Source organism: Micromonospora sp. LOL_025 (assembly GCF_048060285.1).
Lineage (GTDB): Bacteria > Actinomycetota > Actinomycetes > Mycobacteriales > Micromonosporaceae > Micromonospora.
In genome coordinates this window covers 1-55,006 of sequence record NZ_JBHMIR010000036.1, presented here as the reverse complement: position 1 = coordinate 55,006, position 55,006 = coordinate 1, and the positions used below count along the sequence as shown (strand labels likewise).

Annotated in this window: 40 protein-coding genes and 2 pseudogenes; 18 read left to right on the top strand and 24 right to left on the bottom strand. The window is 69.8% G+C overall.

All coding sequences use genetic code 11. The annotated features are described in order from the left end of the window. From ACFHW0_RS28215 to ACFHW0_RS28190, 6 genes are all read right to left on the bottom strand, one after another. Positions 1-216, bottom strand: a 216-nt coding sequence (locus tag ACFHW0_RS28215; RefSeq protein WP_416612463.1) for a hypothetical protein, incomplete at its 3' end; no start/stop codon positions are given. Between the two features lie 275 nt (positions 217-491). After that, the gene (locus ACFHW0_RS28210) at positions 492-2,012 is read right to left on the bottom strand and encodes an alpha-N-arabinofuranosidase (protein ID WP_416612461.1); all 1,521 of its coding nucleotides are present in this window, start codon (positions 2,010-2,012) and stop codon (positions 492-494) included. A 52-nt stretch (positions 2,013-2,064) separates the two neighbouring features. Continuing rightward, positions 2,065-2,943, bottom strand: coding sequence for a carbohydrate ABC transporter permease (locus ACFHW0_RS28205; RefSeq protein ID WP_416612459.1), 879 nt, complete (start codon positions 2,941-2,943; stop codon positions 2,065-2,067). Beyond that, positions 2,940-3,890: a carbohydrate ABC transporter permease gene (locus tag ACFHW0_RS28200; protein WP_416612457.1), complete on the bottom strand. Its 951-nt coding sequence runs from the start codon at positions 3,888-3,890 to the stop codon at positions 2,940-2,942. The genes ACFHW0_RS28205 and ACFHW0_RS28200 overlap by 4 nt, the downstream gene beginning before the upstream one ends. After that, positions 3,887-4,267 carry a hypothetical protein gene (locus ACFHW0_RS28195; RefSeq protein ID WP_416612455.1) on the bottom strand — a complete coding sequence of 127 codons (381 nt, stop codon included), beginning with the start codon at positions 4,265-4,267 and terminating at the stop codon, positions 3,887-3,889. Before ACFHW0_RS28195 ends, ACFHW0_RS28200 begins: the two co-directional genes overlap by 4 nt. Next, positions 4,264-5,208, bottom strand: a complete 945-nt coding sequence (locus ACFHW0_RS28190; protein WP_416612453.1) for an ABC transporter substrate-binding protein — start codon at positions 5,206-5,208, stop codon at positions 4,264-4,266. Before ACFHW0_RS28190 ends, ACFHW0_RS28195 begins: the two co-directional genes overlap by 4 nt. A gap of 123 nt (positions 5,209-5,331) precedes the next feature. Here ACFHW0_RS28190 and ACFHW0_RS28185 point away from each other — a divergent pair, with 123 nt between their 5' ends. Continuing rightward, entirely contained in the window at positions 5,332-6,297 is a 966-nt protein-coding gene (locus ACFHW0_RS28185) for a LacI family DNA-binding transcriptional regulator (protein ID WP_416612451.1), read from the top strand. A gap of 234 nt (positions 6,298-6,531) precedes the next feature. On the opposite strand, the gene ACFHW0_RS28180 is transcribed toward ACFHW0_RS28185, so the two are convergent. The 8 genes from ACFHW0_RS28180 to ACFHW0_RS28145 form a co-directional block, all read right to left on the bottom strand. Beyond that, positions 6,532-8,850 carry a penicillin acylase family protein gene (locus tag ACFHW0_RS28180; RefSeq protein ID WP_416612449.1) on the bottom strand — a complete coding sequence of 773 codons (2,319 nt, stop codon included), beginning with the start codon at positions 8,848-8,850 and terminating at the stop codon, positions 6,532-6,534. Beyond that, positions 8,847-10,115 (bottom strand): MFS transporter, encoded by a 1,269-nt coding sequence (locus tag ACFHW0_RS28175; RefSeq protein ID WP_416612447.1) that lies wholly within the window; start codon positions 10,113-10,115, stop codon positions 8,847-8,849. Before ACFHW0_RS28175 ends, ACFHW0_RS28180 begins: the two co-directional genes overlap by 4 nt. Then, positions 10,112-12,832, bottom strand: coding sequence for an amino acid adenylation domain-containing protein (locus ACFHW0_RS28170; RefSeq protein ID WP_416612446.1), 2,721 nt, complete (start codon positions 12,830-12,832; stop codon positions 10,112-10,114). Before ACFHW0_RS28170 ends, ACFHW0_RS28175 begins: the two co-directional genes overlap by 4 nt. Positions 12,833-12,866: 34 nt before the next feature. Then, positions 12,867-19,556 carry an amino acid adenylation domain-containing protein gene (locus ACFHW0_RS28165; RefSeq protein WP_416612444.1) on the bottom strand — a complete coding sequence of 2,230 codons (6,690 nt, stop codon included), beginning with the start codon at positions 19,554-19,556 and terminating at the stop codon, positions 12,867-12,869. Between the two features lie 10 nt (positions 19,557-19,566). Continuing rightward, complete coding sequence (locus tag ACFHW0_RS28160; protein WP_416612442.1) at positions 19,567-22,926, bottom strand: AMP-binding protein; 3,360 nt, start codon at positions 22,924-22,926, stop codon at positions 19,567-19,569. Between the two features lie 9 nt (positions 22,927-22,935). Next, the gene (locus tag ACFHW0_RS28155; protein ID WP_416612440.1) at positions 22,936-25,236 is read right to left on the bottom strand and encodes a pyridoxal-phosphate dependent enzyme; all 2,301 of its coding nucleotides are present in this window, start codon (positions 25,234-25,236) and stop codon (positions 22,936-22,938) included. 70 nt (positions 25,237-25,306) lie between these two features. Further along, positions 25,307-26,818: an argininosuccinate lyase gene (locus tag ACFHW0_RS28150; protein WP_416612438.1), complete on the bottom strand. Its 1,512-nt coding sequence runs from the start codon at positions 26,816-26,818 to the stop codon at positions 25,307-25,309. A gap of 815 nt (positions 26,819-27,633) precedes the next feature. Further along, a complete protein-coding gene (locus tag ACFHW0_RS28145) occupies positions 27,634-28,470 on the bottom strand; it encodes a DUF2690 domain-containing protein (protein WP_416612436.1) in 837 nt (278 codons plus the stop codon). A 199-nt stretch (positions 28,471-28,669) separates the two neighbouring features. On the opposite strand from ACFHW0_RS28145, the gene ACFHW0_RS28140 reads away from it, so the two are divergent. Then, positions 28,670-29,185 (top strand): hypothetical protein, encoded by a 516-nt coding sequence (locus tag ACFHW0_RS28140; protein WP_416612434.1) that lies wholly within the window; start codon positions 28,670-28,672, stop codon positions 29,183-29,185. Positions 29,186-29,401: 216 nt separating this feature from the next. Here ACFHW0_RS28140 and ACFHW0_RS28135 read toward each other — a convergent pair whose 3' ends face one another. Continuing rightward, on the bottom strand, positions 29,402-30,625 hold the full coding sequence (locus ACFHW0_RS28135) for an FAD-dependent oxidoreductase (RefSeq protein ID WP_416612432.1): 1,224 nt from the start codon (positions 30,623-30,625) through the stop codon (positions 29,402-29,404). A gap of 18 nt (positions 30,626-30,643) precedes the next feature. On the opposite strand from ACFHW0_RS28135, the gene ACFHW0_RS28130 reads away from it, so the two are divergent. Next, entirely contained in the window at positions 30,644-31,240 is a 597-nt protein-coding gene (locus ACFHW0_RS28130; protein ID WP_416612431.1) for a TetR family transcriptional regulator, read from the top strand. A gap of 320 nt (positions 31,241-31,560) precedes the next feature. Here the strand turns inward: ACFHW0_RS28130 and ACFHW0_RS28125 are convergent, their stop codons facing one another. Next, entirely contained in the window at positions 31,561-32,868 is a 1,308-nt protein-coding gene (locus ACFHW0_RS28125) for an MFS transporter (RefSeq protein WP_416612429.1), read from the bottom strand. Between the two features lie 58 nt (positions 32,869-32,926). Here ACFHW0_RS28125 and ACFHW0_RS28120 point away from each other — a divergent pair, with 58 nt between their 5' ends. Continuing rightward, positions 32,927-34,006, top strand: coding sequence for a LacI family DNA-binding transcriptional regulator (locus ACFHW0_RS28120; RefSeq protein ID WP_416612427.1), 1,080 nt, complete (start codon positions 32,927-32,929; stop codon positions 34,004-34,006). 7 nt (positions 34,007-34,013) lie between these two features. Here ACFHW0_RS28120 and ACFHW0_RS28115 read toward each other — a convergent pair. After that, positions 34,014-34,198, bottom strand: a pseudogene (locus ACFHW0_RS28115) (IS5/IS1182 family transposase); the annotation flags it as partial. A gap of 369 nt (positions 34,199-34,567) precedes the next feature. Here ACFHW0_RS28115 and ACFHW0_RS28110 point away from each other — a divergent pair. Further along, positions 34,568-35,263: a class I SAM-dependent methyltransferase gene (locus ACFHW0_RS28110; RefSeq protein WP_416612425.1), complete on the top strand. Its 696-nt coding sequence runs from the start codon at positions 34,568-34,570 to the stop codon at positions 35,261-35,263. Positions 35,264-35,390: 127 nt separating this feature from the next. Here ACFHW0_RS28110 and ACFHW0_RS28105 read toward each other — a convergent pair. After that, a pseudogene (locus ACFHW0_RS28105) lies at positions 35,391-35,483 on the bottom strand (ABC transporter ATP-binding protein); the annotation flags it as partial. Positions 35,484-35,543: 60 nt separating this feature from the next. Between ACFHW0_RS28105 and ACFHW0_RS28100 the strand changes: the two are divergent. From ACFHW0_RS28100 to ACFHW0_RS28090, 3 genes are all read left to right on the top strand, one after another. Beyond that, complete coding sequence (locus ACFHW0_RS28100; RefSeq protein ID WP_416612423.1) at positions 35,544-35,906, top strand: metalloregulator ArsR/SmtB family transcription factor; 363 nt, start codon at positions 35,544-35,546, stop codon at positions 35,904-35,906. Next, a complete protein-coding gene (locus ACFHW0_RS28095) occupies positions 35,903-36,382 on the top strand; it encodes an SRPBCC family protein (RefSeq protein WP_416612421.1) in 480 nt (159 codons plus the stop codon). Before ACFHW0_RS28100 ends, ACFHW0_RS28095 begins: the two co-directional genes overlap by 4 nt. Positions 36,383-36,468: 86 nt before the next feature. Next, complete coding sequence (locus ACFHW0_RS28090; RefSeq protein WP_416612419.1) at positions 36,469-37,842, top strand: serine hydrolase domain-containing protein; 1,374 nt, start codon at positions 36,469-36,471, stop codon at positions 37,840-37,842. Between the two features lie 208 nt (positions 37,843-38,050). On the opposite strand, the gene ACFHW0_RS28085 is transcribed toward ACFHW0_RS28090, so the two are convergent. After that, entirely contained in the window at positions 38,051-38,755 is a 705-nt protein-coding gene (locus ACFHW0_RS28085) for a carbonic anhydrase (protein WP_416612417.1), read from the bottom strand. Positions 38,756-39,125: 370 nt separating this feature from the next. On the opposite strand from ACFHW0_RS28085, the gene ACFHW0_RS28080 reads away from it, so the two are divergent. Then, the gene (locus ACFHW0_RS28080) at positions 39,126-39,638 is read left to right on the top strand and encodes an FBP domain-containing protein (protein WP_416612467.1); all 513 of its coding nucleotides are present in this window, start codon (positions 39,126-39,128) and stop codon (positions 39,636-39,638) included. Then, the gene (locus tag ACFHW0_RS28075; RefSeq protein ID WP_416612415.1) at positions 39,635-40,198 is read left to right on the top strand and encodes a TetR family transcriptional regulator; all 564 of its coding nucleotides are present in this window, start codon (positions 39,635-39,637) and stop codon (positions 40,196-40,198) included. The genes ACFHW0_RS28080 and ACFHW0_RS28075 overlap by 4 nt, the downstream gene beginning before the upstream one ends. Before the next feature lie 246 nt (positions 40,199-40,444). Here ACFHW0_RS28075 and ACFHW0_RS28070 read toward each other — a convergent pair whose 3' ends face one another. Next, on the bottom strand, positions 40,445-41,323 hold the full coding sequence (locus ACFHW0_RS28070; RefSeq protein ID WP_416612414.1) for a GNAT family N-acetyltransferase: 879 nt from the start codon (positions 41,321-41,323) through the stop codon (positions 40,445-40,447). A gap of 317 nt (positions 41,324-41,640) precedes the next feature. Between ACFHW0_RS28070 and ACFHW0_RS28065 the strand changes: the two genes are divergently transcribed. The 5 genes from ACFHW0_RS28065 (at position 41,641) to ACFHW0_RS28045 (ending at position 44,827) form a co-directional block, all read left to right on the top strand. Continuing rightward, positions 41,641-42,726 (top strand): sporulation protein, encoded by a 1,086-nt coding sequence (locus ACFHW0_RS28065; RefSeq protein WP_416612412.1) that lies wholly within the window; start codon positions 41,641-41,643, stop codon positions 42,724-42,726. A gap of 106 nt (positions 42,727-42,832) precedes the next feature. Then, positions 42,833-43,054, top strand: a complete 222-nt coding sequence (locus ACFHW0_RS28060) for a hypothetical protein (protein ID WP_416612410.1) — start codon at positions 42,833-42,835, stop codon at positions 43,052-43,054. Positions 43,055-43,230: 176 nt separating this feature from the next. Beyond that, positions 43,231-43,503 carry a GlsB/YeaQ/YmgE family stress response membrane protein gene (locus ACFHW0_RS28055; RefSeq protein ID WP_416612408.1) on the top strand — a complete coding sequence of 91 codons (273 nt, stop codon included), beginning with the start codon at positions 43,231-43,233 and terminating at the stop codon, positions 43,501-43,503. A 143-nt stretch (positions 43,504-43,646) separates the two neighbouring features. Beyond that, on the top strand, positions 43,647-44,576 hold the full coding sequence (locus tag ACFHW0_RS28050; protein WP_416612465.1) for a cation diffusion facilitator family transporter: 930 nt from the start codon (positions 43,647-43,649) through the stop codon (positions 44,574-44,576). 77 nt (positions 44,577-44,653) lie between these two features. Further along, complete coding sequence (locus ACFHW0_RS28045) at positions 44,654-44,827, top strand: CsbD family protein (protein WP_416612406.1); 174 nt, start codon at positions 44,654-44,656, stop codon at positions 44,825-44,827. A gap of 129 nt (positions 44,828-44,956) precedes the next feature. Here the strand turns inward: ACFHW0_RS28045 and ACFHW0_RS28040 are convergent, their stop codons facing one another. The 3 genes from ACFHW0_RS28040 to ACFHW0_RS28030 are packed head-to-tail and all read right to left on the bottom strand — an operon-like array spanning position 44,957 to position 49,586. Beyond that, positions 44,957-45,994: an NAD-dependent epimerase/dehydratase family protein gene (locus tag ACFHW0_RS28040; protein ID WP_416612404.1), complete on the bottom strand. Its 1,038-nt coding sequence runs from the start codon at positions 45,992-45,994 to the stop codon at positions 44,957-44,959. Continuing rightward, complete coding sequence (locus tag ACFHW0_RS28035) at positions 45,991-48,567, bottom strand: alpha/beta fold hydrolase (RefSeq protein WP_416612402.1); 2,577 nt, start codon at positions 48,565-48,567, stop codon at positions 45,991-45,993. The genes ACFHW0_RS28040 and ACFHW0_RS28035 overlap by 4 nt, the downstream gene beginning before the upstream one ends. Next, a complete protein-coding gene (locus ACFHW0_RS28030) occupies positions 48,564-49,586 on the bottom strand; it encodes a 3-oxoacyl-ACP synthase III (protein WP_416612400.1) in 1,023 nt (340 codons plus the stop codon). Before ACFHW0_RS28030 ends, ACFHW0_RS28035 begins: the two co-directional genes overlap by 4 nt. 514 nt (positions 49,587-50,100) lie before the next feature. Here ACFHW0_RS28030 and ACFHW0_RS28025 point away from each other — a divergent pair. Together ACFHW0_RS28025 and ACFHW0_RS28020 are read left to right on the top strand one after the other, a co-directional pair. Continuing rightward, the gene (locus ACFHW0_RS28025) at positions 50,101-51,420 is read left to right on the top strand and encodes a hemolysin family protein (protein WP_416612398.1); all 1,320 of its coding nucleotides are present in this window, start codon (positions 50,101-50,103) and stop codon (positions 51,418-51,420) included. After that, positions 51,420-52,430 (top strand): hemolysin family protein, encoded by a 1,011-nt coding sequence (locus tag ACFHW0_RS28020; RefSeq protein WP_416612396.1) that lies wholly within the window; start codon positions 51,420-51,422, stop codon positions 52,428-52,430. The genes ACFHW0_RS28025 and ACFHW0_RS28020 overlap by 1 nt, the downstream gene beginning before the upstream one ends. Positions 52,431-52,725: 295 nt before the next feature. Here the strand turns inward: ACFHW0_RS28020 and ACFHW0_RS28015 are convergent, their stop codons facing one another. Further along, a complete protein-coding gene (locus ACFHW0_RS28015; RefSeq protein ID WP_416612394.1) occupies positions 52,726-53,658 on the bottom strand; it encodes a hypothetical protein in 933 nt (310 codons plus the stop codon). A 576-nt stretch (positions 53,659-54,234) separates the two neighbouring features. Here ACFHW0_RS28015 and ACFHW0_RS28010 point away from each other — a divergent pair. Further along, on the top strand, positions 54,235-54,768 hold the full coding sequence (locus tag ACFHW0_RS28010; RefSeq protein ID WP_416612392.1) for a DUF1697 domain-containing protein: 534 nt from the start codon (positions 54,235-54,237) through the stop codon (positions 54,766-54,768). The last annotated feature ends 238 nt before the right edge of the window (positions 54,769-55,006 follow it).

Below are 55,006 nucleotides of genomic sequence, written 5' to 3'. Positions count from 1 at the left end.
CCCACCCGCCACCCACGCCGCCGCGCACCCACCCGCGGCACCCGATCCACACTCACCATCGAAATCTCCTTCGATTGCCTGGACCGCCCCGGACGCCGAGCCCTCGATCCCTGCGAAGGAGGTCGCCATGACGACGCACGGCCGGTCGTCCACTTCGACGACGGAGCCCACCACAGCGACCGCTTCGTGCGCGGAGCGGACGCCGCCGAGGGACATGACAGCAGCATTACATTCACGTTACGCGATAGATGTTTGCGTTAACATCGATGGATGTCAAGCCCTCGGCGTGGATGGACATCGACTACTTTGGGCGAGGGTGAAACTGCGCAGCGCGGCACCACCCGGCCACCGGTGAGCGTTTCCCGAGACGGTCGTGCACGGCTCGTCGAGAAGTGTGAGCCGATCTTCGGCACCATCGGTGCACACCCGACCGGCCTTCGCTTCGGGCGGCGTAGCCGCCGAAGCGGAGACTCAGCCGCGCCGGGGAACGGTCAGTGGGTCGGTTCCACGGACAGCCGCACGGCCGTCCACGACACCGGCGGCAACACGACCTGCACGCCGCTGGCGTGGACCGAGAGCTGCCGGTTGGGCCGCAGGACGACCCGATCCTGGTGATCCACAGTGTTGGTCGCACGAACGTCGTCGTCGGACAGGGTCGACGCCTCCACCGTCCGTACCACGAGGCCGAAGCGACTCAGATCGATGGTCAGCTCGACCGGTACGTCCTCGTCGCGGTTGACGACGAAGACCGCCACCTCGCCTGTCACCACGTCGTGGGTGGCGACCGCGTCGACCGTCGGCGCTTCGCCGTAGCGGGTCGTCTGGTATGTCGGACCGTCGACCACCGTCCGCAGGACGTCGCCGCGAGCCAGCGCCGCCGTGCGGGCGAACGGGTGGAAGATGGTCTGCCGCCAGGCGGGCCCGTCCGGTTCGGTGCGGATCGGGGCGATCACGTTGACCAACTGAGCCTGACATGCCGCGGTGACCCGGTCGCTGTGGCGCAGCAGGGAGATGAGCAGGTTGCCGACGACGACGGCATCGACGACGTTGTACTCGTCCTCGATCACCCGCGGGGCGACCCGCCAGTCATGGGTCTGCGCCTGGTTCTGGTAGCGCGAGAGGTACCAGACGTTCCACTCGTCGAAGGACAGCTGCATCTTCCTCTTGCTACGCAGCCGGGCACCGATGCTGTCGGCGGTGGCGACGATGCTGTCGACGAAGTGGTCCATGTCGGTGGCGCAGGCGAGAAAGGACCCGATGTCGCCGTCGTGTTCCTCGTAGTAGGCGTGGCAGGAGACGTAGTCCACCAGGTCGTAGGTGTGTTCCAGGACGGTGGCTTCCCAGGCGCCGAACGTCGGCATGCTGGAGCTGGAGCTACCACAGGCGATCAGTTCCAGGCCCGGTTCCGCCGCGCGCAGGGCCCGGGCGGTGGCCGAGGCGAGTTGCCCGTACGCATCGGCGGTCTTGTGTCCGAGCTGCCACGGACCGTCGAGTTCGTTGCCCAGACACCACATCCGGATGCCGTAGGGCTTCTCAGCGCCGTTTGCCCGGCGCAGGTCCGCCAGGTAGGTGCCGGCGCTCTGGTTGACATACTCGTGGACGTCAAGGGCCTCCTGCACGCCCCTGGTACCCAGGTTCACCGCGTACATGATCTCGACGTCGGCCTTGGCGGCCCATCGCGCGAACTCGTCGATGCCCACCTCGTTGGTCTCGATGCTGCGCCAGGCGAGGTCCCGACGGCGCGGACGCCGGCCCCTCGGGCCGATGCCATCCTCCCAGCGGTATCCGGAGACGAAGTTCCCGCCCGGGTAGCGGACCGTCGTGACACCGAGCTCGCGGGTCAGGGCCAAGACATCGGTACGGAACCCGTCCTCGTCAGCGGACGGGTGGCCGGGTTCGTAGAGGCCGGTGTAGACGCACCGCCCCATGTGCTCGACGAAGGTGCCGAAGGTGCGGCGGTTGACCGGGGCCACAACCGCGGCGGGATCAAGCGTCACGTGAGCGAAGTGCATTACTGTCCCTCTCGAATTGGTCACGCCGCCCCGGGGCCAGCGGTCGGTCGGGTCACTTCAGGGCACCGATGGTCAGGCCGCCACGCCAGTACCGTTGCAGCAGCAGGAACGCGGCGATCAGCGGGACGATGGCCACCAGCGAGCCGATGACGATGACGTTGAACAGGGCGGGGCCCCCGTTGCCGATGGTCGCCGACAGGTACCAGGAACGTAGGCCGACGGTGAGCGGATAGAGGTTCTGATCGCTGATCATCACCAGCGGCAGGAAGAAGTTGTTCCAGCTGGCCACCATGCTGAACAGCAGAACAGTGACCAGTGCCGGCCGCATGGCTGGCAGCGCGACGCTGAGAAAGACCCGGAACTCCCCCGCGCCGTCGATCCGGGCGGCCTCGATCATCTCGTCGGGCACGGAGTCATGAACGTAGACCCGCAGCAGGTACACCCCGAACGGGTTGAGCAACGAGGGCAGGATCACCGCCCACACCGAGTCGATGAGCCCGGCCTCGGCCATCAACAGGTACGTCGGCAGGACCAGGGCCGTCGCCGGCACCATGATGAGGCCGAGCAGCAATGCGAACAGCGCGTTACGGCCGGGAAACCGCAGTTTGGCGAAGGCGTAGCCGGCCAGGGCGGCAATGATGGTGGCCCCGATGCCGCTGGTGAGGGCATACAGGGTCGAGTTGCCCAGCCATCGCAAATAGAGGCCGCCGTCCTGGGTGAACAGCAGCCGGAGATTGCCGATCAGATGCAGGTCGCCGAACCAGAGCGGGTCCGAGCCGAACAGCCCGTCGTTGTCCTTGGTCGCTGCCACGAGCAGCCACCAGAACGGAAGCAGGAAATAGATGACGAACAGCGCCATCCCCGCGCGTGCGACGAGGCCGCCGCCGCTGCGCCGCGCCGGCCGGGTGGCCTTCGCAGTCGGGGCACTCATCGCAGTGAACTCCTCTTCCGCGTGACGACCAGGAAGGTGTACGAAGCGACGAAGACCGCTGCGCCGAGCAGGAAGGAGATCGCCGCCGAGTAGTTGTACTGCTGGTAGGAGAACGCCTGTTGGTAGGCGTAGACGTTGGGTGTGTAGCTGTTGGTGATCGCGCCCGGATTGAGAGGCTGCAGGATGAGCGGCTCGGTGAAGAACTGGAGGGTGCCGACGATCGTGAAGACGGTGCACAGCACCAGGGCCGCGGAGATCATCGGCGTCTTGATCCGAAACGCGATCTGTACCGCCCCCGCACCATCGATCCTGGCGGACTCGTAGATCTCACGCGGTACGCCCTGGAGCGCGGCGTACAGCACGATCATGTTGTAGCCGGCCCACTGCCAGGTGACGACGTTGCCCAACGAGACCAGGACGGTGTCACCGGCCAGGAAGTCGATTCCGGTGAATCGGAACGGGCCGGTGTTCTCGCTGAACAGGAAACCCCACATCAGCGTGCCGATGACCACCGGCACCGCGTACGGGACGAACGCCGCCAGCCGCAGCGTCCGCGCGAGGCGGGAGCCGACACCGTCGACCAGCAGGGCCAGCACGAGGGCGAGGCCGATCATCAACGGCGTCTGCACGAGCCCGAAGACGAGCACCCGCACCGCACCCGATCGGAACTCGGGGTCGCCGAAGGCCTGGCGGTAGTTGTCGAACCAGGCGAACACCTCGCCCTCCACCAGCGTGGAGCGGTACAGGCTGAGCTTGAGGGCGTACCCCATCGGCAGCAGCAGGAACGCGACGAGCAGGATCCCGAACGGCGCGACGAAGATCCATCCGACAGCGGCCTGGTGGTCGAACCGACGGCGGTCGGGCACGGACCGCCGGCCGACGTCGCGCGCGACGGGCCCCGCGGCCGCCCGTTCGGCAGCCGCGGGGACAGGGCGGGTCCGGGTCATGGCGAGACCTTGAAGCCCTGGCTCGACGCGTACGAAGCGACGTTCCGCTGGACGGTGTCAAGCGCGTCCGGCCAGGATGTGTCCTTCTCCACCGCCTGCCCCACCGCGGTGGTCAGTTGGTTGAAGCTGTAGCTGTTGAACGGGCTCCACGCGAACTGCTCGATGCCGTTGTATGCCGGTACGAAGACCTCGTTGACCTTCTGGCCGCCGAAGAACTCGTACTCCTTGTCGCGGAAGTAGTCCCAGTCGAGAATCGGCGTGGCGGTCGGGAACAGGAACGCCTCGTCGATGCCGATCTTCCAGGCGTCCTTGTTCGCTCCGAAGATCTCCATGGCGACCTTGGTGGCCTGCTCGGGGTGCTTCGTCTGGTCGGTCACCGCGAACGACGAGCCGCCCCAGTCGCCCTGCGCGTCCTCACCTGCGGTCCACTGTGGCAGCGGCGCCGCCCGCCACTTGCCGGCCGTCGTCTTGGCCACACTCGCCAGATAACCGGGTCCCCACCCCGCGGCCAGGTAGGTCGCGTACTTCCCGCTGCCCAACCCGTTGTAGAAGTCCGTCGTTCCGTACGCGGTGGTGTCGGCGAGACCGGTGTCCACCATTCCTCCCAATAGGACATGACCTTTTTCGCTGCTCCACTGTTAGCGTTAACGCTGACATCCCGCGGATTCGCGATGTCGTAGTTGAACGGCCGCGCGCCGGCCTGCCACATGAGCCCCGTCATGAAGCCGCCGTCGTTCGCCCCGAAGTCGGTCATGAACTTGTCGGGCGCGGCCCTCTTCAGTTTCTGTGCCTGCTCCTTGAACTCCGCCCAGGTCTTCGGCACGCGCAGCCCGTACTGCTCGAAGATGTCCTGCCGGTACAGCATCGCCATCGGCCCGGCGTCGACCGGGATCGCGTGGACCGCGTCGCCGTTGCTGACCTGCTTCCAGGCCCAGTCGACGTAGTTGCCCTTGAGGTCGTTCGCCCCGTACTTGCTCATGTCGACGAGATGTTTGGTGAGCTGGAAGGTCGGCAGCTCCTGGAACTCGAGCATCACCACGTCGGGCGCGCCCTTGCCGGCCTTCAACGCGGTCTGCAGCTTCGTGTACTGGTCCTGACCGGTCCCCGCGTTGGTCCACTCGATCTTGATGTCGGTGTGTGTGCGGTTGAACAGGTCCACCACGCCCTCGAAGGCCGGGTACCACGCCCACACCTTGATCGTGACCGGGCCCTGTGGTCTGTCGCCACCGCCCGAACCGCACGCCGCCAGCAGCAGGACGGTGATGACCGCCACCGCCGCCAACGGCCTGCGTCCTAGACTGAAACTTCTGGCACTCACTGAACTCCTCCACCGGAGATCGACTGCTTCGGCAGCCGATGCGTGTGTCACAGAGGCCGGTCACGGTGCTGGCACGTAGTCAATGGTTATGCGAACGTCACCGCGCCCACCCGGGCCCGCGTCATGCAGGCCGTCGAGCAGCTCGGCTACCGACCCAACGTCCTGGCCCGCAACCTCGCGCAGGGTCGGTCCGGGCAGATCGCCGTCGTCGTGCCGTACCTCGACACGCCATACTTCTCGGAGCTGCTGCAGGTGATCATCCGCGCCGCCCGGGTGCAGGGGTACAACGTGCTCATCGACCAGACCGACGGCGACCCCGACCACGAGCGGATGCTCATCCGGCACGGCCGCAGCCGACTGCTCTTCGACGGCGTCATCTTCAGTCCCCTCGGCCTCGACCAGCAGGCGCTGGCCGACCACGACCCCAGCCTTCCGCTGGTGATCCTCGGCGAGCGGGCCAGCCAGGGGACATTCGACCACGTCGGCATCGACGACGTCGCGGCGTCCCGGCAGGCCACCGAGCACCTGCTGGACCTCGGCCGCATGCGCCTCGCCGCGATCGGGGACCAGCCCTATCCCACGGGTGAGGCCGCGCAGCTGCGGACGCGCGGGTTCTGCGAGGCGCACGAGCGCCGCGGCCTGGCCGTGCACGAGGAGCTCATCATCGCGACCCCGAGGTTCAACCGGGTCGACGGCGCGGGAGCGATGCGGCACCTGCTCGACCTGCCGGAGCCGCCGGACGCCGTGTTCTGTTACAGCGACCTCGTGGCGCTGGGCGCAATGCACGTACTCGCCTCGCGCGGCTTGCGGGTGCCCGAGGACGTCGCCGTTATCGGCTACGACGACATCGAGGACGGCGCCTACTCGAACCCGCCGGTCAGCACGATCTCCCCGGACAAGCAGATGATCGCGACGACTGCGGTCGAGCGTCTGCTGCTGCGTATCGCCAGTCGGACACCGCTGCCCGGCATGGAGCTGCGCGCACCGCACCGCCTCGTGGCACGGGAGAGCACCTTGGGGCGAGTTGCGGCGGATGGTCACCGGCGACCGACCGGCGCGGCGGAGAGGTTTGGCCGAAGTCCGCGGTGAGGGGTGAGCGGGCTCGGTCGGTCCCGCATCCGCCCGGGTGATCGGAGCCGCCGATCGGGCGCTCCCGATGACTCCGCTCGACATGAACGGAACTGCCCTCGCTCCGGAGGTCCTGGTAGAGGTCGCCGGACGCGGTTGACCGCCGCTGACTCAGAGTCGAGTACCCTTACCGGCTGCCACCGCCGGTCCGTGAGCCCGTGCGCCACGACGAGACCCTCGGCGTGCGCGATCGGATCACCCTGCCGTACGGGGCGTCAGGGTCAGGCGGCTCCGCACCTCCGGCGGGCTTTCGAGGCGTACCTCGTACAGCCGCCCCTCGGCGTGCGCCGGCGTCTGGTCCCCGTAGTGCGGCGAGAGGGGATGGCCCGAGCTGCCGTGGCGGAGCACGTCGCGGATGCGGGTGCTGCCGGAGGGGCCGAACTCGACGACGAAGCGCCACGGCGCACCCTCGACCACCTGGCCGTCGCCGTCGGGATACATCAGACAGACGCTCTGCCCGCCGCCGCCCACCGGAGTCGGGGGCGATCCGTACAACGAACGCAGCGTGTCCGACACCGCGGCCAGGGGATGCTGGTCCGCGATCCGGTTGGCCCTGCCGTAGCGCCAGCCGGTGGGGTCGTCGCCGAACCTTTCGGCGAGTCGACGCGCCGCCTCGGTGAGGGCGACGGCGACGACGACCGGCAGTTCCTCCGTCTCGCCGAGCCGCCGGCGGGCGTCCACGTCCATCACCAGGTGGTCCACCTGAAGGGTGGCATCGGTCATGGCGTCGGCGACGGCCGCACCGAGCCGGCTGGTGATCCAGCGTTCGGTCAGCACCCGGGTCAGCGCCCCGAAGACCAGAGGTGCGACCTGGTCGGCGGCGTCCCTGCCGTCCCAGGTGGCCAACGACCGATGGCTGAACACGGCCAGCGGCGACTCCGGTGGGTTCTCGTCGAGCGCCTTCAGCAGGGTGGGCAGGATGCGCCGGGCCCGGCCGTTGCGCAGGTCCATCTGCCACGCGCCGAAGTCGTCCGGACGGGCCGTCGGCGTCGCCGTCAACAGCTCCTCGATCCGGTCGGCCCGGTACGGTCCGCCCCAGTCGCTGCCCAGGTGCGGGGGGACCCCATCGGGCAGGATCTGGTGGTTTGCGCTGACCACGAAGCCCGCTGGCGGATCGACGACCTCCGGCAGCTCGTCGAACGCGAGCGTGGTGGCCCAGCGAGCGGCCACTTCGGCCGCGCCGGCCGGGGCGAGGCCCTCCTGACGGTCACGGCGGGGCACGATTCCGGCCGTCCGCAGCGCGACCGTGCCGTCGCGGGTCGCGACGACGAGGTTGAGCACGGGCACACCGAAACCCCGCAGGGTCTCGCGGAACGCCGGGTAGTCGCGCGCCCGCCACATCCGCTGGCAGCTCTCGGCCTCCGTGGACGGGTGCAGACCGCTCCAGTGGAGGGCCACCGGGTCGACGTCCGCACCGGGTGGGCCCGGCAGGTCGACGTATCCCGCTCCGCCCGCGGCGGTCACGGAGATCTCGCCCCCGCCGCGCACCCGGACGACGCTGGTCTGCGACCATCGTGGCCCTCCCGTCGGGTCCGTCCGCTCCCCCACGGCCAGGTCCTGGGTGTCGATGGTGGAGTTCGTCACCCCCCACGCGAGATCCGGGTTGGCGCCGATCACCAGTCCGGGCACGCCCGGCACCGTCACCCCGTACGCGCGTTCGCCGTCGAGGTCCAGCCCCAGCTGGTACCAGAGGCTCGGCTGGGTGAACAGGATGTGCGGGTCGTTGGCCAGCGCGGCGAAGCCGGTGGCGGACCTGGCCGCGGACACCGCCCAGGCGTTCGAACCGCTCCCCTGCCGGCCCCCGAAGAGGTCGCCGAGGTGGGCGGCGCCGGCCGCGGAGAGCAGCGCGGTGTCGCCGCGCCGTGCCGCCGGCCCTGCCGGGGCGTCGGCGGCGATGGTGACGCTGCCGCCGGGCGGGTACTTCGGCGCCAGGAAGCTGCGGACGAGGTCCGGTCGCTCCGCCAGCAGCCGGCTGCGGAGGATCTCCTGTTGCAGGTTGCGGCCCAGGTGGAAACCGAGCTGCTTGACGATGGCCAGCGAGTCGCCGACCGACCACGGGCCCGGCCGGTACCTCACCAGGTGGAACTCGGGCGGGAGCTGCCCGCGGCGCCGCATCCGGCGCACCGCGGTGTCGACCCCGTGGGCGAAGGCCGCGAGGTTGGCCCGGGCAGGCGGCGAGAGCAGCGCCTCGCTCCGGCGGGCGGCCCGCTCGAAGGCGAGGGTACGGGCGAGGACGTCCGAACCGGCGGCGCGACCGCCGAACACCTCCGCCAGTCGTCCGGTCGCCCGCCGGCGCAGGAGGTCCATCTGCCACAGCCGGTCGTACGCCATCGCCACCCCGACGCCCACGTAGAGATCACGCTCGTCGCCCGCACGGATCCACGGGATGCCGCGCCCGTCGCGGTCGATGTCGACGGTCCCGTGCAGGGCCGCCATGGAAAGCACCCGGGTGCGCCGGAGCGCACGACTGCTCGGCCAGGCGGCCAGGCGCAGGATGCCCGCCGCGGCTCTCATGACGCCTTTTCGGTCTCCGGGAGAGTGTCATGGCGATTCAGGTCAGGAATGCGCCGGCCGACCAGCAGGTAGATCGCGACGCTCACCAACGCCAGGGCGCCGATGGCGAGGAACATGACCGGCCCGCCGAAGGACGCGAGGACGAGGCTGCCGAGGAACGGTCCGGTGAAGCCGCCGACCTGCGCGAAGGTCTGTGCGCCGAAGTAGGCTCCGCGCCGGTCCTCGGGTGCGATGCGGTCGACGAGCGCGAACTCCGACGGCACGATCAGGGTCTCGGCGACGGTGAACACCAGCATCGCCACGATGTAGTGCCACATCTGCTCCGAGATCGCGAAGCCGGCCATCCCGACGAAGGTGAGGATCCCGCCGAGGGTGATGGCGTTCAGCGGGTTGTAGCGCTGCACGTAGCCGGCGGCGAAGAGCTGGAGGATGATCACCGCCACCGCGTTGGTGGTCATGACCGCGGCGAGCACCCGGGCGCTGTCGGCGAAGTCGATGACGAAATTCTGGGCGAGCAGCACCGAGATCCTGCTGTGCACCGTCTCCAACAGGATCGCGCCGATGAGCAGGAGAAGCAGGCGGCGGTCCGACATCACCGCCCGGGCCGACTCGCCCAGTCCGCGGACGATGGCGCCCGTGCTGCGGCCGAGCGTCGCCAGCCCGGTGTTCCCGCTGGACGGTCGCGGCAGTTGCCGCGTGGCCGTCCAGAGGACGGCGAGGTAGACCAGGTACACGGCGGCGGCGGCGGGAAAGGAGATCCGGGCGCCGGTGAACCCGAGGGCCACGCCGATCAGCGGACCGACGGCGTAGCCGGCGTTGATCGCGAGGTACTGGTAGGAGAACCACTTCACCCGCAGCGCGACGGGGAGCAGGTCGCTGATGAGCACCTTCGCGACCGGACTGAAGGCACTGGTGGCGAACGCCATGGACGCGTTGAAGACGAACGCCGTCAGGGCGTCGCGCGCGAAGAAGAACCCGACGAAGCTGCCGATCACCACCAGCAGGCAGGAGAGCAGGACGCGGCGGCGTCCCACGATGTCGGAGAGCGCGCCGCCGAGGAACCCACCGGAGATGCCGAAGAGGACGGAGGAGCCGATGACCAGGCCGACCGTCGAGACGGACAGGCCGAGTTCGTTGCGGAGGTAGATGGCGAGGAAGGGAATCGTCACGCCGTTGGCCAGGCTCATCACGCCGGAACCGCCGACGAGGATCCTGGCCAGTCGCGGTGGGCGGAACGCTGCGCTCGCAGCCGGTTCCCGGGTCAACTCGGGTTTCCTTCCGTCTTGTCCTGCTGGTGCTGGAATTCGATCATCGCCTCGGCGACGGTTGCCGCTTCGGGGTCACGCAGCATGCCCTCGTGGCTGGTGGCCACCACCGTCTCGGTCAGGTTCGGCAGCACCAGGTGCCAGCCCTCGGTGTGCCCGTCGTCGTGGGACCTCTCCAGGCCCGCCACCAGCAGCAGTGCGGGCACGGTCAGGGCAGGCGCGGGCTCGGCCATGATCCGTCCCATGGTCCGGTAGTCCTCGAAGGCCCGGGCGAGCTCGCCGATCGTGGCAGCCAGCGCGGGCGCCGCGGTGGTGGCGGCCCAGCGCAGGAGTTCCGCGTCGGCCAATCCCGCCGCGGACTGCGGGGAGAGCTCGCGCCACCGGCGGGTGTGCTCGGGAAACGCGAGGGCGACGTCGGAGAGGAAGGCGACCAGCTGGGTCCGGTGGTCCTCGGAGAGACGCTGGTGGAGACATCGTGGGCTCGGTGCGTCGAGCAGGGTGATGCTCCGCACCTGGCGGCCGGCCGCCCGCACCGCGTGGGCGAGGTGCAGCGCCATCGCCCCGCCCAGGGAATGTCCGACGAGGTGGACCCCGGGACCGGCGACGGGCAGCAGCTCGGTCAGGCAGGCCTGCGCGGCGGCGGCGGAGGAGGACGGCGTGCCGTCCTGCGCCCGGAGGAGGTCGCGGGTGTGCAGGGCGTAGAACGGGCGGCCCCGCACGTGCGTCGACAACCGCGCCATCGAGGCGCCGATCCCGAAGACGCCGGGCAGCGCCACCACGGGCGCCCGGCCCGCGATGGGGTCCCCCAGCGGCAACAGGTCGACCGGGCGGCGGGACGCCACAGTCCCGTCGGCCGGCCGGGCCCGACGGACCGCGCCCGCCACCGCTCGTATCGTCGGCGCCCTGAGGAAGTCGCGCAGCGGGACGACGACACCGAACTGACGGCGTACGGCGGCCAGCAGGCGGGTCGCCAGCAGGGAGTTCCCGCCCTGCCGGAAGAAGTCGGTGTCTGGTTCGACCTCGGTGCCGGGCAGCAGCTCGGCCAGGATCGCCAGCAGGGACCGCGTGACATCGTCGACGCCTGCGGGCACGTGTGGCGTCAGGACGGGGCCCGGGTCGGGCAGGGCCTCCCGGTCGAGTTTGCCGTTGGCGGTTCGCGGCAGCGCGTCGACGAGGATGAACGCGGACGGCACGGCATACCCCGGAAGCCGACCCTCCATCCAGGAGCGCAGCTCCGCCGGAGCGGCGCCACCGTCACCGACGACGTACGCCACCAGCCGCGTCCCCGTGCCGGGTGAGGTGTGCGGCACCACCGCGGCCTGCCGCACACCGGGCCGGGCGACCAGGGCGGCGTGCACCTCCCCCAGCTCCAGGCGGTAGCCGCGGATCTTGACCTGGTCGTCGTTGCGCCCGTGGTACTCGTACTCGCCCGAGGGCGTCCGCCGGGCGAGGTCCCCGGAGCGGTAGCCGCGTACGGGCCGGCCCTGCGCGTCGGTGACGGTGACGAACCGCTGCGCGGTGAGTTCCGGTTGCCCCAGGTATCCGAGGGCCACGCCCGCACCCGTGACGATGATCTGCCCGATCTCACCGTCGGCGACCGGCTGGTCGTCCTCGTCCCACAGCAGGAAGTCGAGGTCGGGAAGGGGGGCGCCGATCAGGCTGGTCGTGCCGGCGAGATCGGAGGCGAGGATCCGGCGGTACGACGCGTGGACGGTCGTCTCGGTGATCCCGTACATGTTGACCAGTTCGGGCCCGGCGTCGCCGTACTTGGCGACCCAGGGCCGCAGGTCCGCGAACCGGAGCGCCTCACCGCCGAAGACCACCCACCTCAGCGGCAGCCGGTCGTCGTACTCGTCCTCCTGGGCCGCCAGCGAACCGAAGGCGGTGGGCGTCTGGCTGAGCATCGTGACCCGCTCCGCCCGCAGCAGGCGCCGCAGGGCGACCGGGTCCCGCATGACCTCGGCCCCGACGACGACGACACACCCGCCGGTGAGCAACGCCCCCCACATCTCCCACACGGAGAAGTCGAAGGCGAACGAGTGTGCCATGGTCCACACGTCTTCCGGCCCGAACCCGAACAGTGGCTGCGTGGTGCCGATCAGGCGCAGGACGTTGGCGTGGGAGACCTCGATCCCCTTGGGACGGCCGGTCGTGCCCGAGGTGTGGATGACGTACGCCCGGTCGGTGGGCGCGATCGGGCGGACCGGTGCGGCGGGCGGGTCGGGCTGCTCCTCGCCGCCGTCCGAGGCGTCGAGCAGAACAGCCGCGACCGTCGCGGGCAGGGAGTCGGCCAGCGTACCCGTGGTGACCACCAGGGGCGGCGCCGCGTCACCGACGATCATGCCGGTACGGACGGCGGGCGCCTCCGGGTCGAGCGGCAGGTACGCGGCCCCCGTGCGGAGCACCGCCAGCGCCGCCACGATCATCCGCGCCGAGCGCGGCAGCAGCACGCCGACCGGCCGGCCGGGCGGCGCGACCGCCGCGATCCGGCCGGCCAGGGCCCGGGAGGCGGTGGCCAGCTCCCGGTACGTCAGGGCGTGCCGGTCGCAGCGGACGGCGACCCGGTCGGGATGCCGACCGGCGACCTCGTCGAAGGCCGCGACGAGGTTGTCGGCGGTGACCGTCGCGGTGGCGGTCCGGCCGAGCGCCGGTGCGGGCACGTCGCGGCGTCCGGCGAGCCGCCGACGCAGCCGTAGCGCGCGGTCGGTCGACGTCATGAGCGGTTCTCCCCAGGTCTCGGATCGCCGGTGCTCACAGGGCGAGCACCAGCGGGACGATCAGCCCGGCCGCTTCGATCCGCGCCACGTACGCGCCCCAGTGCGGGGAGTCGATGAGCGTCGCCGTCACGCGGTGGTCGATCTCCAGGGACCGGCCGCTCACCTCACGCCAGATCTCCCCGAGCGCCCGGCGGTCCTCGTCGTCGACGAGCGTGGCCTCCTCCACCGGCCGGTCCGGGCTGCCCAGGAAGAACCTCAGCAGCCGGTCGGCCGCCCCGGCCAGCCGGTCGACGGCCTCCGGGGTGAACAGCGACCGGTCGTACTCGATGGTCAGCCCGATCCGGTCCTCGTCGGTGAAGTGCAGCAACAGGTCGAAGCGACTCGTCTGCGCGCCCAGCGGGGTCACGGTCGTGTCCAGGCCCGGCAGCGCGGCGGCACCGCGCATCGACCGGGCGACGGAGACCACGACCTGGACCAGGGGGCTGACTCCGGGCCGACGGGGCACTCCCACGAGGTCCACGATCTTCTGCAACGGCAGGCTCTGGTGATCCAGAGCGTTCAGGGCGCTGTCCCGGACCGCTGCGACGACGGCCCGCGCGCTGTGCTCCGGGTCGACCTGGTAGCGGAACGGCACGGTGTTGGCGAAGAAGCCGACGAGGTCCTTCGTCTCCGCCGGGTGCCGACCGGCGACGGCCGCACCGATCACCACGTCCGACTGCTGGGCGAGCTTGGCCATCAGCACCGCGCTGACGGCGTGCACGACCATGAAGAGGGTCACGTGGTGTTGCTGCGCGAACGCCCTCACCTCGGCGGAGAAGGTCTCGTCCCACTCCCGGCGGTGCTGGCCCGCGGCCCGCGCACGGTCCTCGGTCCGCTCCAGGTCGGTCGCGAGGGCGAGTTCCCCGTCGTAACCCTTCAGGTAGGACCGCCAGAAGTCGCCCTCGCGTCGGGCCGGCGCCGATTCGAGGTAGTTCTGCTGCCAGCGGGAGTAGTCACCGTACTGGATCGGGAGCGGGACCAGGTCCGCCTCCCGTCCCGCCCGGTGGGCCGCGTACGACTCCGCGATCTCCCGCAGGATCACCTCGTTGGACCAGCCGTCGGTGACGACGTGGTGGCTCGTCCATCCGAGCACGTGGTCCCGGTCCGAGAAGCGGTACAGGGTGGCCTCGGTCAGCACACCACCGAGGTCGATGCGCCGCGTCGCCCGCTGCCGGACGTACTCCAGCATCGCCTCGGTGTCCCCCTGCGCGATGACCGCGTCAGTGGCCTGCCGTACCCGCAGGCGCGGCTTCGCATCGGGATCCACGACCAGCAACGGCACGCCGTCGCGTTCGACGATCCGGCTGGACAACACCTCGTGCCGCGCGACGAGCCGTTCGACGGCCGCCCGCAGCGCCGCCACGTCGAGGCCACCGTGAAGATGCAGGAGGTAACCGTCGGTGTAGGCGCCGTCGGAGTCGAGCTGGTCGAGGTACCAGAGGCTCGACTGCGCCATGGACAGCGGGAACTCCCGCAGCCCCGCGGGCCTCGCCGGGATCGGTACGTCCGCCTCCCGGTCGTCCGTCAGCGCCGCCTCGACCCGGGCGGCGAAACCCCGCAGCGTCGGGTTCTCGAACAGCTCCCGGATCGGCAGGCGGACCCCGAGGCGGTCCCCCAGCCGGGCGAGGACCTGCGTCGCGTGCAGGGAGTGGCCGCCCAGGTCGAAGAAGCTCACCTGGGGCCCGGGCCGGCGACCGGACAGCACGGAGGCCCAGATCTCGGCGACGGCCTCCTCCACCGAGGTCATCGGGGCGGAGCTCTCCCCGGTCGGTTCGTCGACCGGGGACAGAGCTGTCGCCGCCAGCGACCGGGTGTCGACCTTGCCGTGGCTCGTCCGCGGCAACCCATCGAGGCGGACGAGGAAGTCCGGGATGGCGTTGCGCGGCAGGACCTGGCTGAGCCCGGCGCGAACCTCCTCGGGCCGCAGGTCCCGGCGGACCAGGGAGCCCTCGGTCGCACCGCTGGCGGCGCCGGAGACCACCTCCGGTACGAAGAATCCGGCGAGCTGCTTGCCGCCGTCGTCGGACTGCCGGACGATCACCACGCTCTCCTGGACGCCCTCGACACCGGCGAGGGCGCGACTGACCTCGTCCAGTTCGACCCGGTTCCCTCTGATCTTGAGCTGGTTGTCGATCCGACCGAGGAACTCCAGCGAGCCGTCCGCCAGCCGGCGGCCACGGTCACCGGTGCGGTACATGATGCCGTCCCCGTCGACGGCGAAGGGGTCGTTGACGAAGGCCGCGGCGGTCCGGTCGGGATCGTTGACGTAGCCGCCGCCGACGCAGATGCCGCCTGCGTACAGCTCTCCCGGCGTGCCGGTGGGTACCGGCTCCCGGGCGCCGTCCAACACGTACAGGGCGGTGTTGCGGGCGGGTCGTCCGAGGGGGACGGACGCGTCCCGCTCGTCGACGTCCGCCGCGACGAGGTGGTGCAGGACGTCGTCGGACGTCTCGGTCGCCCCCCACATGTTCAGCAGCCCCACTTCGGGGAGCAGCCGGCGGAACGTGTTGGCGGTCTGTGGGGTCAGTGTCTCCGCCTGTGAGGCGACCCAGCGCAGGCGGAACGGAGGGAACGCGTCTACGCCGTAGAACGCGAGTTCGGCGCACATGATGTTGAGCACGGAGGGCGTCACCTCCAGCACGGTGACCCCGTCCTCGGCCACGGCGCGCAGCAGCGACGCCGCGTCCTGGCCGATCTCGTCCGGGTAGATCACGGTCGTGGCACCGACGGCGAGTGGCGCGAGGAGCTGCCAGACGGAGATGTCGAAGGTGGCGGCGGCGTCCTGGGCCAGCCGGTCGCCGGGCCGCAGGTCCAGTTGCTGGATCTTGGTGTCGAGGTGGTTGAGCATGCCGTCGTGCCGGATCAGGGCGCCCTTGGGGTCGCCCGTGGATCCCGAGGTGAAGAGGATGTACGCGCTGTCCCGGCCGCCCGGTGCGGGGCCGAGCGCGACCGGGGTGCCGGCAGCGGCGGCGAGCACGTCGGCCAGGTCGACCAGCTCGAGGTCACCGATCGCGGCCAACGCGGCGCGGTGCGCCCCGTCGCACACCACCAGCCTCGCCTCCGCCCGCTGCACCATGCGGGCGACGCGTGCGGCCGGGCCCTGCGGCAGCGGCAGGTACACCGCGCCGAGGCGGAGGATGGCGAGGGTGACGACGAGGTAGTCGATGTTCCGGCCGCTGGCCAGGCCGACCACGGTGCCGTGGCCCACCTGCCGCTCACGCAACCATCCGGCCACCCGCTCGACGTGTGCGGCGAGCTCCCGGTAGGTGATCTCGCGGCCGCGGCAGACGGCGGCCACCTCGTCGGGGAACGTCTTCACCGAACGGGCCATCCGTTCGAGGAAGCCCGTCGCCGTCGCCGGCTCGACCGGCCCACGTGAGATCGCCAGCAACGCCTGGTACCGCTGCTCACCGAGCAGCGCGACCTGCGTCGGCTCGTCGTCCGGCTGGTCGACGACGCTGGTCAGCGCCCGCAGGAAGATGTCCGCCACCTCGTGGAGCTGGTCCTCCGAGATCCGCTCCATGTTCGCTTCGAGGTCGAGCGTGAGCAGTCGACTGAACGGGTCCTTGTTGAACTCGGCCCGCAGGGTGAAGTTCGTCTGGATGTAGCCGAAGCCGTCCACCACCTCGATGCCCGTGGCATGGGCCAGCCGTTCGTAGCCGTGGAAGTGGGTGTAGTTGAACATGATGTCGGTCAGCTCGGGCACGCCGGCGAGGCGGAGCATCTCGGCGTGCGGGAAGCGCCGCACCGGCAGCAGCTCCCGCTCCTTGTCGCTGGTCGCCGCGATCAGGTCGCGCCAGGTGCGACCCCGCAGCCGGAGCCGGAAGGGTACGAGGTTGAGGTGCAGGCCGATGACCTCGGTGCCGCCCTCCTCCTCGACCCGCCCGTTGGCGGCGACGCCGAGGACGACGTCGTCGCGTCCCGTGAGCGCCATCACCACCCGGGCATGGACGGCCATCACCACGTGTTTGACCGACACCCCGCAGGCGGCGGCGAGCTGGTGCAGGCGGTCGGAGAGTTCCGCCAGGAGGTCCACGCTGAGGAAGCCCATCCGTCCCTCGTGGACCTCGCCGGAGCCCCGGGCCAGGCGGGGCAGCAGGCTCGGCTCGACGTCGGCCAGCTCCTGTCGCCAGAACTCCCGGACCGCCTCGTCGCGGAGCACGGCCTGTTCCTTGGCGATGAAGTCGGCGTACCGGCGCACGGGCAGGGCACGGTCGTGCGACGTGATGCCCCGCAGGTCCTGCCAGTAGTCGACGAGGACCTCCGCGAGCAGTGACGTCTCGCTCCACCCGTCGAACATCGTGTCGTGGAAGCTCATGGAGAACATGAACCCCTCCGGGCCGAGCAGGTGCGCCGTGAACCGGACCAGTGGCGGCTGCGCCCAGTCGTACGGGTTGCTCATCTCCCGACGTCGCCAGGCCTCGAACTCGGCCAGCTGCCGGTCCTCGTCGAACCGGCTCAGGTCCGTCACGTCCAGCGGGGTGCGGGCCTGCGCGTGGACGACCTGGAGCGGTTGCGAGAAGCCGGACAGGTGGAACGACGTCCGCAGGATCTCGTGGCGCTCGGTCACCCGCGCGAGCGCGCGGCTCATGGCGTCGTGGTCGAACCTGGCGCGCAACCGGAACATGAAGATGTCGCAGTACATGTTGACGCCTTCGGCGTACGCGCTGTGGAACAGCACGCCGGCCTGGAGGGTGGCCAACGGGTAGGCGTCCACCGTGCCGGCCGGCAGGTGCGCCCGGTCCGCCGGGTCGATGAGGCTGAACGGCTCGACCGGCGGGTCGATCGACTCGTCCGTGGTGACCGCGTCCGCGGCCAGCGCACGCGGCGTCTTCAGCTCGTAGATGTCGGCCAGGTCCAGCGTCATCCCGCGGGCCGCCGCGGCCGCGCGCAGCTGCACCGCGATGATGGAGTCCCCGCCGATGCCGAAGAAGGAGTCGTCGGGTCCCACCCCCTCGACGCCGAGCACCTCCTCGAACAGCGCGCAGATCGCCCGCTCCACGGTCGCCGAGGAGGCGTCGGCCACCGCCTCCGCGGCCATCGGCGCACGGAGCTGGTTGGCCGCGGTCGGTGCGGGCAGGAGCGTGAAGTCGACCTTGCCGTTGGCGTTGAGGGGAATCTCCGGCACCGGGACGACGAACGCCGGCAGCATGTACGACGGCAGGCTCGCCCGCAGCAGTTCCGGAATCTCCCCCAGCTCGCAGCCGGGGTCGTGAGTCACGTACGCGACGATCTGCGCCCGGTTGCTGCCGGTGCCCGACGCCGCCGGCTGTCCGGCGCGGACGAGACTGCGGACCGAGGAGATCCGCCCGGACACCTCCTCCTGTTTCACCACCGGATTGCGCTGCGGCCGTGCCCGACGGACGGTCACCGCGACCTGCCCGACGCCGGGTACCGCGGTCAGCGCGGCGTGGATCTCCCCGAGCTCGACCCGGTGCCCACGGATCTTGACCTGGTCGTCGGCCCGCCCCAGGTACTCGTACTCCCCGGCGGGAGTCAGGCGCGCGAGGTCACCGGACCGGTATCCCCGCAAGGGCCGGCCGTCGACGGTCAGGTCGAGGAACCGCTCGGCGGTCGGTCCGGGCTGGCCCAGGTATCCGGTGGCCACCCCCGGTCCGGTCACGATGATCTCACCGGTCCGGCCCGGGGCCACCGGCCGGCCCTGCTCGTCCCAGAGCAGGAAACCGAGGTCCGGCAGCGGACGCCCGATGAGGCTGGCCGTGCTCGTCAGGTCGGCCGCCAGGACCCTGCGGTACGAGGAGTGGACCGTCGTCTCCGTGATGCCGTACATGTTGACCAGCCGCGGCTGCTGGTCGCCGTACCTGCTTACCCAGGGCCGGAGGTCACCGAAGCGCAGCGCCTCACCGCCGAAGACCACCCACTTCAGCGGCAGCCTGTCGGGTTGGGAGACCTCGTGCGCGATCAGGCTGTTGAAGGCGGTGGGCGTCTGGCTGAGCATCGTCACCTGCTCGTCGGCGAGCAACGCCCGGAAGGCCACCGGGTCCCGTGCGACGTCCTGTCCCACGACGACCAGCCGGCCACCGGAGAGCAGCGCCCCCCACATCTCCCAGACGGAGAAGTCGAAGGCGAACGAGTGGAACATCGTCCAGACGTCCCCGGCGCCGAAGCCGAACTGCGGCCGGGTGACCCGGATCAGGCGCAGCACGTTGCCGTGGCTGACCTCCACGCCCTTCGGCCGCCCGGTGGTGCCCGACGTGTAGATCACGTAGGCACGGGTGTCCCACGCCGCGGGGCACCGCCCGTCGGCGTCGTCGCTGCGGTCCTCCGCGACGTCCTGCGGCCCCATCACCGGGGTGTCCGGCGGCAGCAGTTCCGCCAGCTCGGGAGTCGTCAACACCACCGAGGGCGTCGCGTCCGCCACGATCAGCCCCAGCCGGGCGGCGGGAGTGGACGGATCGACCGGCACGTACGCCGCGCCCACCCGCAGCACGGCCAGGCTCGCGATCACCATCTCCACCGAGCGCGGCAGGAGCAGCAGCACCGGACGGGACGGGTCGTCGACCCGCGCCCTGATCGCCGCGGCGAGAGCCGTCGACCGGGCGGCCACCTCGGCGTACGACATCCGCCGGTCCCCGCAGCACACCGCGATGCTGTCCGGGTGACGTCGGACGACCTCGTCGAACGACTCCACCAGATTACCGACGGCAACATCGGAAGCAGTCATCATTTCCGCCTTAGCTGAGTCGAACCGGGTCGTGAGCGAGTGGTGTGGACGGCCGTCGGACCAACCGGGCGAGACTCTCGGAGAACCGCCGACACACCTCGGCTGCCGCCTCCGCGGACACGAGGTTGCGTTGATGGACGAGTCGGAACGCGAGTCCGCCCGCGTCGAGGGCGCCGTAGAGGCTCGTCGCGAATGCGGCGTCCACGGGCGGTATGTCGAACGTCTCGACGTCGTGGGACCCGATCCGTCGCCGCCGGCGGACCCAGGGCACGGACAGCCCCACGTCGCCGCCGTGCACGGGCTGCTGGAGCGTCAACGTCGCCTGGAAGAGCGAATTCTGGCCGTGCCGATCCGCAGCCAGTGCCCGGACCAGGTCGCTGAAGGGCACGTCCGCGGTCGACAGTGCCGCCCGCAGTTCCCGCCACAGGCGTTCCTCGAGCGTCGACGGATCGGGCCGGTCGGTCAGGTCGCCGAGGACGGGCACCATGTTGACCAGGTAGCCGACGGTGCCGGCGAAGCGCTGGTCGGTGCGCCCGTGGTGCGGCGCGCCGATCACGATCCGCGGCTCGCCGGTCACCTCGTGCAGGGCCGCGGCGTAGGCGGCCAGCAGGGAGACGAAGGGGGTGAAGCCGCGCCGCGCCGCGTGCCGGTGAAGGGTCCGTACGACGTCCGGGTCGACCTCGAAGTCGATCCAGCCGGCCCGGTGCCGGTCCGGGTCCGGTCGTCGTCGTGGCGCCCGGGCCGAAGCGGGCCGTTCCGGAAAGAGAACGAGGTCACGCAGCGGCCGCCACTTCTCCGCCAGGGCCGCGACCCGGTCCCGCCAGTCGGGGTCGAGTCGCGCCTGCTGCTGTAGCCGGGCCCAGTCGGTGGCGCCCGCCGCGACCGGTCCCGCCGTGGCCGGCGGGGCGTCGACGCCCGTGATCCGGGGCAGGATCTCGGCGAGCAGGAGCTGAAGCGACCAGTGGTCGACGACCGCGTGGTGACACGCCACGAGAAGCACCGTGCCGTCCGGCGGGTACGCCACCCCGGCCCGCACCAACGGGCCCCGCACCAGGTCGAAGGGGCGGTAGGCCCGTTCGTGCAGGTAGGCCCGTACCGCCTCGTCGGGGCCGTCCGGGAAGGCCCGGCACTCCCAGTCGACCGTGCCCTGGTCGTGAACGGTCTGGACGCCGGATCCGAGCGGTCCGAGCGTCGTGCGCAGCGCGGGGTGCCGAGCGACGGCCGTGTCGATCGCGGCGCGCAGCAGTTCCTCCTCGACGCGACCGGAGACGCGCAGGGCGATGGCCAGGTTGTTCGCCCGGTTGCCGCGGGACACCTCGTCGTAGAAGTGCAGCTCGACCTGGCCGGCCGAGGCGGGGTTGACCGCGCCGGTCTGCGCCGGCAGCGGTACGGCGGCCGGGCCGGGATCCGCGGCGGCGGCGACCAGCTCGGCCACCGACCGGTCGCCGAAGAACAGCTCGGTGTCCAGGGTGCCGTCCACCAACCGCTCGACCGCCGCCTTGAGTTCGATCAGTCGCAGCGAACCGAGTCCGAGCGCCGCCAGCGGCAGCGACGGGTCCAACTCGGCCCCTTCGAGGTTCGCGTACCGCCGGACGAGCTGTTCCACCGCGGTGGACCGGTCGCCGGGGTGGGTGTCGGCGGCGGCCCGCCCGGGTGCCACGGACGGGGCCGTCGGCACGACGAGCTTGAGCCGCCCGCCGACGAACTGCTCCCTGGTGGCACGCCGGCGGATCTTCCCGCTGGAGGTCTTCGGTATCGCGCCGGGCATGACGACGACCACGTCGTCGAGGTCCAGCCCGCACCCGGTGGCCACCCGGCGCCGCAGCCCGCCGGTCAAGGACGTGAGCAGCGCGGGGTCCGCGCGCAGCCGCGCCAGCCCGCTGCGGGAGGCCTCGACCACCAGCGCCACCCGCTGATCACCGGTCTCCGGTTGGAACGCCGCGGCACCGCCCGGGCGCAGGTGCGCGTCACCCGCGGTGGCGACGGCCTCGATGTCGTGCGGGTGGTAGTTGCGGCCCGCTCGGATGATCAGATCCTTCTGGCGCCCCGCGACGTAGAGTTCGCCGTCGTACATCGCGCCGAGGTCCCCGGTACGCAGGAATGTCCCCTGCCGGCCGCCGACGGTGGCGGCGAACGTCGCGGCGGAGTCGGACCTGCCCCAGTACCCGGCGGCCACCCCGCCGGAACTCACGCAGATCTCGCCGACCTCGCCCGCGGCGCAGGGTTCGCCGTCCGCGCGGCGCAGGGCGACCGTCGTACCCGGTGGCGGGGTGCCGCAGGAGACAAGCGTGACCGCGTCCGTCCCTGCCGCGCCGGTCGCCCCGGTCAGCCGGCCCGTTTCGAGAGCGTGCCGGTCGAAGGTGCCGGCGCGGTAGCCGGTCGACGCCTCGGGGCCGCTGACGAAGAGCGTCGCCTCGGCCAGGCCGTAACACGGATAGAACGCTCGGCGGTCGAACCCGAGCGGCGCGTACGCGGCGGAGAACGCGTCCATCGTCCGCCTGTGCACCGGCTCCGCGCCGTTGAAGGCGATCCGCCACGAGCTGAGGTCGACCCCGTCGAGCAGCCCGGCGTCGAAGCGGTCCGCCAGGAGCTGGTAGGCGAAGTTGGGTCCACCGGACAAGGTCGCCTTGAACCGGGACACCTCCGCCGGCCACCGCAGCGGATCCCGGACGAACGCGAACGTGTCGAGCAGGATCGCCGGTATGCCCACGAACAGTGGCAGCAACGTGGTGCCGATGAGGCCCATGTCGTGGTACGTCGGCAGCCAGCTGAGCACCACGTCGTCGGGGTTGATGCCGAAGCCGGCGGCGATGGCCCGGTGGTTGTCGGTGAGGTTGCCGTGGCCGACCATGACCCCCTTGGGATCGCCCGTCGATCCGGAGGTGTACTGGAGGAAGGCGAGGTCGCCCGGCCCGGGCCGGTGGGGTCCCGCCGGAGCGGCCTGCGCCCGCACCGCCTCGATCGCGTGCACCGCCGGCCCGTCCGGCTCGGCCGCCAGCCCCGACAGCGGTTCGACCAGCTTCGCGGTGGTCAGCGCGTGGGTGGCGCCGCAGTCGCGCACGACGGTGGTGACGCGGTCGAGGCGCGCGTGCGGGCCCGGCGGGTAGAGCGGCACCGCGACCACGTTGGCGTAGAGGCAGCCGAGGAAGGCCGTGACGTAGTCGAGGCCGGGTGGGAAGAGCAGCAGCACCCGGTCGCCCGGTTCAGCGACCGACCGCAGGTGGCCGGCCACGGTACGAGCGCCCTCGTCGAGCTGCCCGTACGTGGTGCTGGTCGCCACCCCGGCACTGTCGACGAAGGTCAGTGCGCGGTCGTCCGCCCGGGTGTCCGCCCAGGCCGACAGGGCCGCGATGAGCGAGGTGTGGGTCATGGTCGTCTCTCAGTGGGCCGGGGCCAGGGACGTCTCGTCGCTGAAGGCTTCCGGGCGGTCCTCGTCGACCAGCAGCCGGACCTGGTCCACGGCGGTGTGTATCCGGCGGATGACCTCCGCTCTGCTGGGGCCCGTGGCGATGACGTGCCCCAGGCGGTCGTAGGCGTTTCGTGGTGGTCGCACGGACGTGCCGGGGCACGCCGTCACGGTCACCTGTTCGACGCCGTCGAGGCGCTCGGTCTCCGCCCCGCCCGCGGTACCCCGCAGCGTCCCGGGTCGGGAAGCCACCAGAAACTCGATCGCGGCGTACCCGTGCGTGGTCGAGGAGAGCCGGGTCGGCTCTCCGACGGCCGCGGCCAGCTGCGCGGCGAGCAGGTCGGCGCCGGTGGCGAGGCGGTAGAGCTCGGGGATCATCCCGCCGGCCGGGCGGGGATTGATCTCGATGATGGCCGGGCCGGACAGCGTGAGGCGTACCTCGGTGTGGGTCGCTCCGTGTGACATCCCGACCGTGGCGAGCGCCCGCAGGACGGCATCCACCATCTCGGTCGCCTGATCCGCCGGCAGGTCCGCGGGAAAGACGTGACCGAGCTCCACGAAGTGCGGCCCGCCGGTCACCCGCTTCTCGGTGATCCCGAGACAGCGGTTCCCGGTGTCCTCGCCGAACACCTCGACGCTGAACTCCGCACCCCGCACGTACTCCTCGACCAGTGCGCAGCGGGCGGTCGGCATGCCCCGGACGTTGACGCGCTGGCCGAGGACCGTCTCCACGTGCGCGGTCGCCTCCTCGACGGTGGCGCAGAGCAGCACGGCGTTGGAGCCGGAGTCGTCCGCGGGCTTCACCACGCACGGCAGCCCGACCTCGCTCACGGCGGCGGCGGCCCGTGCCGGGTCCGTCACCGCCACGAAGCGGGGTTGCCGGATCCCGCTGTCCCGCAGCGCCTCCCGCAGCAGGGCCTTGTTCCGACAGGCGGCCACGGCTGCCGGCGGGTTGCCCGGCAGTCCCAGCCAGTCGGCCAGCTCGGCGGCGAGCACGGTGTAGAAGTCGCTCGTCGTCGTCACGCCGGCGAGCTGTTCGCGACGGAACCTGCCCTGAATGAGCGAGCGCAGGACCGGCAGGTCGTGCGTCTCGCAGACGAGGACCTCGCAGTCGGTGTCGGCGAGCCCCGGGTAGCGGTCGGGACGGTTGGTGAGCAGTACCGGACGCAGCCCCATCCGTCGCGCGACGCTCAGGGCGAGCACGCCGGTGCCGCTCGTGTTCGCCTCCAGGAACAACAGGTACCGCTCGTCGTTCGTGCGCGGGACGTCGGCCGTCCGCGACCAGCTCACGGCGACCTCGCCGGGGCTGATCGGACGCGGCCGGTCCGCCGCGTCCATCTCGTGGAGGCGGTCGGCGGCCCATCCGTCGTCGTAGACGGTCTGCGCGTACCGGTCGCCGCGATCGGGGAAGATGCCGACGATCCTGGTCCCCGGCTCCGCCCGGCGGGCCACGTCCTTCAGCACCTGGTAGACCGACCCCGACGTGTTGCCGCCGAAGATCTGCTGCTCGCGGGCCAGGTCACGGGTGGCGCCGAACGCCTCCCGGTCGTTGAGCCAGTGCACCTCGTCGATCTGGCGACGGTCCAGGTTGGCGGGCTCGAGGCTGTTGCCGAGTCCACCCTGCAGCCTGTTGGGCACGTCCGGTTGACCGAACAGCACGCTGCCCACGCAGTCCACCCCCACCACCCGCAGCTCTGGCAGCGCGCGTCGCAGCGCGCGGGCCGAGCCGCACAACGATCCACCGGTGCCGACCGCCCCGACCAGGACGTCGAAGGAGGTGAGATCCCCCAGCAGCTCGCCGGCCAGGGACCGGTACGCACCCGGGTTGTCCGGATTCCGGTACTGCTCGGGAAAGAACGCACCCGGCAGGTCTTCGAGGAGCTCGTGCAGCCGTTCGAGGCGGGCACCCTGCCAGCCCTGGCGGGACATCCGGTCGACGACGTGCACCTGGCAGCCCAGGGCGCGCAGCTTGGCGAGCGTCACGGGGTCGATCCGGGGGTCGGTGACGACGTGCACCGGATGTCCCAGGGCGGTGCCGACGAGGGCGACTCCCAGCGCCATCGTGCCGGAGGAACTCTCGACGATCGGCGCGCCCGGTTCGAGTACGCCCAGCCGTCTGGCCTCGAGGATCACGTGGCGGGCGACCCGGTCCTTCATCGCGAAGAGGTTCTGGAGTTCGAGTTTGGCGTACACCTGGACGCGCGGGTCGACATCCATCCTCAGCCTGATCAACGGCGTGTGCCCGACGGCGTCGACGACGTTCTGGAAGATCACGCGCTGGCCCCCGATCGTTCGTAGGTGCCGGCGTCGTTCGCGCCCGCCCGGGCTGCTCCGCTGAGGATCGTCATTCTTCCCCGATCCGACGCTTATCGACGCCGAGCAGTGCCCGGGCGGAACCTCGCCGTTCACGACGGTCGTTCCACTGCTGCCGGAGGAGCCGGAAATCGTCCGCCTGGCTGGCGAGCAGGTCGGCCAACGCTTCGGGATTGACCGAGCCCGTCGACCGCTTTCCACGAATTGCGCTCTCGATGTCGAAGGCGTTGGCGAGCACTCGTGCGGCGTCGGTGACCTGGTATCCGTGCCGGCCGGCGACCTCGACCAACAGCCCGGGGTCTCCGGGATGGGGCGGGATGTCGGCGGAGATGGCGGCGGCGATGTACTGCCCGACGACGATCTGGGCGTCGCGCCAGGGGATCCCGTCGTCGAGGGTCAGGTCGTTCGCCAGCGTGAAGGCACCCAGATACTCCCGCCGGCAGGCTTCCCGCATCCGGTCGGACCGGAAGCGCAGGTTGTCGATGACAGTTGAGAAGAGCCGCAGAGCGGTCCGCGTGGTGGAGACGGAGACATGGAGGTTCGCGGTCGCCTCCTTGGACACCTCCACCATGTTGGAATAGGGCGTCGAGCGTTGGGCGAGGACGATGTCCACACCGAAGGCGCCGAGATGCGCCAGCTTTCCGCGGATCCGCTCCAGGATCGGGAAGTTCTTCTTCTGCGGCATCGCCGCCGAGATGCCGGAAAGCTCGTCGGGCAGGTCGATGAAGGCGTACTCGTTGCTGCCCCAGGTCATGAGGTCGGTGACGAAGCGGCTCAGTTCGACACTCAGGATGGAGAATTCCGCCATCATCTCCAGGGCCAGTGACCGGGACGCCACCGCGGTCAGGGCGTGCGGAACCGGCCCCGCGAAGCCGAGCAGGTGGGCCAGGCGATCACGGTCCCAGGGCAGCTGCTGACCTGCCATCGAGCCCGCGCCGAGCGGTGAGAGGTCGTTGCTGTCGTAGGTGGCGAGCCAGCGGCGCAGGTTGTGCAGGATCTGCTGGGAGAGGGCGGCCAGGTAGAAGCCGGGGGTGATCACCTGGGCTGCCTGGAGATGAGTGTAGCCCGGCATCAGCAGATCGGTCGTAGCGTTGGCGAGTCGATGGACGGCCTCACCGAGGCCCAGCAGGTCCTCCGCCGCCCCACCGAACCACTCGCGTGCCGCGAGAGCGTGTGCGGTCGCCTGAGAGTCGTTTCGACTGCGGTCGACGTGCCAGGTCGGGACCGGCTCGGCCAGATGACGGTGCACCCACTGCTCGATGGCCATCGACGTGTCGGACATGTTGGTGGAGGGGTCGGCGCTGAGCGTCGATTCGTCGATCCTGCCAAGGATGTCCGCGATGGCTCGTCGTTGATCGCCGGTGATGACGCCCATCCGCTCGTACTCGAACAGGAGAGCCACTTCCACGGCGAGATAGTGAGGAAGCAGGTGAGCCATGTCGAAGTCGAACTGCGGCCGGAGGATCTCGTCGTGCAGCTGGCGGGACGGGCCGCTGGACAACCGTCCTGACATCAGGGCGGAGCCCTCGGGAACGAGCTGCAACTGAAGACCCCCGTTACGGAAGTTGCACGGCCGGACTGCAACCAGAATCCGCGCCTTGCGGCGCGTGACATCGCCTGCGGATCAGACCGCCTCGAATGAAGGACAGTCAGCTGAGGGAGGTACGACGACTCACCACAAAGGCGCGATCGGGAGCGCTGGACTAATTCGACGTTTGCCGTCAGCAGACATCAAACCAACTCCCCCATGGAGCGACCACAGAATCGTGCAAGCAACGGAGCATGAAACAACAGTTCGCGCCAATACGCGGTCTTCGATGGGGCGAGCGTAGCCGCGCACCACACGCCAGGCAAGGCACTGCATTCGCGCGCTATGTCTGGTAGAGGTCGTATTTACTCGTGGCGGCGCCCGGCTTCGAAGCACCCGCCTGGGCACCCTGACCATGGCGGGAGCTTTTCCCCCGGCCGAGGCCGCTCCCGGCTATTGATACTGCTGGCAGGGCTGACGGCCTGGACGGACCGAGTGGCTTTGGCGCCTGGAAACTCGGAACATCCCAGGGATTCAGACCGGTGGGAGTCGACCCCGACCCATCACCAGCTAACGCGGGACAGCGCCGGTCTGCATTTGGCCTTCAAGCAGAATTCCAGGTTCCGTCGATAATGTCTGACTGAAAGCAGCCCCGCGGCTACCGAACGTGCGGTCGCGGCCACTGCGGCTGTCTTGCCGTCCGGTGGCGAGGCGAGCCGGACCGGCCGCTGAACGCCCGAGGCACGGCGATCGGTGTGGAGCGACAGCGACGGTGGCCAGCGGGGCGCGCCCGGCCCGGTGGTCCTCTGATCCTCCGCTGGCGACGGTGGTCAGATGCAGATCGGTTCCATGGCAGCGGACCGCGTGTCATTGGTGACAACGGCTCCGCTCGCGCAGAGCCGGTCCGTGGGGTCGGCACGCACGATCAAGGTCGTGAAGGCCGACTTCACGTCGGGCTCCACGGCTTCCTGACGGGTACTCCCGTCAGGATCAGACCTGCGGTAGATGACGACCTCGACGTGGTTGCCGAGCGCGCTGTCGTCTGCTCGGGTGATCCGGGCCCACGCGGCGCGGCACCTGACCGAAAACACGATCTCCAAAAGGAACTGCTGGTTCCTGTACGTGCTCGTCGCGACCTTCGCGTCGTCCAGGCATGGCGTGTCCAGCGGGTTGTCGCCGGTCGCTGCCGGTGCGGTGACCGGCGCAGGCGTGGAGATGCGGCGCACGACGAATCCGGTCACGACGTTGGTGACCAGCAGCGTGGCGGCGATCGCTACCCACCACCGCCATCGAGTCCGGCCGGGTGGTCGCGTCGTGACCTCCGCAGCGTCCTGCTCGCCGGGCAGCGCGACCAGCGCCGTACGTCGAGCCACCCACCGCTCGACCTCGGCGGGGTCCCTGCTCAGGGCGGTCAGGTAGCCGCGCACCGCCAACTCGGAGGGCAGCCCGTCGAGTTTCGCGACCTTGTGAAGGGTGCTCCTGCTGACTCGCACACCGCGGTTCCTGGCACGGTGGACCATTGCGTCCCAGGTCGGCGGCACCTCAAGCTCGTCGCGCAGTCTGCGCAGATCTTCCACGAAAAGCTCAATCGAGTCGCTGTGGTCCTGCCGATCCGACTCGTGCCGCACAACGCCCCCCTCGCCGCCGGGCGGATCATCCGCAGCCATACAAGTTTGCCGTACACGCGCTTCATTTCTCCATCCATCTGGTGGATGAACAGCTGAACAGGTGCAGTCAGGATGTCCAGCAGCACCGCTCACAGTGACTCACTGGCATGGCGGCTGCCGCCTCGGACGTCCCCCAACCCCGGCGCGGTGACGCGCGAAGACGCGACGCCGCGCACGAACTCCGGTAAGGAGAACGTCAATGATCACCAGGTCCACAGCGGAGCCTGTCCGTCGTACCACCAGGACCTTGATCGCGGCTGTCACCGCGATCTTGGTCGTGGGCGCGGTCACCGTCACGGGCGCGGCTCCGGCACAGGCGTCGAGCTTTGGTGGCGACGGCGACCCCTCTGGTTGCTCGAGTCCCAGCACTGTCGCCACCGCGCCCATCTACGGATCTCGCGCCCACCTCACGGGCAAGAAGATCGGTGAACTTCAGCTCCGGTGGTCGTGGTCCTGCCACGGCAACTGGTCGCGCGTCGTCATGTACGGCGGAATGTACTCCAGCCCGGTGACCGTGGAGCAGATCGTCGAGTCGGAGGGCCGCCGTGCAGGCTCGACCGACCACAACGTGCGTACGGGCAGCAGCGGGACAACCGCCTGGTCGCCTTACCTTCGCCTCGCGAACTCACAGAGCACGGCGTGCGCGCAGGCGTGGTTGTCATCGGACTTCGGCACGCTCAATTTCCACACCAACGGAGCGCGCATCTGCGCCTAGAAGTTCTAGCCTCTGGCCCGACGTCGTTGTCCCGCCTACGGATGACACGCCGGGCCAGAAGGTCGTCTGGGCCGAGACGCACTCCCGCCAATGCCTCGGCGTCGACCGGGTGGCGCGTCCGCTTCTGCCGATGGGCGGGCGGCCGGATCCGCGACCAGGGAAGTCCTTGCGCGACAGGGGTCATCGCAGGCCCCATGCGTACCCTCGGGTCACTCTTCAGCGGTTCTGTCGTTCGATGCCGCGCCGGATGAGGCCGCGGACGCCGGGCAGGGTGATCGCCCGGATCGTGACGTCGTTCATCCAGACGTGGAACCGGCTCGGTGGCGCGTACTGGTACATGCCGCGGCGCGCGAGCGCCTGCCGCTTGACGACCTCGGGTCGCAGGCCGGTCTCCCATTTCGCCAGAGCTGCCGAAATGCTGTCGCCGTGCCGCTGCAGGGCGGCGCCGAGCTGGTCGGCGCCGGCGAGTGCCAGTGCCGCGCCGTGCCCGGCGAAGAGGGTGACGCACCAGGCCGCGTCGCCGAGGAGCACGGTCCGGCCGGTGCTCCATCGTGGCATGTCCACCTGGCTGACCCGGTCGAAGAAGACGCCGGTCGGGTCGGGCTCCAACTGACGGATCGCCTCGGGCACGCCCGCAGCCAGGTCTCCGAACGCTGCGCGAAGCGCATCCACCGGTCCGCGCTCCAGTTCCCGGCCCGGGTCCGCGCAGCGGTACGCGAAGAAGGCCGAGGACCCTCGCGGGCCCAGGTTGACGATCGCCGCCGTGCGCCCGGGGCCGATGAAGGTCGTGGCGGAAGACTCGCGTACGGCCGCTACCGGATGCGCGAGCGGGAACGCCGCCACCACGTACGGCAGATCGACACGATGATCGGGGCCGAACATCGCCGTCCGGGTCGCGGAGTGAACACCGTCAGCGCCGATGAGCAGGTCGGCATCCTCGGTGGTGCCGTCGCTGAGCCCGATCCGCACCCGGTCGGCGTCCTGGTCGATGAAGGAGACGGTGACGCCGAAGCGGATCTCGACGTGGTCGTGCACCGCTTCGTACAGTGCGGTCTCGAGGTCGCCTCGGAACACCGTCATGGTGCGGGGGCCCAGTGCGGCCTCGGCGACGGCTGAGGGCACCGTGAGCTTCGGCCTGCCGTCCGCTCGGACCAGGACGGTGGTGAACACGCCCAACGCGCGGTCGGAGAGGGCGGGAATCAGCCCCAACCGCTCGGCGGCGTCGTAGCCCCCTCCGAGCAGGTTCACCAGGTAGCCACCGCTACGCCGGGCCGACGCGCGCTCCACGACGAGGGTGCGCCACCCGTCCTGCGTCAGTCGTAGGGCGGTGGCAAGACCGGCTATACCGGCGCCGACGATCACCGCTCGTTTCATCCGCACTCCCAGGGCCAGAATGAGCATCTGCTCAAAGAGTATGAGCACATGTTCATCCCGCCGCAACGTGCCTAGACTTCGGGCATGCCACGCGGAGTCGCCATCGCCGAACCTCGGCCACACCTGTTCGCTGCCGCGGAACGCGTGATCGCCACCGCAGGCCCCAGCCAGCTGACCAGCCGAGCCGTGACCCGCGAGGCCGGCGTCGCCACAGGTCTGTTGTTCGCCCACTTCGCGAGCTTCGACGACTTCCTGGTCGGCTACGCGGTCGACCGGAGCTTCCAGATCGCCAGCGCCGCGGCCGGCCTTCCCGGCCGCGCCGGCACCGGTACGGTCGCCGCAAACCTCACGGAGACGGCCCTCGCGACCCCGATGATCACCCTGCTGGCTGTCACCCGGCTGATCGCCTCTCGGCCTGCGCTAGCTGCGGATGTCGAAGCGGTGCTGGGCAACGGAAGCGCCGCACTGCAGCCACTCGAACGTGCGGTCGGCGCATACCTGGCCGCCGAGCAACAACTCGGACGGATACCCACAAGCGCCGACACCGAGGCGCTGGCTCTGGCCGTGATCGGCGTTCTCCACCACGTCGCACTCACCGACGGAACCGACCCGGCGGCAGATGGCCGCATCCGCCGCGCCATAACCGCACTGACCGACGGCTCCCAGGCCGTCACCTCCTGACTCGATCCCCGCACGACCAGGGCACCCCGCCGCAACCACATCCGGATCTGTCGCGAGGTGCGCGTCGGCCGCTCGCCGATGTCCGCTAATCCTCGAAGTCGAATGCGAAGGTGCCCGACTCGATGCGGTCGACGAGTTCGCGAACGTCATCGGCTTGTCGGATGGCGTTGTCCCTTGGTCGGCACCCGTCCTACCTGGAGCTCCGCGCCCATCGATCACCGGGCTTGCCGCACCCGTCGCGAGGGGTAAGGCCAGCCTGGGAAAGGCTGGATCAGCTATGGCTGAGGTATCTAGATGGCTGCGGGACCCGTGTCATGGGGTCATGGTCTGGTTGTGGTCCCGATTGCCATCCGCCGACTGGCCGGTGCTGCGGTGAGGGCGAAGAGCACGGCTAGGGCGGCGACGCCAACGACAGCGCCGCGGAGTCCGATGTGGTCGGCGAGGAGGCCGACGTAGGCCGGTCCGAGTAGGAATCCGAGGTAGGCGATCGTGGAGATGGTGGATGTCGCTTGACCGCGCTGCTGAGCCGTGGCGTCGTGCAGGGTGGAGCTGAGCAGTGTCGGAAACAGCGTCGCGGTTCCAGCAGCAGCCACGGCCAGCCCCATGAGCGCAATCGTGACCGAGGCGGAGGTGGCCAGGATTAGGCTGCCGGCGGCGGCGACCAAGCCGCCCACGGTCAGCAGGGTGATGGGGTGGGTCCGCGACAGCGGCGCAAGTGTCAGTCGAGTTAACGCTGCGGCGGCAGCAAAGGTCGCCGGCGCGAGGGATGCGGTCTGCGTTGAGGCGGTGAAGGAATCGGTGAGGAAGAGCGCCCCCCAGCTCTGATGAGCGTTCTCTGTGGCGTAGGCCAGCGCACCGACCAGGCCGACCAGGGCAAGAGTCGCCGTGACCCTGCCGGCACCGATCAGCGCTGTCTGGTGCGATACGGCCTTGTGGGCCGATGGCCGGTTGTTGCGCTCAGGGACAGATGCGGGCGCCACGAAAGGGGCGGGGCGGGCCTGTGCAGCGGTAGTGCCGATCCAGACCACGGCCGACAGCGCCAGGACTGCTAAGGAGGCGACCACGAACGTCCCCACCAGTTCTGTGGATCCAGCGCCTTCGTTGCCGGGCTCTGATCCGGTTGAGAGCACCAGCCCGGCGGTCAGGCTCGCGGCGACCACCGCTACGGAGAACACCCCGTGCGCGCGGGTCAGCACCGGCCGGGCAGTGTCCTGCTCGACCTGACCGCTCACAGTATTGATCGCCACGTCGGCAGCACCGGAGGTCGCACCCACCAAGAGCATCCCAGCGACCAGAGACGGCCAGTCCCGCGCTCCCGTGGCGGCCAGTAGCCCTGCCACCCCCAACGCCGCCAGCAGAGGTGCAGCCGGCCGGGATCCGATGCGGTCCAGTAGGGGGCCGGTGAACATCATCGCCGGCAGGGCGCCGACCCCGACGAACAACAGCGCGGTGCCGAGTTCTCCTTCGCTGACTCCGGCGTGGGAACGCAGTGCGGGAAGAGCGGCCCCCCAAGTACCCCAGAACATGCCAAAGGCCGTGAATGCCACGTATGGGACGTACAACGCAATCCGACTCGCACGACTTGGGCAGGAGGGATCGGTCATCGGCTGCTGGTTGGTCGTCGTCATTTGTGTAACGTTACACAGGTTAGATTGGCTCGTGCCAGAAGCGAGGAAGCGCCCCACCGTGAAGGATGTCGCCGCCGAAGCAGGCGTCGCCGCGATGACTGTCTCCTACACCTTCAACCACCCATCCCGGGTGGCGGAGGCCACTCGAACGCGGGTCTTGGAGGCGGCCGCGCGGTTGGGCTACCGCCGTCCCGACGCCACCGCCCGCGCCCTGCGCTCCGGGCGTACCGGCCAGATCGGTGTCGTGATCGGTGAGCACCTGTCCTACGCCTTCGATGACCCCCAGGCCGCCCAGTTCCTGGCGGGGGTGGCCGATGTCTGCGTCGATGCAGGCGTAGGCATGGTCCTCATCCCTACCCATGGCCACCCCGTGCGAGCCGACGCGGCTGAACAGGCAGGGCATGAGGTGGCGGCCGGCGACGTCGATCGAGTCCTAGCCGCCGCCGTTGACGGGTACGTGCTCTGGACCACCACCATCGACGACCCGATCCTAGCCGCTGTCGCCAGCAGCGGACTTCCCGCCTCGATCCAAGGGGGGCCGCACCACCCGGGCATCACCTGCATCAGCCCTGACGATCGCGCCGCTGCGGCCGCCGTGGCGACTGCCGCACTGGCTGCCGCGGCATCTAGCACGACCAGGCCGGTTCCGGTCGTCCTCAGCTTCCCCCTCGACCACGACCGGCAACCGGCGCTGCTGCACGGTAGACACCTAGCCGCCGACCTCGCTGCTATCCGTTTCCCTGTCACCGCCCACCGGCTGGCCGGCTACCGCGACGCCCTGACGGCCAACGGCTACCGCTGGGACGAGACCCTCATCGCCGTCGCCGCGCGGAACCACCGCGCCCACGGCCAACATGCAATCCGCGCCCTGCTGAAGCAAGCCAGTCAGTGGCCACCACTACTCGTGCTGGCGATGAGCGACGAACTCGCACTTGGCGCACTGGACGTCCTTCACCCCACCGGGCACACCGTCCGCGCTGCCGGGTGGGACGCCACCCCCGCAGGGCGTGCCGCCGGCATCACCTCAGTGACCAACCCGCTGCGACACCAAGGACGCCTCTGCGCACGAGCGATCCTGGACACGCCCCCCAGCACCGACGACGGCATCGTCTGGGAGGTCGTGAAACCCGCTCGATGAACGCTCTTCATCGTGGGTCCCGGCTGGTCTGGACGTGATGTAAGGCGAGGATGGCCTGCACGATCGCGGTGGCACATCGGAGGCGGCAACGGAGTTTGGTAAGATCTTCCAGGCTTTGCGGGTGGCCACGGCGCGTTCGCCGACGGCGCGAATCCTGGCGTGGTGGCGGTTGAGGGTCTTCTGCCTGCGAGACGATCAGGCCGGCGCCGGCGTTGGGCCGCGAACCGGGCCCACGCCAAGATTCGCGCATCCGGAGAGCATCCTGCACCACGTCGAAACCAACCGCCACTCAGGAGGAAAAGGGCTCAGTGCTCGACCGGTGGCTTTACTGATCGACGTAGACATCCTCTTCTGCCGCCGATCGTGCGCGCTGGCCGTCGGGGCAGCGCCCGCCACCGCGACTGCGATATCCTCACCTGATAGACCATGTTGTCATGGCAGATATCGTCGAGATCCATATTCCGCCGATGCCGACCCCGGATGTTGCGCCCGGCGTCTATCCGTTTCCCTGGATCGACCAGGCAGGAATGCGCCCTCGCTTCTCGTGGGAATGGGGTAACGGTGACGACCACCGACTACGACAACTTTGCGGACGCCTACGCGGCGGAGAACGAGTTTGGCCTCTTCAACGCCTACTACGAGCGACCGGCAATGCTTCGCCTCTCCGGTGACGTCTCGGGCCGCCGAATCCTCGACGCGGGGTGCGGTTCCGGCCCGTTGTCAGCCGCGCTGCGCGCCAAGGGAGCCGTGGTCACCGGCTTCGACGTGAGTGCGGCCATGGTCGACCTGGCCCGCCAGAGGCTGGGTGAAGACGCCGACCTGCACGTGGCGGACCTGAGCGCGCCGCTGCCGTTCGCCGACGCCGAGTTCGATGACGTCGTCGCATCCCTGGTCCTGCACTACCTGGAGGACTGGTCCGGCCCCCTCGCCGAGCTGCGCCGCGTGCTGAAGCCAGGCGGTCGCCTGATCCTCTCGGTCATCCACCCTGCCATCTATGCGATCGAGTATCCCAAGGCCGACTACTTTGCGCTCACGAAGTACTCCGAGGACTACGTCATGGACGGCCAGACCGTGTGGCTGACCTACTGGCACCGGCCGCTGCACGCCATGGCAGATGCTTTTGCTGCTGCTGGGTTCCGCATCGCGACGATCAGCGAGCCACCCCCTTCTCCGGACACCCCTGCGGAGCTGCTCCCACCCGACCTGGGTTCCGGGTCGTTCATGTGTTTCCTCTTCTTCGTCCTGAAGTCCGCCTAGCAGGAAACTCCGGGCAGACCAGGGGAATGTTGCTACGGCCGTCCGGACCTGTGCCCGCGCGTGCGAACTGGCCTGGCTCGCCGGATCGACAGGACAGGCGGGGAGCCTGTCCTGTCGATCCGGGACGGCAGAGCTGTTCGGCCTCGTCCATGTAATGCGTCGTCAGCAGCCGGGTCACCCCCTGCTCCTTGAGCTGGTAGAGCCGCTCCCAGAGCGCATGGTCGACGGGTACGTGGACCCGGCGTTGCCAAAAGCGTAACTGCTTGGTTACGCTTCTGTCGTGGATGAGGTAGCGGCTGCGATCGCCGATCCGGTTCGGCGGGAAATCCTGCTGATGCTGCGCGACGAACCGCTCTCGGCCGGCCAGCTCGCCGACCGGTTCGTGATCAGCCGGCCGGCCGTCAGTCGCCATCTGCGCGTGTTACGCGAGGCCGGCCTGGTACGCGACACGGCCCACGGTCGCAGGCGCGTCTACACACTGGTCGCCGCGCCGCTCGACGAGCTGGTCGGGTGGCTGGGACGGCTGATGCGCCCGTCCGGCTGGCAGCACCACCTCGATGCGCTGGAGACCGAGGTCTACCGCGCCCGCCGCGAGCGGCAGACGGCCGCCGGGCGGCACCCATCCCAGAAGGAGACCGCATGAGCCCGACACCTACCGGCCGACTGATCGGCGACGACCTTGTGCTGACCCGCACATTCCGCGCTCCCCTGGCCGACGTCTGGGCCAGCCTCACCGATCCGACGCGCACGGCACGCTGGTTCGGCCCGTGGCAGGGCGAGGCCGCGCCGGGGCGCACGATCAAGGTCCAGATGGTGCACGAGGATGGCCAGCCCTGGATGGACATGACCATCGACGCGTGCGAGCCGCCGCGCCGGCTGGCGGTTTCCGCGGTGGACGAGCACGGCAGCTGGCATCTGGACATGACGCTGGTCGAAAGTGCGGGCGTGACCGAGCTCCGGTTCACGCAGCACCTGACCGGCACGGAGAGCGTCGGCGAGGTCGGACCGGGCTGGGAGTACTACCTGGACGCGTTGATGGCCTCGCGCGATGGCCAGCCGGCACCGGACTTCGACGACTACTACCCCGCGATGAAGGAGCACTTCGAAGCGCAACGATAGAGACGCTTGTCGGATGATGCGCCGGCACAGTCAGCGGCAGATCTGGAGCGTCACGGGCCGTGCGGGCGCCCGGTAGGTTTGCCCGCATGTCACCGATCCCAACGCCGCTGCAACCCGAAACCCGACGTGCGCTGGTCCACCGGCTGGCCACTGGTCAGGTAGCGGGTCGGGCTCCTTCGGTCGTCGCTGCCGTGGTGCGTGATGGCCATCCTGTGTGGATGGACGGTCGCGGATCGGTGGACGGCAGGGTGCCGGATGGCAACCTCCAATACCGGATCGGCTCGATCACCAAGACTTTCCTGGCGGTGCTGGTGCTGCGCCTGCGCGACGAGGGACGACTCGCGCTTACCGACCCGCTGGCCGAGCACCTGCCTGGCACGGCGGCGGGCCAGGCCACGGTCGGTGCCCTGCTGGCGCATACCGCCGGGCTGATCGCTGAGGCGCCCGGCCCGTGGTGGGAACGGACCCCGGGCGCGCTGCGACCCGACCTGGCCGACGTGCTGGGCAGCGATCCGCAGGTGCATTCGGCGGGACAGCGCCACCACTACTCCAACCCCGGCTATGCGCTGCTCGGCGCGCTGGTGCAGCGGGTTCGGGGTCAGGCGTGGGGCGAGGTGCTGCGGCGCGAGGTGCGGGAGCCGCTCGCGATGACCCGCACCACCCTGCTGCCGGTCGCGCCGCATGCCACGGGCTGGGCGGTGCATCCCTGGGCCGATGTGCTCCTTGCAGAGCCGGCCGTAGACACCGGCCTTATGGCGCCTGCCGGGCAGCTGTGGTCGACCGTGACGGACCTGGCCAGGTTCTCCGCGTTCCTGATCGACGGCGACGACCGAGTGTTGCATCCGGACACCGTCGCGCAGATGCGCAACCCGGCGAGCCCGCCGGAGGCGACAGGCTGGGACAGCGGCTACGGGCTCGGCATGCAGCTGCTGCGCCGCGACGGCCGGCTGTTGGCCGGGCACACCGGCTCGATGCCGGGCTTTGTGGCGACCGTGTGGGTCAGCCCCGGTGACGCTCTGGGCGCGGTCGTCATGGGTAACGTGACCGCCGGCCTGTCCGCCGGTTCTCTCGCCGCTGATCTGCTGCAGACGGTCGCTGAGCGGGAGCTGCGGATCCCTGCGCCGTGGCGACCGCTGCCCTCGATTGACCCGCAGCTACTGGATCTCGCAGGCCCGTGGTACTGGGGGCCGGCCCCTTATGTGCTGCGCCCGCAGGCTGATGGCTTCGTGGAGTTGGCCCCGCTGTCCGGCGGGCACGGCACCCGGCTGCGCCCCACCGGCGACGGCGACTGGGAGGGGATCAACGGCTACTTCGCCGGCGAACGGCTGCGGGTGCAACGTGACGCGGCTGGCGCCGTCAGCCACCTCGATCTTGGCACCTTCGTCTTCACCCGGCAGCCCTACGACCCTGCGGCGCCAGTGCCCGGCGGTATCGACCCGGCCGGTTGGCAGGCAGGCTGACCTGACGAACGCACTGCTCTCGGCAGAGTCGGATGTGCCCGGTCTACGCACACCACGCTCGCTCGACGACCGACGCACGCGGTGATGGACGTCCGCACCGGTCTGTGGGGACGCACCTACGCGCTGACCGGGCCAGCTGCGGACTCGTCCGCAGCTGGCCCGGTCGATACGGCGTACCGGCACCGTCAGGTTGGTCCACCGACCGAGGTCAGTCCACCAACGTGACCTGCCCGTTGTCCAGGTCGTACCGGGCGCCGATTACCTTCAGCGCGCCCGCGTGCAGACGCTCGGCGATGATCGGACTGCGTACGGTCAGCGCCTGGACCTGAGCGCGGACGTTGGCGCGGACGCCGTTGTCGACCTCGTCGCCGGGCTGCCCCAGCACCGGCGCCACCACCGGCCGCAGGCTCTCGACGATGGTGCCGATGTGACCGGGGGCGGAACCGCCGGTGCGGATGGCGTCGATGGTGGCGGTGATCGCCCCGCGCCGCTCGTGGCCGAGCACGACGATCAACGGGCTGTGGAACTCCTCCACGGCGAACTCGATGCTGCCCAGCAGCAGGTCGTCGACGATGTTTCCGGCCACCCGGTTGTCGAACAGGTCACCCAGACCCTGGTCGAACAGCACCTCGGGGGCGACCCGGGAATCGGCGCAGCCGAGGGTGATGGCGATCGGGTGCTGACCAGCGGCCAGGCGGCGCAGGTCGGCCAGGCTCTGGTGCGGGTGCCGGCTGTGCCCGGTGACGAACCGGTGATTGCCGTGGCGCAGCCGCCGCCACGCCTCGGCCGGGGTGACGACGGGCAGCTGGCTCGGGGCGGCCGTCGCCGGCCGGGAGGCGGCGAGGCCGAGCGCGACAGCGGTGGCCCCGCCGGTGGCCAGCAGCGACCGACGGGACACGACGTTTCGCTTCACGATGATCTCCTGAGGGGAGGTACTCGCCTGCTTTCTACCACCGCCGGCAGATCCACCGTGTCTCCTTGCCGACCCGGTCCGTTGCGTCACAAACGGTGGGGCCGGGCGGCGGTGTCTCGCTGGTCCTACGCGACCACCGCCATCGCAACGGGGATGTGGTGTGGGTGCCCGGACCGGCGATCCACCTGTTCGTGGCGCTGACCACCGCCGGCCTCTATGTGCCCTTTCGTTGCAGGTGTCCCTCGGGCAGGACTACCTGCCGAGCCGGGTCGGTGGCGCCGGCACCGGAAATCGTTGGACGGGAAACTTGTACCGACCTACAATTTGTAACCGTGTACAAAATCGGCCAGGAGGTGGCGTCGTGCGGGCCATGAGCCGGGACGAGGTGCGGGGTGCGATCGCGAACCTGGACGCGGCCGCGAGCAAGGTGCGTCTGCCGGCCTGGTTCGACGACGTCGCGTGGGACAAGCTCGACTACCTCGGGTGGCGGGATCCCCGAGCGCCATTGCGCGCCTACCTGGTCACCGACATCGACGGAACGGCGTCGGGCGCAATGCTGCGCCAGAGTCCGAGCCGGGCTGAGCTCGGCGGGCGAGCGGTCATGTGCTCGCTGTGCCACTTCATGCGCCGCTTCAACGAGGTCGCCCTCTTCACCGCGCCGCGCCCCTCTGCGGACAAGCGCCAGCGGCTGAGCACGCTCGGCATCCTCGTGTGCACCGACCTTGACTGCGTCACGAAGGTGCACAGCGCGCCCGTCCTCGGGCCGCTCGACCCACCGGCCGACGAGATAATTCAGGCGCGCAGGGAGGGGCTGCGGGTGCGTGCCGTCTCGTTCCTACGCTCGGTGTCGAGCACTCCGCGAACCGTACGAGGGAGGGGATGATGGTGTACCTGGCGCGTGCAGAGCGGCGCCGCTCGATCGTGGAGGCGGCGGCCGCCGTGGTCGAGCGCGACGGCTTGAGTGCGGTAACGGCCAGAATCGTGGCGGACGAGCTAGGCGGGTCGCAGGGCCAGATCCACCACCACTTCGCGTCGACCGACGAGCTCGCCGGGGAGGCCTGGCGACACTACGCCGTGCAGCAGATCGATGAGTACAAGCACGAGGTCGACGGCCTCGAGGCGTACGACGCGCTCGTGCTCTTCTTCGCCGACCTCGTCAGTACCGACGGGGACGGACACGCGCTTGCGCGGTGGGCCGAGGCGAACGCACACGCCCAGCAGCGTCCCCTCGTCGCGAGGAGCTATGTCGAGACGCTCATGCGGCTGACCGACGTCCTCGCCTCGGTCTTGGCCGGGGACTCCGACGCCGCGCATGCGCGAACGGCCGCCTGGCGGATCCTCATGCTCGGGGTCGGGCTCGCCGGGCTCACCCGCATCACCGAGGACTCACCCGTACCGGCCCGTGACGTCATGCTGTCGGCCATCCGAGCAGAGACAGGCTGACGCTGACCCGCACCATCATCTGCCGCCGACCGCGCTCCAGAAGGTCACGGCAAGCGGATCGAGTCGGCCTCCGGTCGTGCCGGTGTGCGGACGCCGGCCGACGATCGGTCAGCCGAGGCGCTGGGCTCGGCGTTGGAGGTATCGCTGTTCGACCTGGTGGCTCCTCCCGTGCGAACCGGGCGGCGACACCCGTCACCGCCTCGTCGAGGACTACCTGCACGAGGGGTATCGACCTTCGCCCGGTGTTCACCGGGAACCGCGGCGCAGATCGGTCACCTCGCCTGACGGCGTGAAGCCGGCCGAGGCGTAGGTAGCTACGGCGCCGACGTTGGAACTCTCCACGCACACACTCGCGCTGGACGAACCCATGTCACGAAGGGCCGCAGCGGCGGCAAGCGTGATCGCGGTGCCGTAACCATGACCTCGGTGACTGCGGTGCACGCCCATCGGTTCGAGGAGTCCTGGCCGCCCCGGGCCGGCTGACCACACAGCCGCCACTGCCACGGCGTCGCCGTTCTGATCGAATGCGGCGAGGCAGCGTGCGTCACCGTAGAACGGGCCACCGGCCATGGCGAGCCAACCTCCGACCATGCGGTGTCGGTCGGCATCAGTGAAGGGCGACCCGCGGAACGCGGACCAGTGGACGGCGACCCACACCTCGGCGCGATCGGGCTCGATCGTCTCGACGCGCAGACCGCAGTCCTGTACCGGGTCCGAGAGACTGCGGTGGAACGTCGTCCACGGCTCATCCCGCTCCCAACCCCGCTTCAGCAGTAACTGGGTGAGAAGACCCGCGCCTCGGGCTTCGACGGTCGCACCGCCGGAAGCCCCTGGTTCGTCCAGATCAGCGGCGAGCCGGCGGGCCAGTGCCTCGTCATCACGCCAGTCGGGAGCGACAGCCATCCGCACCAGTTCGGGGCCGTCCAGCAGCCCGATCGCGAGAACCTCCCCGTCGCGCGACCACATCCGGATGGCAGCAGCCGTAGCCTCGGCACCATGTAACGAGTGCCAGCCGAGATCGCCGGAATGCAGATGCAGCGGTCCCCCGTCGTACTGCCACCCCTTGAGCGCGTTCACCGCCGGTGACACCTCATCAACGCTCGGGGTGCTCAGAATGATGCTCATGGCGCATCCAAACCCAAAAGAGCGACCTGGCACCATCAGTTTTGTAGGGAGCCGATCGCTGTCCCGGTTGACCCTCGTCGAATTCGAGACCATCACGCACCCATCGGCCAGTCAGACCGCGTGACTACACCCGCCGCCCGCCCCACCCGACAGTAACCGTATGGATGCACCCAGCTACTTCTCAGGTGGCGTTGATAGTTTCCCGGCGCGACGGCTTCCATTATGGACGCCGTTGATCTCGTTGCAGCACAAGGGTTCGCGTGGAAGTTCCACCGAATCCGGTTGCCGCGCGTTCGGTGCCGTTGAGGGAGTGGTTCGTGGTGTTCAAGAAGATGCTGGGCGCGTTCGGGGTGGGCGGCCCCAGCGTGGACACGGTTCTGTCTAATCCCAACACCCGCCCAGGGCTGATGCTGGGCGGGCAGGTGAACCTGACCGGCGGCAGCCACGATGTGGAGATCGACCACATCACCGTCGGGCTGGTCACCCGGGTGGAGTTGGAGGGCGCGGAGGAGGAGTACGACGCTCTCGTCGAGTTCCACCGCGCTCAGGTTGCGGGTGGGCTGCACCTGCGCGAGGGGCAGCAGTTGTCGCTGCCGCTCCAGGTGGCAATGCCGTGGGAGACCCCGGTGACCGACCTGTACGGGCAGCACCTGCACGGCATGACCATGGGCCTGCGTACTGAGGTGGCCATCCGCGGCGCGGTCGACAAGGGTGACCTCGACCCGTTGGTCGTGCATCCGCTTCCGGTGCAGGAACGCATTCTGGATGCCTTCGGCCGGCTCGGTTTCCAATTCAAGGGTGCCGACCTGGAGCGCGGGCACATCTCAGGGCTGCACCAGCGCCTGCCGTTCTACCAGGAGGTCGAGTACTACGCCGCCTCGCAGTACGCCCACGGGATCAACGAGGTCGAGTTGACCTTCGTCGCGAACGAGCACGGCGTCGATGTCGTGCTGGAGTTCGACAAGCGCGGCGGCCTGTTCACCGGCGGCCACGACTCGTTCGGCCGCTACCACGCCGCGCACACCGACGCCGACCGCGTGGACTGGGCCGCGCAGGTCGACGGCTGGGTTCGCCAGGCCCTCGACGGCTACCAGAGCCTGCACGCTGGCCACGGCTACACCCCGCCCGCCCAGGGCTACGGCACCCCCGGCTACCCGCCACCGCCCCCGCCGCCCGGCTACGGACAGCCCGCCTACGGTGCCCCCGGCTACGGGCACGCCGCGTACGGCCACCCAGGCGGGCACCACAAGGAGGAACACCACGAACGGCACGGGGGCCCCGGCATGGGCGCCGTCGCCGCCGGCGTGGTCGGCGGTGCCGCCCTCGGCTTCGCCGGCGGCATGGTCGCCGACGAGGTTTCCGACTCCTTCGGCGACGACGAGGGCGGCGACGAGGAGGCATGAACCGCCTCGCATCCACAGTGGATGCCAGCGCTCGCTCCATGATCTAATTCGTCAGGTTTGTCCGCAGCCGGCCGGATTGTCCGACCGGCATTTCGAAGGAGTGTGCATGCCCGTCACCGCCGACCTCACCAAGCTGGTCGACAAGGCCTACCAGGACAAGACCCTCACCGAGATCGTCGACGCCCCGGTGTCCGCCCTCGCCGGGGTCAGCGACGGCGACGCCAAGCTGCTCAAGGACGCCTTCGACATCACCACCGTCGGCGACCTCGGCCGCAACCCGTACTTCCGTACCGCCCACGCTCTGGTCGCCCTCACCGGCACGAAGTAGCACCACAGCGGATGCCCCGATGGCCAGGGAACCTCTCCGGGCCATCGGGCATCCGTCCGTTTCACCGCTGTCCTCGCCGACGCACCAGACGGCTACGCCGGCGGTAGTTTCGGCGCTCGCGAAGAAGGGCAATGACCGGAGCCGACGACAAACCCCCCTCTGGAGGGACGGCTCTCGTGGAAGTCACCGGCTTCTTCACCGCGATCATCATCGGTCTGCTCATCGGCGCGCTCGGCCGGCTCGTGGTGCCGGGCAAGCAGAACATCCCGATCTGGCTGACCCTGCTCATCGGCGTGGTCGCCGCGATCCTCGGCACCCTCGTCGCCGGCGCTCTCGGTGTCGACGACACCAGGGGCATCGACTGGATCGAGCTGGCCATCCAGGTCGTCTTCGCCGCGATCGGCGTCGCGATCGCCGCCGGCGCCTACGGCCGCCGCCGCGTCCACTGACCGTCACACCGCCCGTCCCGCCGGCCCAGCCCTTCGGGGCGGGCCGGCGGCGCGCTGCCGGCACCAGTCGGCGGCAGCAGCCCGCCACGTCGCTGGCGCACTGATCCACCCACACCATGACATCTGACGAAGGGAAACAACTGATGGCGGCGGAGGGCAGCACCAAGGCCGTGGTGACGGCACTGGTCGCGAACCTGGGTATTGCGGTGAGCAAGTTCGTCGCCGCTGGCATCACCGGGTCGGCGTCGATGCTCGCCGAGGGCGTGCACTCGGTCGCGGACTCGACCAACCAGGCGCTGCTGCTGCTCGGCGGCAAGCGCGCCCGCCGTGCCCCCACAGCATTGCACCCTTTCGGCTACGCCCGGGAGCGTTACGTCTACTCGTTCATCGTCGCGATCATCCTGTTCACCATCGGCGGCCTCTACGCCCTCTACGAGGGCTACCACAAGATCAGCGATCCACACGAGCTCACCTCACCGCTGATCGCCGTCGCCGTCCTGCTGATCGCGATCGCCCTGGAGAGCTACGCCCTGCACACCGCCGTCAAGGAGGCCAACAAGGTCCGCGGCAAGCGCGGCTGGGTCTCCTTCGTCCGCCACGCCCGCGCCCCGGAGCTGCCGGTGATCCTCCTCGAGGACGCCGGCGCCCTGCTCGGCCTGCTCTTCGCCCTGTTCGGCGTCGGACTGAGCGTGCTCACCGGAAACGGCATCTACGACGGCATCGCCACCCTGTGCATCGGCGTCCTGCTGGTGGTCATCGCCGTCGTCCTCGCCGTCGAGACCAAGAGCCTGCTCATCGGTGAGGCCGCCCTTCCTGAAGAAGTCACCGCGATCCACGCCGAGCTGGTCTCCGCCCCCGGCGTCGACCGCGTCATCCACCTGCGCACCCTGCACCTCGGACCGGACGAGCTCCTCGTCGCGGCGAAGATCGCCATCGGCACCGCCGACCGGGGAGCCGACGTCGCCGCCACCATCGACGACGCCGAAACAAGGATCCGCCGGATACTGCCCACCGCCACCGCGATCTACCTCGAACCCGACATCGACCGGCAACCCGCGCCCACTCGCGGCTGACCAGTCCAGGGTTGGTTCAGGTCGGGCGCCGGGGGTACTGACGCCGATGTAGCGCCAGCATCGACGTGGGAGGCTCCATGGGCATCGACGACAAGATCGGCAACGCCTCCGAAGAGGCCACCGGCAAGCTGAAGGAAGGCGCCGGCCGGGCCACCGACGACGAGCGACTCGAAGCCGAGGGCCGCGGAGACCAGACCAGGGCGAACGTCAAGCAGGCCGGCGAGAAGATCAAGGACGCCTTCAAGAGCTGACCCGCACCGCGCAGGGCGCGGCAGGGTGAGATGACTGAACGGCCACGGCGGCACAACCGTCGTGGCCGTTCACTGTGTGCCGGCCGGCCTGTTGTCTGTGCGCGCCTGACGGCTAGCCGCAAACCGCCGTCATCGTCCTCGCCAGAGGGACGATGACGTCCTCTGGTCCCGTCGGCGGCCACGAGGGCGGGGACCTTGCCGGTACGCCATGGCTAGCCGAACGAAGCCTTCCTCAAGCGTCACCTGCGGCGACCAGCGCAGTGCCTCTCGGGTTCGGCGTTGGTCGAACCAGTGGGCGGTGGACAACTGCTCGGCCAGAAACCGGGTCATGGGGGGTTCTTCGGTGCGCCGAAGTGCCAACCACAGCCGCTCCACTGCGGTGCCGCCGGCCTTTGCTACGGCCACCGGCACCCGAAGTCTCGGTGGCGCCGTCTCGGCGGCGACGCAGATCCGGTCGATGAGCTCGTGTACTGTCCGTGGCTCCCCGTTGGTCACGACGAAGGCCTGTCCGTGTACGCCCGTCTCGGGTGCCCGGTCGAGCGCGGCGACGAGGGCGTCAGCGGCGTTACTGACGTACGTCGTGTCGATCAGGGCGGTTCCCTGGCCGACCAGTGCCAGCCGGTTGGCCTGGGCCCGCTCGACGATTCGGCCCACCAGTTGGGTGTCACCCGGTCCCCAGACCAGGTGAGGGCGGATCGCCATCACGGCGAAATCGGGCGAGTCGGCAGCCAACGCGAGCCTCTCGGCCGAGGCCTTGCTGCGGGCGTAGTGGCCCCGGGCCCGGTCTGGGTCGGCTGCGCCGGCGCCGGCGCCGACCAGGCCGGTGCCGTGGTGGGCGACCGACGGCGAGGACACGTGCACGAATCGCGTCACGCCGGTTGCCCGCGCGGCGGCGAGCAGGGTGGCTGTGCCACCGATGTTGGTGTGCTCGAATTGTTGCCACGGGCCGGTCATCGATACTTTCGCGGCCAGGTGGACCACGGCGTCGACCCCCTCGGTGGCCGACCGTACGGCTTCCGGATCGGTAATGTCGCCGCGACGCTCATCGACCCCGACCAGGCCGCTGGACCGACGCTGCAGGACGCGGACCTCGTCGCCGCGTACCCGCAACGCTGTGGCGACGGCGCTGCCAAGCATGCCGCTGGCACCGGTGACCAGGATCTTCACAGTCCGCTGACCCTCCCGCCAGCGAGCACTCGTTCCGCCCAGTGACGGAGCCGGGTGCGGTCGATCTTCGAGTTGTGGCGGATGTCCGTGGGCAGGGACGGGATCACCAACACGGCCGCGACCGGCGGCGCGACTGCGGTACGTACCGCGTCGGCCAGTTCTCGGCTGGCCATTCGCGCTCGGCGGGTCCCGGGCAGGGTCTCGGCGATGATCACGACCTTTGCCACGCCGGGCGGTCCCACACCGACCGCTGCGGCCCGCGCGATCTGCGGCAACGACTCGACCTGCTGTTCGATCCCGACCGGGGTGAGCACGCCGTCGGACGTGAGCAGGATATGGGCCAGTCGACCCTGCACCCACAGCCGGCCATCGGGATCCAGGTGGCCTACGTCGCCGGTACGGTGCCATCCGGGATTACGGGAGCTTTCCCGCTCGGTCAGCCAGAGCCCGTCGTAACGATCCTTCACATGCCCGGCCCTGACCAGGATCTCGCCGGTCAGCCCAGGAGCGCAACCGGGTTGCTCGGAAGGCGTGCCGGTCGAGTCCAGGGCCGCGATCGCCACCTGGACACCGGGCAACGGCCGGCCGACGCAGACACCGTCACCCGGCTGGGCGTCGACGATCTCGTCGAGGGTGATGTCGGTGACCGGGAGGACCTCGGTCATTCCGTAGGGGGTGTGCGGCTGCGCCTTGGGCATCAACGCCCGTGTCCTGGTGAGCAGCGCGGCGGGCACCGGCGCGCCCGCGCTAAGCAGCAATGTCACCCCCTGCAACGCGGTGCGCTGGCGATCGTTCAACATGTCGCCGGTGTCGACCACGTTGCGTAACGCGGCCGGTGATGCGAACACCGCCGAACCGTCGACTGCGGCTGTCGCCTCAGCGAGAGCGGTGGCGGTCAACGTCCGTGGTGCGGTAACGCTCATGTCCGGGATCGCCGAAGGGGCACCGAGAGCCGGCCCGAACAGTGCGAATGGTGCGAACGCCGCCACGATCCCGGCGTCGGCGTTCACCCCGAGTCCGAGGAGTGCGTCCCGCATGGCGGCGAGTTGGCGATGGGTGTAGACGACCCCCTTCGCCGGCCCGGTAGAACCGGAGGTGAACAACACGGCCGCGTCGTCGTCCGGGTCTGGCATGGCCGGAAGTTCCGGGATACCAGCGCCGAGGCGGGCGAGTTTGCCCAGGGTTAGCGCCCCCAACGCGGCGGCGCCAGGCCCGGCCCCGAGACGCCTTCCGGGCCAGCGCAGGGCCCGGGCGACGGTGAGTCCGCGACCGATGGCGACCATGTGCGAGGGGTCGGCGCTGCGCAGTGCCCGGCTTATGCCGGCCAGTCCCAGCCCTGGATCGACCACCACGATCACCGCACCGATGCGAAGGCACGCGTAGACGGCGGCGGTCAGGTCGGCGCCGGGCGGTACGAGTAGTGCCACCCGGTCACCGCGACGCACTCCGGAGGCCGACAATCCGGCCGCGATCTCCCGGATCCGTTGCCACAACAGGGACCAGCTGACCTGCCGGCCGTTGTTCGCCAGCTCGACCAGGGCGACTGACCGGTCCTCGGCACGCTCTGCCAACGCCGCCCACAGCGGACGCCATGGCACTGCCGGTTCCGGCGTCGGGGTCGGGTCGGCGGGCCGGCGGTCCAGGTCGACCAGCCACTGCGCGACCGCACCGGCGACATCGGCGTCCTCGGGGAGCAGGTGACCCGCGCCTTCGAACCGGTGCAACTGCGCATGCGGCAGTCGGCTCCGCAGGTCCCTCAGATGCACGTCGCCGAAGACCGGGTCGCGTGGCCCCCACAGCAGCAGTGTCGGGATCTCCGCCAGCGTGTGCAGACGCTGCGCGACCTCTTGCAGCGCCTGCCAGCTCGAGTGGTCGGGACTGAGCGGGATGTCCGCGACGAAGCCGCCGATCGCCGCCCGTCGGTCCACCGTGCGGTACGGAGCGAGATAGCCCTCTCGGACAGGCTCCGGCAGCCACGGGTTCGCCAATGCGAGGGTGGCCTGCAGGAACGTCGGCGTCCGCACGGTCACCGCCGGCAGCACGCCGGGCAGTCGGGCCAGGCGAATCAGTGTGGGCGCCGACGACCCACTCGGCTGGTGCACCGCAGTGTTGGTCAACACGACACCGCGTAGCTGATCACGGTGGCGCAGTGCCCAACCCAACGAGATGGACCCGCCCCAGTCGTGCCCGACCGTGACCACCGGCCCGGTCAGGCCCAGCGCCTCGGTGACCGTGGTGAGGTCGTCGATCCGCTGCGCCAGCCCACGTACGGTGTCAGTGCGCTCGGAGAACCCCATGTCCAGATGGTCTACGGCGACCACCCGCCACGGCGGTGCGTCAGCCCGCGCGAACCGGGCCAGCAGATGCCGCCACAGGTACGACCAGGTGGGATTGCCGTGCACGCACAGCAGAGTCCCGACGGGTCGGACCGAACTACCGGAATCCGTAGCCGCGGTGTCCAGGACATGCCAGGTGCGCGGCACGCCCTGACTGTCCGCCGCGGTGACCCATCGGGACCAGGCGCTGTCCAGGCCGGGCAGCCCCAGCGGCGGCACTGCGTGTCGACTGCTCACCACACGACCTCCAGGGCGCACGTGTTCAGGCCGGAGCCAACCCCCATGCACAGCACCCGGTCACCGGAGTTGAGCGACCCGGCGTGGTGGGCCAGGGTCAACGGCAGCGACGCCGGGCCGACGTTTCCCCACAGCGGAAACGTCTCGGGAACTCTCCGAGGGTCAAGGCCAAGCCGGCTGACGACACCCTGCGTGTGGGCCACCGAGACCTGATGCATGACATAGAGGTCCATGTTCTGCCAGTCCCACGACCCGGCGTGCGCCCACGTCGCCTCAGCGAGGCTCACACCCGCGTCGAGCAGACCCTTCGCATCGGTACGCATCCGCGTGCTGTCCCCGACGCACAACTCGTGGTGTTGGGTGGCCGCCTGGCCCACACCGCCGACCAGGCGGTGCCCCTCCGGGTGGGTGTCTGCGGCAGCCAGCACCATCGCGGCCGCGCCTGATCCGAGGGTCAACGTGGCGAACTGCTCCCGGACGTCGTCCCGAGTGGAGTCGGCTCTACGTAACCGCTCGATCGTCGCCTGCTGGGCCTCACGGGAGCTCTCGCCCGCCACGATCAGCGCGTACCGGATGTGTCCGGCGTCGATCATGTTGGCAGCGACCTGGATCCCGTTGACGAACCCGAGGCAGGCGTTGGCGATGTCGAAGTTCAAGGCCGATGACGGCAGGTCCAGAGCGTGGTGGATTGCCACCGCCGTCGATGGCTCCAGATACGCTCGAGACACGGACGTGTTGATCAACAGGCCGACGTCACGCGCGTCGACACCCGCCTCCGACAGTGCCTTGGCCCCGGCCATCGCCGCCGCGTCTGCGAATCCAAAGCCCTCCGGCCACCAGCGCCGCTCCTGGACGCCGGCGATCCGCTGAAGCATCCCTGGGCGCAGCCTCAACCGCCGGAAGGTCTCGCTCAGCTGCTCGTCGAACTGATCAGAGGTGACGACGACCGGCGCCTCCAAGGCTGCCACCGACAATATCGCCGTGTTCGTGTAGCGATACTCAGCGTTGCCATGCGTCATCCAGCCTCCGCCCGTCGCCCACCCTGAGGGCTCGAAGCTATCCACTCGCTCCCTGATCCACCAATGGCCGATCGGTATCGCGGTCAACATCACTCACCCGCCACACGCACCCAGGACGCAGGGGTCGGTCTGCCGGCGCCCGGGTGACTCCACGGATGCCGCTGTACGACGTCGGCGTGAAGATCGGCCTGATAGTCGCCGTAAGTCGAGGCAGCCGACGACAGAGGCCGCGCAGGGCTGGGAACCGCAACCCTCGCGTCGATTACGCCCTGCTCAAGGTCACCGCCCGCCTGGTCCTCACCGCACCCCGCCGCACCTGGAAAGAACAGGAAAGGGCCAGGGATCGGTCAGGCGCGCAATTGTCAGGTTGCTGCCAGGCAGCCATGCCACACTTCGATCACTGCTGACACGAGGAGGAGCACGACCCGATGGGCGACGGCCAACGTCCGGGACCACTGGCCCGCCGATGCGGGCCTGATTCACCCGGCGCCACCCGCATCAGGAGCGTGGCCCCGTGTGGGTGCTGAGTCTCCTCCTGGGGCTGCTGGTGGTGTTGGCGATCACCGCGGCCACCGGCTACTTCGTGGCGCAGGAATTCGCGTACATGGCCGTCGACCGGTCGCGGCTCAAGGCCCGCGCGGCGGCGGGTGATGCCGCCGCCAGGCGAGCGCTGGACGTGACCCGCCGGACCTCGTTCATGCTGTCCGGCGCCCAGCTCGGGATCACAGTGACCGCCCTGTTGGTCGGCTACGTCGCCGAACCGTTGATCGGTGAGTCGGTCGGCGCCGCTCTCGGCGGGGTCGGCGTCCCGACCGGCGTCGGCGTCGCCGTCGGCACGGTGGCCGCGCTGCTGCTCTCGACCTTCGTGCAGATGCTGTTCGGCGAGCTGTTCGCCAAGAACCTCGCCATCTCACGGCCCGAGCCGGTGGCCCTCTGGCTGGCCAGATCCACCCAGTTCTATCTACGGGTGTTCGGGTGGCTGATTGCCTTCTTCGACAAGTCCTCCAATGCCCTGCTGCGCCTGTTCGGCATGGAACCGGTGCACGACGTGGAACACGCCGCCAGCCGCCGCGACCTCGAGCACATCGTCAGCGATTCCCGCGACTCCGGGGACCTGCCCGCCGAGCTGTGGATGCTGCTCGACCGGGTGCTCGACTTCCCTGACCGCGACGCCGCCCACGCGATGGTCCCGCGGGCCCGGGTGGATGTCGTGGAGCCCGGCCTGACCACCAAGGAACTCTGGACCAAGATCGCCGGCGGCCACTCGCGCTACCCGGTGCTCGACGACCACGACGGCGTGATCGGGGTGGTGCACCTCGCCGACCTGCTCGCCGTCGACCGCGATGGTGCCGGCACGGTGGCCGACATCATGCGGCCGCCGGTGCTGGTCCCGACCTCGATGCCACTCCCCCGGGTCGTGCAGACCCTCGCCGAGCGGAAAGCCCAGCTCGCCTGTGTGCTCGACGAGCACGGCGGGCTGGCCGGCGTGGTGACCGTGGAGGACCTTGCCGAGGAACTGGTGGGGGAGATCGAGGACGAGCACGACGACGCCACGGCGCCCACGTCGCCAGCCGGGCTGGCGGCGGCGGACGGCACCTGGGAACTGGTCGGGACGCTGCCGCTGGACGAGGTCGAGCGCACCATCGGGCATGACCTGCCCGAATCGGACAGCGAGACCCTCGCCGGCCTGGTCATCGAACTGCTCGGCGAGCTGCCCGCCCCCGGCGCCGTGGCCCGGCTGAGCCTCGGCGAGGTCGCCCTGACACTCGAGGTGGTGGAGTTGGAGCGGCACGTCCCGTCGCTGGTCCTGCTGCGCACGGAGGAGAACCGCTGATGGGTGACCCGTGGACGGTGGTGGCTGTCACCGTTGTGCTGATCGTGCTCAGCGCCTTTTTCGTGGCCGCCGAGTTCGCGTTGCTGGCGGCCCGTCGGCACCGCCTCGACGCGCGTTCCGAGCACAGCCGGTCGGCCCGGGCGGCGGTGCGCAGCTTCGACGAGCTGACCGTGCTGCTGGCCGGCTGCCAGCTCGGTATCACCGCCTGCGCGCTCGGGCTCGGCGCGGTCACCAAACCGGCCGTCAACTACGCGCTGACTCCTATGTTCCTGTCCTGGGGCGCACCCGGCTGGACGGCCGACGCGGCCGGTTTCGCACTGGCGTTGCTGGTCGTGACCTTCCTGCACCTGGTCATCGGGGAGATGGCCCCTAAGTCGTACGCCATCGCCCATCCGGAGAAGACCGCCATCGCCCTGGCGATGCCGATGCGCGCCTTCATGTGGTTCACCCGCCCGGTGCTGCGTGCCCTCAACGCCAGCGCCAACTGGTGCCTGCGCCGGGTCGGTGTGGAGCCCCGGGACACCATCGCCACCGGCCAGAACGCCGCCGATCTGCGCCACCTGGTCGAGCACTCGGCCAACGTCGGCGCGCTCGACGCGTCGTACTCCGCGCAACTCACCGATGCCCTCGACCTCGACCAACTCACCCTGGCCGACCTCACCGGCCCGGAGCGTGAGCTGACCGCGGTGGGGACGGCCGACACCGTCCTGACGGTCCGCGCGGTGGCCCGCGACACCGGCCATCTGCGGGTGGTCGTCCTGCGCGACGGCGCGGCCGTCGGCGTGGTCCACGTCCGCGACACCATGGACCAGGCGGACGACCAGACAGCCGGCGAGGTGATGCGCGACGTCCTCGTGCTCGACGGCTCGACGCTCGCCTACGAGGCCCTGGCCATCATGCGGACCACCCGCCACCACCTCGTGGTGGTCACCACCCCGAACGGCCCGGCGGTGGCCACCCTGACCGACGTGGTCGAGCGGCTGCTCCGAGCCCCCGCCGGGGCCCGCTGACCCTCGCCCGGCCGCTGTGCGCGAACGGGCCAGGAGGCTGTGTCAACGCGGGCCTCAGCACACGGACGCTACTCGGTGCGGGCTGACGTCCCGACCGTGCAGCCCACAGCCGCCGCGACCTGCCATTCGCAGGCAGCGATCGTGCTTCTGCCCGCCAGGGACCGTTTGGCTGCTCGTTGAGCTGCTGGGCGTCGCTTGGCGGTGCGGCCTGCCCCAATGGTGTCTACTGCGTCCGGCCCTGCCGCTGACCCGGATCCAGGTCAGCGGCAGAACCGGTCGGTCTTCGGCCGTCGGGTCAGCTGTGGTGTAGGCGGCGGAGCAGTAGTCCGGCGATGATCAGGACGAGGGCGAGGGCACCGGTGGCGGGGCCGGGAAGACCGGTGACCGGCAGGTGGTCGCTCCCGTTGGTCGGGGTGGGGTCTGGTGTCGGGTTGGTGGTGGGGCTCGCGGTCGGGGTGGGGCTTGCAGTCGGAGTCGGAGTGGGAGTGGGAGTGGGTGAGGTGACGTTGGTGTTGACGCAGGACTGGTTGTTGTCGGTGGTGGATTCGCGGGTGCCGGTGTAGACGGTCGCGCAGTTGGGGATGGTGGCGCCGGTGGGAACGTCGGAGTTGACCTGAACGGTGAAGGTGAAGGTTTCCGTCTGGCCGGGCCCGAGGGTGCCCAGCGGGCAGGTAAGGGTGAGTCCGCCGCCAGGACACTGGGCCGGCCGGTCGACGATCGTGGTCAGGTTGCCGTTGGTGGGGTCCTGGACGGTGACGTCGACGGCGTCGGAGGGGCCGTTGTTGGTGACGGTGATGGTGTAGGTGATCGTGCCGTCGGGCTTCACTGTCGCCGGTGCGGTCTTGGTGATCGCGACATCGGCGAGTGTCTGCGCCTGGGTGATCAGCCGGGTGGAGTCGCTGGCGGCGGTGGTACTGCTGACGGTGGCATTGTTGATGATGTTGGTGCCGTCGGGCAGGCTCGGGTCCACCGTGATCGGGATCCGTACGGTGATGGACTCTCCGGATGGGATGCTGGCTCCCGCCCCGCCGCAGGTGACGACCTGCCCCGCGGCCGAGCAGCCTGGTGGCAGCGTCCCGGATGACACCCCCGCGTCGAGGATGTCGGTGATCGTCACGTCCTCGGCCGGCGTGTCACCGGAGTTGCTGACCACGACGGTGTAAACGCCGCTCCCACCGACGGTCAGCGGGTCGGGCGTGACGCTCTTGGCGATGTCGAGGATCGCCACGAACGGCCTGACGGGAACCTCCGCCCGATCGGCAGTTTCCGTTGTCGTGCCGGGAGGCAGTGCAACGGCAGGCGCCGTACCCCTCTCGGCCTTCGTGGCCTCTGCTGGCTGCCCGACGGCGAGGGCGGTGCTGCCGGTCGCCGCCAGAAGGAGCGCTGCCATGCCGACGCTCAGTCGACCCGCCGATGTCATGCTCTGTGCCTCCAAGTGCCGGTGCGGTTTCACCTGAACCGCACGTCACTTTAAGCAACAAAAACGCTTTCAGGCGGCATACCGGGACATTCCGGCGGAACATGTGCGGACACGACAGTCGGGACCGGCAGGAGGCCTGAGGATCGACCGCCCCTATCGGGTGGTGCATAGCGGGTAGCTCGGTGGCGTTGGGATGTCCGGGTGGTCGGCAGCTGTCCTACCGGGTGCCCGTCCTTTACGGCGTACCGACACACCAGAGGTGGCTGTGCGATCCGACCGGCCCACCTGGTCGATATGGCCAATGAGCGCACCGCGCTCCATTCGGCAGATCATGGCTAAGCTCGCAGCGACAACAGACCTCACGAGGCAAGTGGAGGTGAAACGATGGCCCGCTACGCGGTCCTCCTGCGGGGAATCAATCTCGGCAAGGCCAGGCGTGTCGGAATGGCCGACCTTCGAACGGTGCTTACGCAGAGCGGGTACGAAAACGTCGCCACGTTGCTACAGAGCGGCAACGTGGTGCTGGACGCCGACCAGCCGGCCGACGAGCTAGGCAAAACGATCGAGCACCTGATCGAGAAGCGGTTCGGGCTCGTCGTCGACACGATCCTGCGCAGCCACGACCAGATGACGCGCATCGTGGCGAAGAACCCCCTTGGCGACGTGGCGACCGACGGCTCGAAGTACGTCGTGGCGTTCATGGCGGAGCCCCCGCAAACGCCCGTAGACGCCGTGCTGGATGGCGCTGACATCAGCGACGACCGCTACATCGTCGACGGCACCGAGATGTACATCTGGTGCCCATGCGGCCTGCGCGACAGCCCGCTGATGACCATTCTCGGCAAGGCGAAGAGCGGGCCGTCGACCACGGTGCGCAACTGGAACACGGTAGAGAAGCTGCTCTCGATGATGGAATAGGGCGCACAACCAGCCCGAAAGCCCCGCCCTACCTCAAGCTACGGATGATCGCGCGGTCGGCGATTCGACCGCTGTTGTCAATGGCAGCCAGGCCGTACACCATCGTGCCGGCGCGAGGCCTCGGCAGGACCGGCAGGGGCGAGGGAGGACGGCGAGGAGCTCCACCACTCTCCGGCAGCAGTTCATTCGGCGCCGAGGCTGCGGCGGTACGTCCGTACCTGGTCACCGTCGGGCACCG

Bases quoted from the DNA above. Each gene is read 5' to 3' on its own strand.
- ACFHW0_RS28210 (WP_416612461.1), bottom strand. From the start codon at position 2,012: ATGCACTTCGCTCACGTGACGCTTGATCCCGCCGCGGTTGTGGCCCCG.
- ACFHW0_RS28205 (WP_416612459.1), bottom strand. From the start codon at position 2,943: ATGAGTGCCCCGACTGCGAAGGCCACCCGGCCGGCGCGGCGCAGCGGC.
- ACFHW0_RS28200 (WP_416612457.1), bottom strand. From the start codon at position 3,890: ATGACCCGGACCCGCCCTGTCCCCGCGGCTGCCGAACGGGCGGCCGCG.
- ACFHW0_RS28185 (WP_416612451.1), top strand. From the start codon at position 5,332: ATGCAGGCCGTCGAGCAGCTCGGCTACCGACCCAACGTCCTGGCCCGC.
- ACFHW0_RS28180 (WP_416612449.1), bottom strand. From the start codon at position 8,850: ATGAGAGCCGCGGCGGGCATCCTGCGCCTGGCCGCCTGGCCGAGCAGT.
- ACFHW0_RS28170 (WP_416612446.1), bottom strand. From the start codon at position 12,832: ATGACGTCGACCGACCGCGCGCTACGGCTGCGTCGGCGGCTCGCCGGA.
- ACFHW0_RS28165 (WP_416612444.1), bottom strand. From the start codon at position 19,556: ATGACTGCTTCCGATGTTGCCGTCGGTAATCTGGTGGAGTCGTTCGAC.
- ACFHW0_RS28160 (WP_416612442.1), bottom strand. From the start codon at position 22,926: ATGACCCACACCTCGCTCATCGCGGCCCTGTCGGCCTGGGCGGACACC.
- ACFHW0_RS28145 (WP_416612436.1), bottom strand. From the start codon at position 28,470: ATGGCTGCGGATGATCCGCCCGGCGGCGAGGGGGGCGTTGTGCGGCAC.
- ACFHW0_RS28140 (WP_416612434.1), top strand. From the start codon at position 28,670: ATGATCACCAGGTCCACAGCGGAGCCTGTCCGTCGTACCACCAGGACC.
- ACFHW0_RS28130 (WP_416612431.1), top strand. From the start codon at position 30,644: ATGCCACGCGGAGTCGCCATCGCCGAACCTCGGCCACACCTGTTCGCT.
- ACFHW0_RS28125 (WP_416612429.1), bottom strand. From the start codon at position 32,868: ATGACGACGACCAACCAGCAGCCGATGACCGATCCCTCCTGCCCAAGT.
- ACFHW0_RS28095 (WP_416612421.1), top strand. From the start codon at position 35,903: ATGAGCCCGACACCTACCGGCCGACTGATCGGCGACGACCTTGTGCTG.
- ACFHW0_RS28090 (WP_416612419.1), top strand. From the start codon at position 36,469: ATGTCACCGATCCCAACGCCGCTGCAACCCGAAACCCGACGTGCGCTG.
- ACFHW0_RS28080 (WP_416612467.1), top strand. From the start codon at position 39,126: ATGAGCCGGGACGAGGTGCGGGGTGCGATCGCGAACCTGGACGCGGCC.
- ACFHW0_RS28075 (WP_416612415.1), top strand. From the start codon at position 39,635: ATGATGGTGTACCTGGCGCGTGCAGAGCGGCGCCGCTCGATCGTGGAG.
- ACFHW0_RS28070 (WP_416612414.1), bottom strand. From the start codon at position 41,323: ATGAGCATCATTCTGAGCACCCCGAGCGTTGATGAGGTGTCACCGGCG.
- ACFHW0_RS28060 (WP_416612410.1), top strand. From the start codon at position 42,833: ATGCCCGTCACCGCCGACCTCACCAAGCTGGTCGACAAGGCCTACCAG.
- ACFHW0_RS28050 (WP_416612465.1), top strand. From the start codon at position 43,647: ATGGCGGCGGAGGGCAGCACCAAGGCCGTGGTGACGGCACTGGTCGCG.
- ACFHW0_RS28045 (WP_416612406.1), top strand. From the start codon at position 44,654: ATGGGCATCGACGACAAGATCGGCAACGCCTCCGAAGAGGCCACCGGC.
- ACFHW0_RS28030 (WP_416612400.1), bottom strand. From the start codon at position 49,586: ATGACGCATGGCAACGCTGAGTATCGCTACACGAACACGGCGATATTG.
- ACFHW0_RS28020 (WP_416612396.1), top strand. From the start codon at position 51,420: ATGGGTGACCCGTGGACGGTGGTGGCTGTCACCGTTGTGCTGATCGTG.
- ACFHW0_RS28010 (WP_416612392.1), top strand. From the start codon at position 54,235: ATGGCCCGCTACGCGGTCCTCCTGCGGGGAATCAATCTCGGCAAGGCC.